This is a genomic window from Pseudomonas sp. GD04158, assembly GCF_029834875.1.
Lineage (GTDB): Bacteria > Pseudomonadota > Gammaproteobacteria > Pseudomonadales > Pseudomonadaceae > Aquipseudomonas > Aquipseudomonas hydrolytica.
Window position 1 is genome coordinate 1 of record NZ_JAODYT010000007.1, and the last position, 53,379, is coordinate 53,379.

General features: G+C 64.4%; 64 protein-coding genes and 2 pseudogenes (1 of these 66 only partly in view). 26 read left to right on the top strand and 40 right to left on the bottom strand.

The window, feature by feature from the left end; translation table 11 throughout:
* Positions 1-157 (top strand): annotated as a pseudogene (locus N7333_RS04520) (RND transporter); the annotation flags it as partial.
* A 22-nt stretch (positions 158-179) separates the two neighbouring features.
* On the opposite strand, the gene N7333_RS04525 reads toward N7333_RS04520, so the two are convergent.
* From N7333_RS04525 to gcl, 7 genes are all read right to left on the bottom strand, one after another.
* Positions 180-1,205 (bottom strand): DNA topoisomerase IB, encoded by a 1,026-nt coding sequence (locus N7333_RS04525; protein ID WP_279858523.1) that lies wholly within the window; start codon positions 1,203-1,205, stop codon positions 180-182.
* A 157-nt stretch (positions 1,206-1,362) separates the two neighbouring features.
* Positions 1,363-2,274: an urea transporter gene (locus N7333_RS04530; RefSeq protein WP_279858524.1), complete on the bottom strand. Its 912-nt coding sequence runs from the start codon at positions 2,272-2,274 to the stop codon at positions 1,363-1,365.
* A 245-nt stretch (positions 2,275-2,519) separates the two neighbouring features.
* Positions 2,520-3,935, bottom strand: coding sequence for a pyruvate kinase (gene pyk, locus N7333_RS04535; protein ID WP_279858525.1), 1,416 nt, complete (start codon positions 3,933-3,935; stop codon positions 2,520-2,522).
* The gene (locus N7333_RS04540) at positions 3,932-5,206 is read right to left on the bottom strand and encodes a glycerate kinase (protein ID WP_279858526.1); all 1,275 of its coding nucleotides are present in this window, start codon (positions 5,204-5,206) and stop codon (positions 3,932-3,934) included. The genes pyk and N7333_RS04540 overlap by 4 nt, the downstream gene beginning before the upstream one ends.
* A gap of 298 nt (positions 5,207-5,504) precedes the next feature.
* Positions 5,505-6,395: a 2-hydroxy-3-oxopropionate reductase gene (locus N7333_RS04545; RefSeq protein WP_003243292.1), complete on the bottom strand. Its 891-nt coding sequence runs from the start codon at positions 6,393-6,395 to the stop codon at positions 5,505-5,507.
* 13 nt (positions 6,396-6,408) lie between these two features.
* Positions 6,409-7,206 carry a hydroxypyruvate isomerase gene (gene hyi, locus N7333_RS04550; protein WP_279858527.1) on the bottom strand — a complete coding sequence of 266 codons (798 nt, stop codon included), beginning with the start codon at positions 7,204-7,206 and terminating at the stop codon, positions 6,409-6,411.
* 102 nt (positions 7,207-7,308) lie between these two features.
* A complete protein-coding gene (gene gcl, locus N7333_RS04555) occupies positions 7,309-9,084 on the bottom strand; it encodes a glyoxylate carboligase (protein WP_003243297.1) in 1,776 nt (591 codons plus the stop codon).
* Positions 9,085-9,416: 332 nt separating this feature from the next.
* Here gcl and N7333_RS04560 point away from each other — a divergent pair, with 332 nt between their 5' ends.
* On the top strand, positions 9,417-9,851 hold the full coding sequence (locus tag N7333_RS04560; RefSeq protein ID WP_279858528.1) for a heme-binding protein: 435 nt from the start codon (positions 9,417-9,419) through the stop codon (positions 9,849-9,851).
* A 548-nt stretch (positions 9,852-10,399) separates the two neighbouring features.
* Here the strand turns inward: N7333_RS04560 and N7333_RS04565 are convergent.
* On the bottom strand, positions 10,400-11,044 hold the full coding sequence (locus N7333_RS04565; protein ID WP_279858529.1) for a TetR/AcrR family transcriptional regulator: 645 nt from the start codon (positions 11,042-11,044) through the stop codon (positions 10,400-10,402).
* A gap of 212 nt (positions 11,045-11,256) precedes the next feature.
* Here N7333_RS04565 and moaA point away from each other — a divergent pair, with 212 nt between their 5' ends.
* Both moaA and N7333_RS04575 read left to right on the top strand, forming a co-directional pair.
* A complete protein-coding gene (moaA, locus tag N7333_RS04570; RefSeq protein ID WP_279858530.1) occupies positions 11,257-12,252 on the top strand; it encodes a GTP 3',8-cyclase MoaA in 996 nt (331 codons plus the stop codon).
* A gap of 44 nt (positions 12,253-12,296) precedes the next feature.
* Positions 12,297-13,136: a transporter substrate-binding domain-containing protein gene (locus tag N7333_RS04575; protein ID WP_279858531.1), complete on the top strand. Its 840-nt coding sequence runs from the start codon at positions 12,297-12,299 to the stop codon at positions 13,134-13,136.
* A gap of 198 nt (positions 13,137-13,334) precedes the next feature.
* On the opposite strand, the gene N7333_RS04580 is transcribed toward N7333_RS04575, so the two are convergent.
* Genes N7333_RS04580 through N7333_RS04610 form a run of 7 tightly spaced genes read right to left on the bottom strand, consistent with a single transcriptional unit; the run spans position 13,335 to position 20,288 of the window.
* On the bottom strand, positions 13,335-15,509 hold the full coding sequence (locus N7333_RS04580) for a phage tail protein (RefSeq protein ID WP_129483258.1): 2,175 nt from the start codon (positions 15,507-15,509) through the stop codon (positions 13,335-13,337).
* Entirely contained in the window at positions 15,493-15,723 is a 231-nt protein-coding gene (locus N7333_RS04585; protein ID WP_129483320.1) for a hypothetical protein, read from the bottom strand. Before N7333_RS04585 ends, N7333_RS04580 begins: the two co-directional genes overlap by 17 nt.
* A gap of 8 nt (positions 15,724-15,731) precedes the next feature.
* Entirely contained in the window at positions 15,732-15,962 is a 231-nt protein-coding gene (locus N7333_RS04590) for a hypothetical protein (protein WP_129483257.1), read from the bottom strand.
* A gap of 1 nt (position 15,963) precedes the next feature.
* On the bottom strand, positions 15,964-16,785 hold the full coding sequence (locus N7333_RS04595) for a phage BR0599 family protein (protein WP_129483256.1): 822 nt from the start codon (positions 16,783-16,785) through the stop codon (positions 15,964-15,966).
* On the bottom strand, positions 16,775-18,472 hold the full coding sequence (locus N7333_RS04600; RefSeq protein WP_129483255.1) for a hypothetical protein: 1,698 nt from the start codon (positions 18,470-18,472) through the stop codon (positions 16,775-16,777). The genes N7333_RS04595 and N7333_RS04600 overlap by 11 nt, the downstream gene beginning before the upstream one ends.
* Positions 18,473-18,474: 2 nt before the next feature.
* The gene (locus N7333_RS04605) at positions 18,475-19,434 is read right to left on the bottom strand and encodes a hypothetical protein (protein WP_129483254.1); all 960 of its coding nucleotides are present in this window, start codon (positions 19,432-19,434) and stop codon (positions 18,475-18,477) included.
* On the bottom strand, positions 19,434-20,288 hold the full coding sequence (locus N7333_RS04610; RefSeq protein WP_279858532.1) for a hypothetical protein: 855 nt from the start codon (positions 20,286-20,288) through the stop codon (positions 19,434-19,436). The genes N7333_RS04605 and N7333_RS04610 overlap by 1 nt, the downstream gene beginning before the upstream one ends.
* 34 nt (positions 20,289-20,322) lie before the next feature.
* Here N7333_RS04610 and N7333_RS04615 point away from each other — a divergent pair, with 34 nt between their 5' ends.
* Entirely contained in the window at positions 20,323-20,619 is a 297-nt protein-coding gene (locus N7333_RS04615) for a hypothetical protein (RefSeq protein ID WP_279858533.1), read from the top strand.
* Here N7333_RS04615 and N7333_RS04620 read toward each other — a convergent pair.
* The 24 genes and pseudogenes from N7333_RS04620 to N7333_RS24240 form a co-directional block, all read right to left on the bottom strand.
* The gene (locus N7333_RS04620) at positions 20,616-24,053 is read right to left on the bottom strand and encodes a phage tail length tape measure family protein (RefSeq protein ID WP_279858534.1); all 3,438 of its coding nucleotides are present in this window, start codon (positions 24,051-24,053) and stop codon (positions 20,616-20,618) included. The two genes, N7333_RS04615 and N7333_RS04620, sit on opposite strands and share 4 nt — an antisense overlap.
* Before the next feature lie 255 nt (positions 24,054-24,308).
* On the bottom strand, positions 24,309-24,824 hold the full coding sequence (locus N7333_RS04625; protein ID WP_279858536.1) for a DUF6631 family protein: 516 nt from the start codon (positions 24,822-24,824) through the stop codon (positions 24,309-24,311).
* A 2-nt stretch (positions 24,825-24,826) separates the two neighbouring features.
* Positions 24,827-25,600 (bottom strand): hypothetical protein, encoded by a 774-nt coding sequence (locus N7333_RS04630; protein WP_279858537.1) that lies wholly within the window; start codon positions 25,598-25,600, stop codon positions 24,827-24,829.
* Between the two features lie 11 nt (positions 25,601-25,611).
* The gene (locus N7333_RS04635; RefSeq protein ID WP_279858538.1) at positions 25,612-25,821 is read right to left on the bottom strand and encodes a hypothetical protein; all 210 of its coding nucleotides are present in this window, start codon (positions 25,819-25,821) and stop codon (positions 25,612-25,614) included.
* Positions 25,818-26,258, bottom strand: a complete 441-nt coding sequence (locus N7333_RS04640; protein ID WP_279858539.1) for a hypothetical protein — start codon at positions 26,256-26,258, stop codon at positions 25,818-25,820. Before N7333_RS04640 ends, N7333_RS04635 begins: the two co-directional genes overlap by 4 nt.
* A complete protein-coding gene (locus N7333_RS04645) occupies positions 26,258-26,773 on the bottom strand; it encodes a DUF1320 domain-containing protein (RefSeq protein WP_279858541.1) in 516 nt (171 codons plus the stop codon). The genes N7333_RS04640 and N7333_RS04645 overlap by 1 nt, the downstream gene beginning before the upstream one ends.
* A 3-nt stretch (positions 26,774-26,776) precedes the next feature.
* Entirely contained in the window at positions 26,777-27,619 is an 843-nt protein-coding gene (locus tag N7333_RS04650) for an HI1506-related protein (protein ID WP_279858542.1), read from the bottom strand.
* A gap of 12 nt (positions 27,620-27,631) precedes the next feature.
* On the bottom strand, positions 27,632-28,525 hold the full coding sequence (locus N7333_RS04655; RefSeq protein WP_279858543.1) for a Mu-like prophage major head subunit gpT family protein: 894 nt from the start codon (positions 28,523-28,525) through the stop codon (positions 27,632-27,634).
* A 14-nt stretch (positions 28,526-28,539) separates the two neighbouring features.
* Entirely contained in the window at positions 28,540-28,947 is a 408-nt protein-coding gene (locus tag N7333_RS04660) for a hypothetical protein (RefSeq protein ID WP_279858544.1), read from the bottom strand.
* Positions 28,948-28,950: 3 nt separating this feature from the next.
* A complete protein-coding gene (locus tag N7333_RS04665) occupies positions 28,951-30,057 on the bottom strand; it encodes a phage protease (RefSeq protein WP_279858545.1) in 1,107 nt (368 codons plus the stop codon).
* Positions 30,058-30,275: 218 nt separating this feature from the next.
* Complete coding sequence (locus N7333_RS04670; RefSeq protein WP_279858546.1) at positions 30,276-30,839, bottom strand: phage virion morphogenesis protein; 564 nt, start codon at positions 30,837-30,839, stop codon at positions 30,276-30,278.
* Between the two features lie 2 nt (positions 30,840-30,841).
* The gene (locus N7333_RS04675) at positions 30,842-32,071 is read right to left on the bottom strand and encodes a PBECR2 nuclease fold domain-containing protein (RefSeq protein ID WP_279858547.1); all 1,230 of its coding nucleotides are present in this window, start codon (positions 32,069-32,071) and stop codon (positions 30,842-30,844) included.
* On the bottom strand, positions 32,061-33,632 hold the full coding sequence (locus tag N7333_RS04680) for a DUF935 domain-containing protein (RefSeq protein ID WP_129483252.1): 1,572 nt from the start codon (positions 33,630-33,632) through the stop codon (positions 32,061-32,063). The genes N7333_RS04675 and N7333_RS04680 overlap by 11 nt, the downstream gene beginning before the upstream one ends.
* Positions 33,626-35,287 carry a hypothetical protein gene (locus N7333_RS04685; RefSeq protein ID WP_129483251.1) on the bottom strand — a complete coding sequence of 554 codons (1,662 nt, stop codon included), beginning with the start codon at positions 35,285-35,287 and terminating at the stop codon, positions 33,626-33,628. Before N7333_RS04685 ends, N7333_RS04680 begins: the two co-directional genes overlap by 7 nt.
* Complete coding sequence (locus N7333_RS04690) at positions 35,287-35,835, bottom strand: phage protein Gp27 family protein (protein ID WP_129483250.1); 549 nt, start codon at positions 35,833-35,835, stop codon at positions 35,287-35,289. The genes N7333_RS04685 and N7333_RS04690 overlap by 1 nt, the downstream gene beginning before the upstream one ends.
* A gap of 2 nt (positions 35,836-35,837) precedes the next feature.
* Positions 35,838-36,134, bottom strand: coding sequence for an ArsR family transcriptional regulator (locus tag N7333_RS04695; protein WP_129483249.1), 297 nt, complete (start codon positions 36,132-36,134; stop codon positions 35,838-35,840).
* Positions 36,135-36,141: 7 nt separating this feature from the next.
* Positions 36,142-36,477: a DUF2730 family protein gene (locus N7333_RS04700; RefSeq protein ID WP_129483248.1), complete on the bottom strand. Its 336-nt coding sequence runs from the start codon at positions 36,475-36,477 to the stop codon at positions 36,142-36,144.
* The gene (locus tag N7333_RS04705) at positions 36,477-37,100 is read right to left on the bottom strand and encodes a lysis protein (protein WP_129483247.1); all 624 of its coding nucleotides are present in this window, start codon (positions 37,098-37,100) and stop codon (positions 36,477-36,479) included. Before N7333_RS04705 ends, N7333_RS04700 begins: the two co-directional genes overlap by 1 nt.
* Before the next feature lie 210 nt (positions 37,101-37,310).
* Positions 37,311-37,937: pseudogene (locus tag N7333_RS04710) on the bottom strand (transglycosylase SLT domain-containing protein); the annotation flags it as partial.
* An 80-nt stretch (positions 37,938-38,017) separates the two neighbouring features.
* Positions 38,018-38,320 (bottom strand): putative holin, encoded by a 303-nt coding sequence (locus N7333_RS04715; RefSeq protein WP_252576716.1) that lies wholly within the window; start codon positions 38,318-38,320, stop codon positions 38,018-38,020.
* Positions 38,321-38,499: 179 nt separating this feature from the next.
* A complete protein-coding gene (locus tag N7333_RS04720) occupies positions 38,500-38,949 on the bottom strand; it encodes a hypothetical protein (RefSeq protein WP_129483246.1) in 450 nt (149 codons plus the stop codon).
* 51 nt (positions 38,950-39,000) lie between these two features.
* Entirely contained in the window at positions 39,001-39,729 is a 729-nt protein-coding gene (locus N7333_RS04725) for a hypothetical protein (RefSeq protein WP_129483245.1), read from the bottom strand.
* A 22-nt stretch (positions 39,730-39,751) separates the two neighbouring features.
* Complete coding sequence (locus tag N7333_RS04730) at positions 39,752-40,138, bottom strand: hypothetical protein (protein WP_074919277.1); 387 nt, start codon at positions 40,136-40,138, stop codon at positions 39,752-39,754.
* Between the two features lie 4 nt (positions 40,139-40,142).
* Complete coding sequence (locus tag N7333_RS24240) at positions 40,143-40,562, bottom strand: helix-turn-helix domain-containing protein (RefSeq protein WP_305955312.1); 420 nt, start codon at positions 40,560-40,562, stop codon at positions 40,143-40,145.
* A 98-nt stretch (positions 40,563-40,660) separates the two neighbouring features.
* On the opposite strand from N7333_RS24240, the gene N7333_RS04740 reads away from it, so the two are divergent.
* The 21 genes from N7333_RS04740 to N7333_RS04840 all read left to right on the top strand — a co-directional run bounded on the left by N7333_RS04740 (position 40,661) and on the right by N7333_RS04840 (position 51,912).
* The gene (locus N7333_RS04740) at positions 40,661-40,873 is read left to right on the top strand and encodes a DNA-binding protein (RefSeq protein WP_074919264.1); all 213 of its coding nucleotides are present in this window, start codon (positions 40,661-40,663) and stop codon (positions 40,871-40,873) included.
* Positions 40,874-40,909: 36 nt separating this feature from the next.
* Complete coding sequence (locus tag N7333_RS04745; RefSeq protein ID WP_129483243.1) at positions 40,910-41,479, top strand: hypothetical protein; 570 nt, start codon at positions 40,910-40,912, stop codon at positions 41,477-41,479.
* A 100-nt stretch (positions 41,480-41,579) separates the two neighbouring features.
* Positions 41,580-42,059 (top strand): hypothetical protein, encoded by a 480-nt coding sequence (locus N7333_RS04750; protein ID WP_129483242.1) that lies wholly within the window; start codon positions 41,580-41,582, stop codon positions 42,057-42,059.
* Positions 42,056-42,280, top strand: a complete 225-nt coding sequence (locus N7333_RS04755) for a hypothetical protein (protein ID WP_129483241.1) — start codon at positions 42,056-42,058, stop codon at positions 42,278-42,280. Before N7333_RS04750 ends, N7333_RS04755 begins: the two co-directional genes overlap by 4 nt.
* The gene (locus N7333_RS04760; RefSeq protein ID WP_024308355.1) at positions 42,277-42,585 is read left to right on the top strand and encodes a helix-turn-helix domain-containing protein; all 309 of its coding nucleotides are present in this window, start codon (positions 42,277-42,279) and stop codon (positions 42,583-42,585) included. The genes N7333_RS04755 and N7333_RS04760 overlap by 4 nt, the downstream gene beginning before the upstream one ends.
* Positions 42,586-42,601: 16 nt before the next feature.
* The gene (locus N7333_RS04765; protein WP_129483240.1) at positions 42,602-42,883 is read left to right on the top strand and encodes a hypothetical protein; all 282 of its coding nucleotides are present in this window, start codon (positions 42,602-42,604) and stop codon (positions 42,881-42,883) included.
* Positions 42,883-43,848: a hypothetical protein gene (locus N7333_RS04770; RefSeq protein ID WP_129483239.1), complete on the top strand. Its 966-nt coding sequence runs from the start codon at positions 42,883-42,885 to the stop codon at positions 43,846-43,848. The genes N7333_RS04765 and N7333_RS04770 overlap by 1 nt, the downstream gene beginning before the upstream one ends.
* Positions 43,849-43,851: 3 nt before the next feature.
* Positions 43,852-45,627: an integrase gene (locus N7333_RS04775; RefSeq protein ID WP_279858549.1), complete on the top strand. Its 1,776-nt coding sequence runs from the start codon at positions 43,852-43,854 to the stop codon at positions 45,625-45,627.
* Positions 45,627-46,826 carry an AAA family ATPase gene (locus tag N7333_RS04780; protein ID WP_024308351.1) on the top strand — a complete coding sequence of 400 codons (1,200 nt, stop codon included), beginning with the start codon at positions 45,627-45,629 and terminating at the stop codon, positions 46,824-46,826. Before N7333_RS04775 ends, N7333_RS04780 begins: the two co-directional genes overlap by 1 nt.
* Before the next feature lie 3 nt (positions 46,827-46,829).
* Entirely contained in the window at positions 46,830-47,255 is a 426-nt protein-coding gene (locus tag N7333_RS04785) for a hypothetical protein (protein ID WP_279858550.1), read from the top strand.
* A complete protein-coding gene (locus N7333_RS04790) occupies positions 47,252-47,611 on the top strand; it encodes a hypothetical protein (RefSeq protein WP_279858551.1) in 360 nt (119 codons plus the stop codon). The genes N7333_RS04785 and N7333_RS04790 overlap by 4 nt, the downstream gene beginning before the upstream one ends.
* Positions 47,608-48,324, top strand: coding sequence for a hypothetical protein (locus N7333_RS04795; protein WP_279858553.1), 717 nt, complete (start codon positions 47,608-47,610; stop codon positions 48,322-48,324). Before N7333_RS04790 ends, N7333_RS04795 begins: the two co-directional genes overlap by 4 nt.
* A complete protein-coding gene (locus tag N7333_RS04800) occupies positions 48,321-48,533 on the top strand; it encodes a hypothetical protein (protein ID WP_279858554.1) in 213 nt (70 codons plus the stop codon). The genes N7333_RS04795 and N7333_RS04800 overlap by 4 nt, the downstream gene beginning before the upstream one ends.
* Positions 48,526-49,146 carry a DUF3164 family protein gene (locus N7333_RS04805; RefSeq protein WP_129483237.1) on the top strand — a complete coding sequence of 207 codons (621 nt, stop codon included), beginning with the start codon at positions 48,526-48,528 and terminating at the stop codon, positions 49,144-49,146. The genes N7333_RS04800 and N7333_RS04805 overlap by 8 nt, the downstream gene beginning before the upstream one ends.
* A 2-nt stretch (positions 49,147-49,148) precedes the next feature.
* Positions 49,149-49,394 carry a hypothetical protein gene (locus N7333_RS04810; protein ID WP_129483236.1) on the top strand — a complete coding sequence of 82 codons (246 nt, stop codon included), beginning with the start codon at positions 49,149-49,151 and terminating at the stop codon, positions 49,392-49,394.
* Positions 49,391-49,831, top strand: coding sequence for a hypothetical protein (locus N7333_RS04815; protein ID WP_129483235.1), 441 nt, complete (start codon positions 49,391-49,393; stop codon positions 49,829-49,831). Before N7333_RS04810 ends, N7333_RS04815 begins: the two co-directional genes overlap by 4 nt.
* Positions 49,832-50,041, top strand: a complete 210-nt coding sequence (locus N7333_RS04820) for a hypothetical protein (protein ID WP_129483234.1) — start codon at positions 49,832-49,834, stop codon at positions 50,039-50,041.
* Positions 50,041-50,436: a hypothetical protein gene (locus tag N7333_RS04825; RefSeq protein ID WP_129483233.1), complete on the top strand. Its 396-nt coding sequence runs from the start codon at positions 50,041-50,043 to the stop codon at positions 50,434-50,436. The genes N7333_RS04820 and N7333_RS04825 overlap by 1 nt, the downstream gene beginning before the upstream one ends.
* Positions 50,433-50,999 (top strand): regulatory protein GemA, encoded by a 567-nt coding sequence (locus N7333_RS04830; RefSeq protein ID WP_129483232.1) that lies wholly within the window; start codon positions 50,433-50,435, stop codon positions 50,997-50,999. Before N7333_RS04825 ends, N7333_RS04830 begins: the two co-directional genes overlap by 4 nt.
* A complete protein-coding gene (locus tag N7333_RS04835) occupies positions 50,999-51,547 on the top strand; it encodes a hypothetical protein (protein WP_129483231.1) in 549 nt (182 codons plus the stop codon). The genes N7333_RS04830 and N7333_RS04835 overlap by 1 nt, the downstream gene beginning before the upstream one ends.
* Entirely contained in the window at positions 51,544-51,912 is a 369-nt protein-coding gene (locus N7333_RS04840) for a Mor transcription activator family protein (protein WP_252576714.1), read from the top strand. The genes N7333_RS04835 and N7333_RS04840 overlap by 4 nt, the downstream gene beginning before the upstream one ends.
* A 167-nt stretch (positions 51,913-52,079) precedes the next feature.
* Here the strand turns inward: N7333_RS04840 and N7333_RS04845 are convergent, their stop codons facing one another.
* Positions 52,080-53,379, bottom strand: the 3' portion of a protein-coding gene (locus N7333_RS04845) for an NCS1 family nucleobase:cation symporter-1 (protein WP_273255408.1). Its footprint extends 167 nt past the window's final position; 1,300 of the gene's 1,467 nt are visible here — the last part of the coding sequence; the start codon falls outside the window, past its right edge — the gene reads right to left on this strand; it ends in the stop codon at positions 52,080-52,082.

Consider the following 53,379-nt stretch of genomic DNA (forward strand, 5'->3'; position numbering starts at 1 on the left):
CGCACTGCAGGCGCGCCAGCGGGCATTGGAAGGTCGCACCGCACTGGCGACCGCGCAGGTGGCGTTGTACGTGGCGCTGGGCGGTGGCTGGCAGGCGGGAGGCGCGCAGGCTGCGGATACGCCGAGCGAGGCTGGAACCGTGGAGCGCGAACGCTGATTGGCTTCCTGGGCCAGGCGGCTCAGGCGGGCGGCAGTTTTTCCAGAAAGCGCATCAGCAGGCTTTCTTCGGCGCGCAGGCCCTTGCGCGATGTCGCCAGGCGGATGCCGGCCAGCTCGCCAGCGAGGAAGGCGTCGATCAGGGCCGGATGGATGTAGCACTTGCGGCAGACCGCCGGCGTATTGCGCAGCTGCTGCGCCACCTCCTTGACCATGGCCACCACGTGCTTCTTGGCTGCGCTTTCCGGCTGCCATTCGAGCTCGCGCAATAGCGTCAGGGCCAGCGCGCTGCCGGCCCAGGTGCGGTAGTGCTTGGCGGTGAAGTCGGCGCCGGTAAGTTCACGCAGGTACTCGTTGATATCGGTGGAGGTCACCGCGCGACGCTCGCCATGCTCGTCCAGATACTGGAACAGGTGTTGCCCGGGCAGTTCCAGACAGCGCTGGATGATGCGCGCCAGGCGTCGATCGTTGACCTGCACCTCATGCTCGATGCCGCTCTTGCCGCGAAAGTGAAAGCGTATGGTGTTGCCTTGCACCTCGACGTGACGGTTGCGCAGGGTGGTCAGCCCATAGGAGCGATTGTCCCGCGCGTAGCGGGCGTTGCCGACCCGGATCAGGGTGTTGTCCAGCAGCATGATCACGGTCGCCAGCACCTTCTCGCGGCGGTGTTCGCGCAGGTTCAGGTGCTGCTGCAGCGCTTCGCGCAGCGCCGGCAGGGCTTTGCCGAATGCCAGCAGGCTGGCGTACTTGTCCGCATCGCGGATTTCGCGCCAGCGGGCGTGGTAACGGTATTGCTTGCGCCCGCGGGCATCGCGGCCGGTTGCCTGCAGATGACCGTTGGCCAGTGGGCAGATCCAGACATCGGTGTAGGCAGGCGGCACTGCCAGGGCATTGATGCGAGCCACCTCCTTGGGATCGCTGATGCGCTGGCCCTGCGTGTCGAAGTAGCAGAACTTGCCGCGCAGCTTGCGGCGGCTGATGCCCGGCATGCTGTCGTCGACATAGCGCAGGTCGGCCGGTAGTTCGATGTCGCCAGGCGCCAGGCTCATCGGCGCCCCCCTCGACAAAACCTCACAACAGGCGAAACGGCGATGGCAGGGCAAAGGACAACGTCGGGCATGGGTATCGCTCGTTGCAGCAGATATGAATTAGCCCGCCAAACGAGGCGGGAGTTCACTCTTTACGAGCGGGAAGAGGGGCCGAGCGTCAGGGCGCTGCGCTGTTTCTGACTGCCTGCTGCCAGCTCTGTGCGCCGGCTCTGATCAGCCAGCAGGCGAGGATGAACGGCATGGTCAGGGCCGGCAGGCCGAGGGCGCTGAAACCGGGCTGCAGCAGCAGGGCGAGCAGGATGCCGAGGGCGGGCACCCAGAGGTTGCGGTGTACCTGGGCCAGGGCAATGGCCGCCAGAGTGGCGTTGTAGCCGTAGAGACCGGCCAGCGCACCCTCGCCGGGCCAGCCGGAGAAGAGCGCCAGGGCGAAGCCGCCGCTGGAACCCAGCAGCGCCCACAGCGCCATGCGGCCATCGGCCAGGCGCAAGCCGAGCAGCAGGCACAGGCCGGCCAGTGGCGAGTCGAGGAAGATCACCTGACCGAGGCCGCGCAGCACGGCGAGTATCAGCTGCAGGAGGCTCAGCGCCGGCGCGTCGGGCGCGCTGGCTGGCGGTGCAGCTGACAGCTCCAGCTGAGCGAGCAGTGCCAGCAGCAGCCAACCCAGCAGCACGAAGGGAAAGGTGAAGGCGGGCAGCCAGCCATGCCGGCGCATGCGCCGCACCCAGGGTGCCAGCAGCAGGCTGGACAGCGTGGCGCTGGCGATGATCAGCACGGGCAGCAGCGGCGTCCACGGTAGTTTCAGGCTCAGCAGCAGACCCAGCAGGACGCCGTTGTAGCCGTACAGGCCGATGGCGATATCCGCCTTGGGGTAGCCGCGGCGTTGTGCCACCCATGTCGAGGTCAGGCCGCCGAGCAGGGCGCCGGGCAGCAGCTCGGGTGCGCCGATCAGAATTGCGAGCAGCACCAGTGCGCCGCATCCGGGGCTCTTTTGCAGGAAGATCTGGGCGAAGCCGCAGAGCAGGGCGCGCAGGCTTTGCAGGGCAGGGTGTGAGGTTGGTAGTCGGGGCATGATGTATATGCCAAGAGAGCCCTCTCCCCCAGCCCCTCTCCCATAAATGGGAGAGGGGAGCTGTCCGTGTCGCTTGGAGGAGACGTGTAGGGTGCGCCGTGCGCACCAAAACCGCCTTGCCATAGCAGGTGCGCAAGGCCTAAGTGGCCCCGCGACATCCTGCGTTGGCTTTATGCGTAGCCCAGATGAAAGCCGGGAAGCAGCAGTCGAGCATTCCCCGGATTTCATCCGGGCTACGGGGCGAGTCACTGCAGCGTTTCGATCCTCAGGCTGTTGGTGCTGCCGGGCTGGCCGAAGGGTTCGCCGGCGGTGATCACCACGGTTTCGCCGCGCTTGGCCATGCCCTGGGCCTGGGCGATCTCCAGCGCGGTGCTGGTGACTTCCTCGACCCGGCGCAGGCGCTCGTTGACCACCGAGTAGATGCCCCAGGCCACGGTCAGGCGGCGGGCAGTGGTTAGGCTCGGCGTCAGGCTCAAGATCGGCGCCTTCGGTCGTTCACGCGAGGCACGCAGGCTGGAGCTGCCGGATTCCGTGTAGTTGACCAAAGCCGCCACCGGCAGGATTGAGCTGATGCGGCGGATGGCGCAGCTGATGGCGTCGCTGGCGGTGGCCTCGGCCTGCGGGCGGCCGACGTCGAGCTGGCTCTGGTAGTCCGGGCCGTTTTCCACCTGGCGGATGATCTTGCTCATCATCTGCACGGTTTCCAGCGGGTAGTCGCCGGAGGCGGTCTCGGCCGACAGCATCACCGCATCGGCGCCTTCGGCCACGGCGTTGGCCACATCGGTGACTTCGGCGCGGGTCGGCGCCGGGGAGAAGCGCATGGATTCGAGCATCTGTGTGGCGACCACTACCGGGCGGCCCAGTTGGCGGCAGGTGCGCACGATGTCCTTCTGGATGCGCGGCACGTTTTCGGCCGGCACTTCCACGCCCAGATCACCGCGCGCCACCATGATCGCGTCGCACAGCTTGGCGATTTCTTCCAGGTGAATCACCGCCGAGGGCTTCTCGATCTTGGCCATCAGGAAGGCCTTGCCGCCAATCAGCTCGCGGGCTTCGACGATGTCCTCGGGGCGTTGCACGAACGACAGCGCCACCCAGTCCACGCCCAGCTCCAGGCCGAAGGCCAGGTCGCGACGATCCTTCTCGGTCAGTGGCGACAGCTGCAGCACGGCCTCGGGCACATTGACGCCCTTGCGGTCGGACAGCTCGCCACCGGCGATCACCTCGGTTATCACGGCGTCATTCTGCTTGGCGGTCACTTTCAGGCGCAGGCGGCCGTCGTCCAGCAGCAGGCTCATGCCAGGCTGCAGGGCTTCGATGATTTCCGGGTGGGGCAGGTTGACCCGGCTGGCGTCGCCGGGCGTGGCGTCCAGATCCAGGCGCAGGCTCTGGCCGTTGACCAGATGCACCTTGCCTTCGGCGAAACGGCCGACGCGCAGCTTGGGCCCCTGCAGGTCCATGAGAATGCCGATGGGCTGATTCAGCTCGCGCTCCACCTCGCGCACCCACTGGTAGCGCTGGGCGTGATCGGCGTGCTCGCCGTGGCTGAAGTTGAGGCGGAACAGGTTGACCCCGGCCTCCACCAGCTGGCGGATATGCGCGGCGTCGCGGATGGCCGGGCCGAGGGTGGCGAGGATCTTTACTTTCTTGTCGGCGTTCATTGAGCAGGGCTCTCGAGAATGAGGATGGCGCGGAAATCGTTGACGTTGGTACGGGTCGGGCCGGTGACGATCAGCTCGTCGAGGGCTGCGAAGTAGCCATAGCCGTTGTTGTTGTCCAGTTCGTCGCGGGCCGATAGGCCCTTGATGCCGGCACGGGCATGGCTGTAGGGCGTCATGATGGCGCCGGCGTTGTCTTCGGAGCCGTCGATGCCGTCGGTGTCACCGGCCAGCGCGTAGACGCCGGGCAGGCCCTTGAGGCTCTCGGTGAGGCTCAGGAGAAATTCGGCGTTGCGTCCGCCACGGCCGTTGCCGCGCACGGTGACGGTGGTTTCGCCGCCGGAGAGGATCACGCACGGAGGCTTGATCGGCTGGCCGTGCAGCTGCACCTGGCGGGCGATGCCGGCATGCACCTTGGCCACGTCGCGCGACTCGCCTTCCAGGTCGCCGAGAATCAGCACCGGCAGGCCGGCCGCTTCGGCCTTGGCTGCGGCGGCGTCGAGCGACTGCTGCGGGGTGGCGATTAGCTGGAAGTGGCTGCGGGCGAGCACCGGGTCGCCCGGCTTGACCGTTTCCGAGCGCGGGTCCTGCAGCCAGGCGTGCACGTTGGCCGGGATGTCGATGCCATAGCGAGCGAGAATCGCCAGGGCTTCTGCCGAGGTGGTCGGGTCGCCCACGGTGGGGCCGGAGGCGATTACCGTGGCCTCGTCACCGGGTACGTCGGAGATGGCGTAGGTGTAGACGGTCGCCGGCCAGCAGGCCTTGGCCAGGCGGCCCCCCTTGATCGCCGAGAGGTGCTTGCGCACGCAGTTCATCTCGCCAATGGTGGCGCCGGACTTGAGCAGCGCCTTGTTGATCGCCTGCTTGTCCTTAAGGCTGATGCCCTCGGCCGGCAGCGCCAGCAGCGAGGAGCCGCCGCCGGAAAGCAGGAAAATCACCCGATCGTCTTCGGACAGGTTCGACACCAGCTCCAGCACGCGGCGGGCGACGCGCTCGCCGGCATCGTCCGGCACCGGGTGCGCGGCTTCCACCACCTCGATCTTCCTGCAATCGGCGCCGTGCTCGTAGCGGGTCACCACCAGGCCGCTGACCTCGCCCTGCCACTCCTGCTCGATCACCTCGGCCATGGCCGCGGCGGCCTTGCCGGCGCCGATGACGATGACGCGACCACTACGGTCGGCGGGCAGATGGTCGGCCAGCACCTGGCGCGGATGGGCGGCGGCAATGGCGGTAGCGAACAGGTCGCGCAGCAGGCGTTGCGGGTCGAAGGTCATGGCGGTGTTCTCTTGTTCTTGGCTTGAGAGTCGCGTAGCGAGGCGGGCAGGCCGCGTAGGCGTCGATGCGTCGGGGTGCCTGCGCGGCATGCCCGTCAGGGTGACGCAGGGTCGATTCCAGTCCGCAGGCGCCGCGTTGGCAGCGCCTGGGGAGTGGAATCGACCAACCTGGCAATCGGGCCGTGACACCTCCTGCCAGGAAGGTCGAAAGGGTGCCGGGGCGATCCGGCTGGTCGGTGCGCACGGCGCACCCTACGGCTCGCGATACACCGTAGGGTGCGCCGCGCGCACCGCCTTGTTACTCGCCGCGGATATTGAAGTTGGCCATATGCTCCAGACCCTTGATCAGGGCGGAGTGGTCCCAGCCGCTGCCGCCGAGGGCCGCGCAGGTGCTGAACACCTGCTGGGCATTGGCGGTGTTGGGCAGGTTCAGGCCCAGCTCGCGGGCGCCGGACAGCGCCAGGTTCAGATCCTTCTGGTGCAGGCTGATGCGGAAGCCCGGATCGAAGGTGCCCTTGATCATGCGCTCGCCGTGCACTTCGAGGATCTTCGAGCCGGCGAAGCCGCCCATCAGCGCCTCACGCACCTTGGCCGGGTCGGCGCCGTTCTTGGCGGCGAACAGCAGGGCTTCGGCCACCGCCTGGATGTTCAGCGCGACGATGATCTGGTTGGCCACCTTGGCGGTCTGGCCGTCACCGTTGCCGCCGACGCGGGTGATGTTCTTGCCCATGGCCTGGAACAGCGGCAGGGCGCGTTCGAAGGCGTTCGGGCAACCACCGACCATGATCGACAGGGTGGCGGCCTTGGCACCGACTTCGCCGCCGGATACCGGGGCGTCCAGGTAGGCGGCGCCGGTGGCCTTGATCTTCTCGGCGAAGGCCTTGGTGGCGGTGGGGGAGATCGAGCTCATGTCGATCACTACCTTGCCGGCACCGACGCCCGCAGCAACGCCGTCGGCGCGGAACAGCACGTCTTCGACCTGCGGGGTGTCCGGGACCATGACGATGATGAATTCGGCTTCCTGGGCCACTTCCTTCGGGTTGGCCAGGGCGATGCCGTTGTCGCCGACCAGGTCGGCCGGGGCCTTGTCGAAGTGCTCGGAGAAGAACAGGGTGTGGCCGGCCTTCTGCAGGTTCTGCGCCATGGGCTTGCCCATGATGCCGGTGCCGATAAATCCGATTTTTGCCATGAGATGAGTCTCCTCAGATTGCGTTGTGCATGCTGTTCTGGTGGGAAGCCATCCAGCCGAGGCCGGCAGCGGTGGTGGTTGCCGGCTTGTATTCACAGCCGATCCAGCCCTGGTAGCCGATGCGATCCAGGTGTTCGAAGAGGAAGCGGTAGTTGATCTCGCCGGTGCCCGGCTCGTTGCGGCCCGGGTTGTCTGCCAGCTGCACGTGGTTGATGGCGGCCAGGTTGCTCTCGACCGTGCGGGCCAGGTCACCTTCCATGATCTGCATGTGGTAGATGTCGTACTGCAGGTACAGGTTGGTGCTGCCGACCTTGTTGCGGATGTCCAGGGCCTGCTTGGTGGTGCTGAGGTAGAAGCCGGGGATGTCGCGGGTGTTGATGGCTTCCATCACCAGGCGGATACCGGCGCCGGCCAGCTTGTCGGCGGCATAGCGCAGGTTGTCGACGAAGGTCTTCTCGACGGTCGCGCAATCCATGCCCTGCGGACGGATGCCGGCCAGGCAGTTGATCTGCTTGTTGCCCAGCACCTTGGCGTAGGCGATGGCCTTGTCGACACCGGCGCGGAATTCCTCGACGCGATCAGGATGGCAGGCGATGCCGCGCTCGCCCTTGCCCCAGTCGCCGGCCGGCAGGTTGAACAGCACCTGTTCCAGCTTGTTGGCGTCCAGACGGGCCTTGATCTCTTCCACCGCGAAGTCATAGGGGAAGAGGTATTCCACGCCGCTGAAACCGGCTTCGGCGGCGGCGGCGAAACGTTCCAGAAAGTCCACTTCGGTGAACAGCATGGACAGGTTGGCAGCAAAACGGGGCATAAGAAATTCCTCGGTTGCGTAGGGTGTGGTGGCCCGTAGGGTGCGCCGTGCGCACCAGGTGGTACGCGTCGGGTATGCGGTGCGCGCGGCGCACCCTACGGATCAGTCGAGCAGCGAGATGGCGGTCGGGGCGTCGACGCCGCGCTCGGCCAGTTCCTCGAACTCGTTGATGGCGTTGATCTCGGTGCCCATGGAGATGTTGGTGACACGCTCCAGAATCACCTCGACCACCACCGGCACGCGGTGCTCGGCCATCAGGCGCTTGGCTTCCGCGAAGGCGTTCTGCAGCTCGTTCGGGTCGAACACGCGGATCGCCTTGCAGCCCAGGCCCTCGACCACGGCGATGTGGTCGACGCCGTAACCGTTGAGCTCCGGCGCATTGATGTTCTCGAACGCCAGCTGCACGCAGTAGTCGATGTCGAAGCCGCGCTGCGCCTGACGGATCAGGCCCAGGTAGGAGTTGTTCACCAGCACGTGGATGTACGGCAGGTTGAACTGCGCGCCGACGGCCAGCTCCTCGATCATGAACTGGAAGTCGTAGTCGCCGGACAGCGCCACCACGTTGCGGGTCGGGTCGGCCTTGACCACGCCCAGGGCCGCCGGAATGGTCCAGCCCAGCGGGCCGGCCTGACCGCAGTTGATCCAGTGGCGCGGCTTGTACACGTGGAGGAACTGCGCGCCGGCGATCTGCGACAGACCGATGGTGCTGACGTAGCAGGTGTCCTTGCCGAAGGCTTCGTTCATTTCCTCGTAGACGCGCTGCGGCTTGGCCGGCACGTTGTCGAAGTGGGTCTTGCGCTGCAGGGTGCGCTTGCGCTCGCGGCAGGCTTCGACCCAGGCGCTGCGGTCCTTCAGCTTGCCGGCGGCTTTCCATTCGCGGGCGACTTCCAGGAAGGCGTCCAGCGCACTGCCGGCGTCGGAGACGATGCCCAGGTCCGGGTTGAACACGCGGCCAATCTGGGTCGGTTCGATGTCGACGTGGATAAACTTGCGGCCCTCGGTGTAGACGTCCACCGAGCCGGTATGGCGGTTGGCCCAGCGGTTGCCGATGCCGAACACCAGGTCGGAGGCGAGCAGGGTGGCGTTGCCGTAACGATGCGAAGTCTGCAGGCCGACCATGCCGACCATCAGCTTGTGATCGTCGGGGATCGCGCCCCAGCCCATCAGGGTCGGCACCACCGGCACGCCAGTCAGCTCGGCGAACTCCACCAGCTTGTCCGCCGCATCGGCGTTGAAGATGCCGCCACCGGCGACCAGCAGCGGGCGCTCGGCCTCGTTGAGCATGGCGATGGCCTTCTCGGCCTGGACGCGGCTGGTGCTCGGCTTGGCTACCGGCAGCGGCTCGTAGGCGTCGATATCGAACTCGATCTCGGCCATCTGCACGTCGAACGGCAGGTCGATCAGCACCGGGCCGGGGCGGCCGCTACGCATTTCATGGAAGGCACGCTGGAAGGCGCGCGGCACCTGGCCGGGCTCCATCACGGTGGTGGCCCACTTGGTCACCGGGCCGACGATGCTGGTGATGTCGACCGCCTGGAAATCTTCCTTGTGCATGCGCGCACGCGGCGCCTGGCCGGTGATGCACAGGATCGGGATGGAGTCGGCGGAGGCCGAGTACAGGCCGGTGACCATGTCGGTGCCGGCCGGGCCCGAGGTACCGATGCACACGCCGATATTGCCGGCATTGGTGCGGGTGTAACCCTCGGCCATGTGCGAAGCGCCTTCGACGTGACGGGCCAGGACGTGATCGATGCCACCGAGTTTCTTCAGGGCGGCATACAGGGGGTTGATGGCAGCGCCGGGGACGCCGAACGCGGTATCGACGCCTTCGCGACGCATCACCAGTACGGCTGCCTCGATTGCTCTCATTCTGGCCATATCTTGTGCCTCTTTTGTTATCAGATTGTATACAAAACGCCTGACTCGGATTCTATGCAGGCCATGACTTCGCGGTCAACATTTTTTCCGAGGCAGTCTGTCACCGCGGCGGATTTCTTTTAAAACGCCTGTTTGAGCGGGTTTGGCCGGGTGGTCGGCCGTAATGTTCGGATAACTGTATACAATGAAAAATAATATTGTATGTAGGTATTGAAGTTTTTGTTTCTGGTGGGATAGTGAGGGCGAGCTTTGGATTGCTCGGGGCATGCCGCCGTACGCCAAGTGCTGGTGCCTCGAGTGTTCGTTCCCTTTGTCACTTAGGAGTCATCACCATGATCCACTTGAACCTGCAAACCGCCAACGCCATCGGCAACCGCGCCCTGGCCGTGGGCCGCGAGATAAAGGCGGCACCGCTGACCGTCGCCGTACTGGATGCCGGCGGGCATCTGATCAGCCTGCAGCGCGAGGACGGCGCCAGCCTGCTGCGCCCGCAGATCGCCATCGGCAAGGCCTGGGGCGCGCTGGCCCTGGGCAAGGGCTCGCGCCTGATCGCCGCCGACGCGCAGCAGCGTCCGGCCTTTATCGGTGCGGTGAACAACCTGGCCCAGGGCAGCCTGGTGCCGGCGCCGGGCGGGGTATTGATCCGCGACGAACGCGGTGAAGTGATCGGCGCCGTCGGCATCACCGGCGACACCTCGGATATCGACGAGCAGTGTGCAGTCAGCGCGCTGGAGTCGCTGGGCCTGAAGGCGGATGCCGGGGCGTAGGGTGTGCCGTGCGCACCGGCTTTACCGCCGGTGCGCCCTATGCCCTGGATTGCATCCGGGCTGCGGCCCGTAGGGTGCGCCGCGCGCACCGACTTATGACGCGGACGTTCGGGAAGCCTTTGGTGCGCACGGCGCACCCTACGGACTGGCGTATGCCGCTGGCTCGACGTAGTGCGTAGGGTGGATGTCGCTTCTACATCCACCAAGGAGGTGGCTCGATAAGGCGCGATCCATCCTGCGGACTTTCGGATATGTCCCTGACTCTTCGTAGGGTGCGCCGCGCGCACCGAATTCAGTACGTCGAGTTCGGGAAGTCTTGGTGCGCACGGCGCACCCTACGGACTGGCGTATGTCGCTGGCTCGACGTAGTGCGTAGGGTGGGTGTCGCTTTTATATCCACCAGGGCGGTGGATCGGTAAGGCGCGATCCATCCTGCGGAATTTCGGAGATGCCCCTGGCTCTTCGTAGGGTGCGCCGCGCGCACCGAATTCATTACGCGGAGTTCGGGAAGTCTTGGTGCGCATGGCGCATCCTACGGCGGTCAGCCGCTAGACGCTGCTGACCAGCTCGGACGCCGTCGACGGCGCCGGGGCGACTTCGCAGCCCTTGAGCACCAGGCGGATGATGGTCTGCGCCGCGGCTTCGTAATCGGCGTCGTCCAGGCTGGCCTTGCCGGTGACGGTGGAAATCTGCCAGTCGAAGTCGGCGTAGGTCTGGGTCGCGGCCCAGATGCTGAACAGCAGGTGGTTTGGGTCGACTTTGGCCATCAGGCCCTGGTCGATCCAGCGCTGGATGCAGGCGATGTTGTGCTTGGCCTGGTCGTTGAGCTGCTCGGTCTGTTCCGGCGACAGGTGCGGGGCACCGTGCATGATCTCGCTGGCGAACACCTTGGAGGCATGCGGCAGCTCGCGGGAAATGCGGATCTTCGAGCGGATGTAGGCGGTCAGTACCTCGCTCGGGTGGCCCGGCTGGTTGAAGGGCGCAGACGCGGCCAGCAGCGGCTCGATGATGCTTTCCAGGACCTCGCGGTAGAGGTTTTCCTTGGACTTGAAGTAGTAGTAGACATTGGGCTTGGGCAGGCCGGCCTTGGCCGCGATGTCGCTGGTCTTGGTGGCGGCGAAGCCCTTGTCGGCGAACTCTTCGCTGGCCGCGCGCAGGATGAGCTCTATGTTACGCTCGCGAATGCTGGTCATAAGGCCCTGTGTTTTCCTCTGCCGCCGGACGGCGGTCGGGCATGGTAGCACCGGCTTTGCGCGAGGCTCAAGGCAGCGGCCACGGGCTGCGCAGCTGCTATCTGACTCTTGAGTCAAATTTCTGTATACAAGAAATGGCTTTTCTGTTTTTATCCTTCGCAGCGACATCCATGACAAAAAGTCTCGGCGCGTGACGCTGCAGGAGACCCGCTGTGCACACGAACCAACTCGTCGATCCCTTCGGGCGGCGTATCACCTACCTGCGTTTGTCAGTGACGGACCGCTGCGATTTTCGCTGCACCTACTGCATGAGCGAAGACATGCAGTTCGCCCCGCGCCAGCAGATCCTCAGCCTGGAAGAACTCTACGCCGTGGCCGACGCCTTTATCGGCCTTGGCGTGCGGCGTATTCGTATCACTGGTGGCGAACCGCTGGTACGCAAGAATCTGCTGAGCCTGCTGCAGCGCCTGGGCGAGCGTGACGAGCTGGATGACCTGGCGATTACCACCAATGGCTCGCAGCTGGCCGAGATGGCGGCGCCCTTGCGCGCAGCCGGTGTGCGCCGGCTGAACATCAGCCTGGATTCCCTGCGGCGCGAGCGCTTCGCCGCCTTCACCCGGCGTGACAAGCTCGACCAGGTGCTGGCCGGCATCGACGCTGCGCGTACCGCCGGCTTCGACAGAATCAAGCTCAACAGCGTGGTGCAGAGCGGGCGCAACGACGACGAGGTGCTCGATCTGGTCGAGTTTGCCATCGAGCGCGGCCTGGATATCAGCTTTATCGAGGAAATGCCGCTGGGCAGCGTGGTCAGCCACAGCCGCGAGCAGACCTTCTGCTCCAGCGACGAGGTGCGCCAGCGTATCGAACAGCGCCATGCGCTGGTGCGCAGCAGCAAGGTGACTGGTGGCCCCTCGCGCTACTGGCAGGTGGTCGGCACGCAGACCCAGGTAGGGTTCATCTCCCCGCATAGCCACAACTTCTGCGGCGACTGCAACCGCGTGCGGGTCACTGCCGAAGGCAAGCTGGTGCTCTGCCTCGGCCACGACAACGCGCTGGACCTCAAGCGCCTGTTGCGCGCCCATCCGGGGGACAGCGAGCGCCTGCGTCAGGCGCTGACCGAGGCGTTGCGCCTGAAGCCCGAGCGGCACCACTTCGCCACCGACGAGCAGGTCCAGGTGGTGCGCTTCATGAGCATGACCGGTGGCTGAGCCCGTCTGATCGGATTCCCATAACAACAATAAGGAGGCTTTCAATGAAGCCCGTTCGTCTGTGCCTGTTTTCCACCCTTTTGCTGACGCCTGCTGCCCTGGCGCAGACCTACGTGGTCGGCGTCGAGGAGTTGCCGTTCGCGCCGCACTACAGCCTCGATGGCGAGGGCCGGTACCGTGGTTTTGCCCGAGAAGTGCTGGATGCCTTCGCCGCCGACAGCGGTGTCGGCCTGAGCTACAAGGCGCTACCCGTGGATCAGTTGCTGCCGGCCCTGCAGCGTGGCGAGATCGATCTCAAGTACCCCGACAGCCCGCATTGGGCCGGCGCGCAGAAGGCCGGCATGACGCTGCACTACAGTCAGGCCGTGGTCGATTACGTCGATGGCGTGCTGGTGGCACCGCAGCGAAAGGGGCAGGCAGTGGAGAGGCTCGGTCGTCTGGCCATGGTCCAGGGCTGGACGCCGCGCGGTTACGAGCAAGCCATCGACAGCGGGCAGATCCAGCTGAGCTACAGCGACGATCTGCGCCAGATGATTCGTCAGGCGTTGAAGCAGGACACCGATGGCGCCTACTTCAACGTGGTGGTGGCCACGCATTATCTGGACAACATCCGCGCACGGCCCGGTGCGCTGGTGTTCGACCCCAAGCTGCCGCACACCCGCGGCAGCTTTCACCTGTCGAGCCTGCGTCATCCGCAGCTGATCGCCCGTTTCGATCGCTTTCTCGTCGAGCGCTCGGCACAGGTGGCGGCGCTCAAGGCGAGTCATCGCGTAGAGGCCAATCTCGATAGCGACTACCTCGGCCTGGAGCAATGGAAAGTGGACTATTTCGAGCGCCAGAAAGCCAAAGCCGGCGCACAGGCGCCGGCTTCGTCCACTCGATGAGGGCTTAGCAGGCCGTTGAAAAGCGTAGGTGAGGCAGCCAGTGCAAGGCAAAAACAGGCGAAAAAGCGGAGTTTACGAGTTGTAAATGAGCATTTTGAGCCTGTTTTTAACGCTGTAGCGCCGCGCGAAAAATCGCTTTGATGTGCGCGATAAATGTGAGGCGCTGATTCTTTCACATAAGGCAAGGGAATTGCCAAATCACGGTGGTGGCGGGTTGGTATGTCCGAACTGCCACCGCTGCCTCTGTAGGCTCTCAATCCCTCCACGCACCGACCACACCTCGGCAATGACTTGGCCCACGTAGGTGGTCGCCAGGGTGGCTGTAGTGCCGGCGAGACCTGTCTGGCTAGCCAGCACCGCGCTGGTGTCAGCGCGCAGCAGCCGGCAGCTGTAAGTAGTGCCGGCCTCGGGGCCGATGCTGCCGAGGCTTGTGTCGATCAGCTGATCAGCCTGGCTCAACCTGTTCCTATGAGCCCAGCCCAGCACCACGTCACCCTCGATGCTGGTCGGCCAGCTGCTGCCACCGATGGTGAACTGCCCAGGCGGGTAAGGTCTCCCTTGGCGCCCAACAAGAGCCAGGCTGTCGGTACCGGCCAGACCTGGGGCGAGCTGTCCGATACTGGTATTGGTCAGCAGCCTGGCCTGCACCGTGACGCCCGAGGAGTACTCAGTCTCGTCCACCCCTTCAAACGTGTCGTAGAACCACACCCGCGCCCCTGCCGCGTGCTCGCGGGGCACAGTGTCTGCGCAGCCGCGCCCCAAGGTCACCGAGCCGGTGCCCAGGTCAATCGCATCAACCCGCACGATCTCATCGTCGATCAGCGCCGCCTGCCCCAGGGAGACGCGATCCAGATCGAGGCCGCTGGTCAGCGTAGCCACAGTGGGCGCAGTCGAGACGGGAATGGCGCCGACGAGCTGGGCGGTCGGGCACCAGTCCGCGACGCCCCGATCGACGAACGAACCGCTAACCCCTGGGCGTGTAGTGAGGTTGTAGTTGAGCGATAGCCCGGACGGCTTAGCCGCCAACGTCGACAGCCAGGCCGCAGTGACGTCGAGCAGCGCCAGGTTGGCCGGATCGATCAGGCCAGCCAGCTCACGGTATGGCACCTCCATCAGGCGCCGCTGGCTGACCGCCTGTGGCGAGCGATCGGGCGGGACGTAGCCGCTGGGAGGGACCGCAACAAAGGATGCCGATGGCAGGCCAAACACGTCCTGGAGGGCAGTGATGGTGATCGCACCGTTGGCCAGCGTGCCGTCCTCGATCCGCCCGGCCCGCACCACCACTTCGGCAATGCCACGCTTGAGCGAGCGGATACGGAACGCATCGGCCGGCCCGATGCTCGATCCGCGACGGTCCAGCTTGACCTTGTACTTACGAAGGTTGCTGCCCATAACACGCATATCACGCTGCACGACCCGCGCCGCCAGGTCTCCCGTCGGGATGCCCGGATAGCTCCTGGTCTCTGACGATGGGCCGCCCTGCAGCTGCGCGATCGCCTGGTTGACGGCCCTTGCCCGGCGGGTCTCGCCAGTGACCGCGTCTGTGTACTCGACGAACAGCTGGCTGGGCGCGATCAGCGCACTACTGCTCTCGTCCTCCTCGATGCTGAGCAATCCGCTGTCCTCGTCGAACAACGGCAAGTCCGCAACGGTGTAGTCGTCGCGGATCAGCTTGAGGGTGATCAGGCCGGAGTTACGGTCAGGGCCACAGTAGGCGCCGATGTGGTCGGTGATCTGATCGCGGAAGTCGGCCAGAGACCCGGAAGAGCGCTTCCAGCCCAGGCAAAGGCCGAAGCCTTCATTGAACAGCTTCAGCGCTGCAGCCCGGAATGCCGTGTCGTCGAGCATGGCCCGATCGACGCCCAGGCCATTCTCTCGATTGGTGTAGACCTCATAGAGGATGTGCGCCGGGTTCATCGCCCGTACCTGGCCACCCGCCAGGTTGATGGCGCAGGTCTCTGGGTACCAAACATCTCCATCCCAGCCATTCATGCGGCGATAGCGCAGCAGCTCCCAAGGCTTTGGATAAGGGTTGATCGAGGTCACCAGGCCGGAATAGAAGAAGCCGGCGAACCCACGGAAGTTCGGCACATGCCCGCCGCCCAGCGCAGCAGCGAGGCTGGCGTTCAACGGTTGAGCCTCATCCCCCATCATCAAGTCGAAGCGCCCCTGGATGCCGCCTTCGCCCTTGTCGCCGCCGAACAGGTCAGGGGCGTTGATGGTGATGGTCTGGCTGGTTGTGGCGTTGCCCGACCAGGCCACCTTCCCGCTTGCGCGGATCTGCAGCAGGCCGTCAATCGCCTTGGCGATCGCACCGTGAATATCGAAGCTGTAGCGGAAACCCACAGTTTGCGCTTTAGGCTTGGCTCCCATCGCGGGCCTCCTCTACTGAACGAGCATGGGCGACCAGGTGCGCGGCCAAAGCGTTGTCAGTGGCCAGCAGCAGCTCGGCATCGATGCCCTCTTGCACGAACTTCAGCCAATCCAGCCCATGCTCGGCGAAGAACGCCCGAGACTGCTTGGCGCAGTAGCCCGTCCGGGTTGTCCAGGTCGGCACCGTATGCAGGTGCTGGATGGTAACGATCAGCCGGTCGCTCACTTCTTGCTCCCTTTCACCTTGATTGCCTGGCTGCGCTGGTTACGCACCGATAGCACCATCCAGTCCCTCGCCCACACCTGGCCGAAGATCCACTCCTTCTCGGTCCCTTCGTCGCACCGCGGGAAGTCGAAGTCCTGGAAGAAGGCTGGCTTGGGCTTCTTCGGCTTGGGCGCGGTTGCCTGGTTGAGGAGAAACGACGCCACCAAAATCGCAATCTGTGGCCACATGTCAGAACACCTGCTCGCCGTCGAAGGGGGATTTGCCATCCATCTGCGGTGTAGCCCGCATGTTGGCAAGGTTGTTGAACTTGCTGTGGCAGGTAGTGGCCAGGAAGTCGCAGCCGGGGAACACGCGAATCGCTCGGCCGAGGCCGAGTGCTACGGTGCCGCCCAGCAGGGTAAGCACGCCGCCTATATGCCGCTCGATTGTGCGCCTGTCGTATTCGCCCTGGCCGATCGGCCACTCGACCCACCCGCCGGTGAACCAGCCGTCCGGGAACGCGGCAAGAGCCCCACTGCTGATGGTGGCGCCAGTCATGGCCTGGATGGTGGTATCGACGCGCAGTGGGTTGAGGTCGACCTTGCACCAGGGCGAACCGAGATACGTTGTGCAGGTGCGGCTGAACGTATCGCTCAGGCCAGGCCGGTCCATTTCCGCATCAATGCTCTGGCATGTGATGGTGCAGCGGTCCAGCTCGGGCCAGCGCACGCTGGCGATGCTGCCGGTATAGCGCCACTTGCGCTCGGCTTCGCCGTAGTGGCCGTCATAGATGATCAGGCCGATCTTCGAGCTGGGGATGCTGTTGCGAAACGGCTCGGCGACCTCAATGTCGGCTGGCGCGGTGATCAGCAGCGAATCCTGCTTGGCCACGCCGCTCTGGCGGATGCCGTTGTCACTGATGCCGCCGCGCACCGTGCGGAACACCTGGGTCCCCACGGTCACGTCACGGTCGCAGCTGATATACAGCCAGCGCATCACACCGCGGCGGAACTCATAGAAGCGGAGTGGCGCGCCAGTCGCGAGCGAGGTCTCACGACTGCTAAAGCTCATCATCCCGCTCCTCTTTAAATACCGTTGCCCAGGCGGCAACGCCTTCGCTGTCGGTCATGTGCTGGATGCGCTGCACATCGCTCTCGAAGCGCATCAGGTTCATCCAGCTGATGCGCGCGACCTGGTGCGGCTGCACCTCGATGCCCAGGCCGCTACTGAGCGCCAGGCGCTCGACCTGGCTGTTGATCTCCGTCGAACCGATGATGCGGCGCATGCGCACGGTGCCGTCCCACAGCTCAATGCGGATATCCCGCCGACCGGCCTTGCCGGCGCTGAAGCGGGTGTAGCCGATATGGGTGATATCCATGGTGGTGGCCACCGCCGAGACAGTTGCCAAGAGGGTCACGTCATCCATGTGGGTTGGCACCCATACGGCCTGCTGCCGGCCGCGCATGCCATAGATGAAGGATCGAACCAACGCCCGCGCTTCGCGCCCCAGGTCGACATGGCGCTGGCCGAGCACCTGCAACGCACGCCTGGCTGCGTCAGTGATCAGGGGCTGGGCGAAGCCGCTGTCTAGCGTTTTGCGCAGCCGCTCGGCCGCATGGGTCAGGTCCTCGGTCTCGTCCGGCCGGCGCGCCCATACCGGGTAGCCTCTATATAAGGTGGCGGGCAGCCATTCGGGCCAATCCGAGGGCTCGACCACCAAAAAGCGAACCTCTGCTTCGACGAGACGATCGGTGAGCTTGCGCTGAGTAGGTTCTTCGAGCAGCTGGGCGGCGCGAGCTGGATACAGGCGCGAGCCAGCCGGCCAGGGCTGCTGTGTGTTGCGCTTGAGCTGCAGCCCGTTGCTGAGGACGTCGAGGATCTCGACCGTCTCACTGGTAAAGGCGTCCTCACCGCGCAGCATCGCCAAGCCGCCGTCACGAAAGTCCAGGTACTGCGTGCTGCAGGGAATGAATGCAGAGTCGGCGGCGATAGCCACCTGCAGCAGCTGGATGTCCGGCCAGATCGGGATCGACCAGATACGATCACTCCAGCCGAACAGCGCGAGATCGAGCAGCTGTCGCTCGCGCCCCTCGGCATACATCGGCCCGGAAAATTCACGACGCAGCGCGATGCGCAGACGGCGGCGCTGACTGACGGCCGACTCGCTCTGCAGCACATCAGTCAGTGCCGAGAGCACCTCATCGATGCCATCACCCCAGTCGGGCGCGAATGTCCAGGCGATAATGCGGTTGGCGGTGATCCGTAGGCCGGGTGCGCTACCGTTGTCAAATAGCCAGGTAACTACGGTATCAAGGACGGGTTGTCCGTCTGGAGTGACGGTCACATCCCAGGACAACTCCTTCAGGCCAGGGAACAGCAACGGCGGTGCTGGTTGGCCGCCAACCTGTATCCCCTCATCCAGGCCCTCAATGCTGGTCAGCGTACGAGCACCGAGGAAGGCATTCCAGAGAAACACAGGGCTCGTCTGCGCGGAGACGACGTTGCCCAGATCCAGCCGGCTCGGGGTGATATGGACCCGGAAATAGTAGTCGTCAAGGAAGCTACCCCCTCGCCGCCCGTTGATCTCACGCCCGTTGGCCTCAACCGGCCAGTGCATCGAGAGCGCAGCACCACCAGGTGTGCGCTGCATATCAGCCGGGGATGCGCCCACTGCACGGGTATAGAGGTCCGCCGCCCATTGCGGTTCGGTGAAACCACCCGTGCTAGCTGCCCGGAGCAGGCCTTGCAGAATAGCCATATTCAGGGCCCGTCATAGCGCACGGCGTAGCCGAAGGTGCCGCTATGGTCGATGTTGTCGAATGCGGTGCCTCCACCGGTTCCATTGCGCACAACACCATCACGCCTATGCCATGGGAACGTCTTCCAGCGGTCGGGACCAATTTCTATGATCTGACCTGGAACATAGTTGTCATTGCGCACGTGCCGAACATTAACCAAGTCGGCCACCAGGCTGAGCTTGTTAGATGCCCGGAAGCGGTAGAGACGCATCGGAATCAACGCAGCCTCACTGTTCCAGGCCGACGGCTGCGCAGCAACGAGTTGCGAAAAGGCATTAACGCCGGGCAGCGCTGCACTGGGGTCGTTAAGCCGCAAGTTCCACCCGTTCCCATCCAGGTCTGAGTGTAGGTAGACGTCTCTCTGCGCCGGGAATGCCCGGCCGGACGTGTTCCAACCGAACGCCCCAGATGTTAGTCCGTGGCTACCACTGCGATCAGCTCCACCCGCGGCGGGACCGATATGGAATGGCGAGACCACCGTTGGCACGTCATGGTTGATAGGCACCGAGCCGCGGATAGCAGCGACAAACATCCCCGTACCCGGCAGCTGGATGACTGAGCGACCAAATGCGCACCATTGATATCGATCGACGTCGTAGCGAACCGTCAACCAGACCTCATCAACCGGGGCAGTAAAAACGAAAATGTCGTACTGCGCCGGGTATGTCACGTCGAGCGTTGGAGTGCCGGCCTTGGCCATCAAACGGCCGATCTGAACCTCGTTGGGCATGTTCCCGGAAGAAGCCGACGTGCGCCCAGTTAGAGACATGTTGATGGCGTCATTGGTCAGCAGCAGATGGAGCGAGCCCTTGCTGAGTACATTGGTAGCGGCGTTCCATGTCCATCCGTTGTCTGTACATGCCGCGACGAGAGCGCTGCGAATACCGCTCATATCAGCCGCCGAGCCGGTGTAATAGGCCATCAGTCGTCGAGCCTCATTGCGTAGTAGTCGGTGTGGCCGGTGCGGGAAACGTCCTGGATCACGACGTAGTCATCGCCATCGATAACAAGGGTGTTCTCGACCGCGTTGTTGAAGCCGGTGATGTAGAAGATGCCGTCGAGCGAGCCCCAGATGTTTGCTGCGTCATGCAGCTCGATCGGTAACAGGTGATAGATGTTGTCGGTCTCACGGAGATTCGGAGACGTTGCTGACGCCCCGGTGCCAGCGATCCAGGTATTACTCCACGGGTAGGCCTGCGGCTGAATCCACGCATCATTGCTGCGCAGACCCAAGCCGAAGCGATTGCCCTTGTACGGCATGGAGTGAGTGGCCTCGCTGAAGCGCGTAGCTGCGGCGCCAGTCAGCATGCCGCCACACACAACGGGGTACGGGTACTGGCTCGGCCGGCCATACGGCAGCATCTTGCCTACGTAGCAGCTTTCGTACACGGGCGTGCCGACCTTCATAGCCAGGGCAATGCGCTGCGGGTTGAGGGTCAGCCAGTAGTCGATGCGGTTGTTGTGCGCCGGCACGCCAGAGAGTCGGGCACCTGGTTGGGTGTCAAAGGTGTTGCCGGCAACGTATCCGGTGAACGCAGCCGCAACCAGGTTGTAGTAGTCGGCCGAGGCGTCCTGGTAGGTCCTGAACCCGACGAAGATCTCCTCTTCCCCGGTGTAGCCCACCCCCTTGAGGATCAACTCGCGGTTGGCCGGGGCGGTGTTGTAGCGCAGGACCGTCCAGCCGTTCGCCGCCGCGAAGTCGCGGATGGTCTCCAGCATCTTGTAGTGGGCGAGCACGCCGCCCGAGTTGTCGACGAAGCCAATCTGGTGAGGCATAAAGGCGTTACCTACTCAACAAGGAAGCACTGAAATGGGTGAAGTGATCAATTTCCCGCCGAAAGTTCGCCACTACGACCAGGTCGAGAAGTACATTCTGGAGACCCTCACCCCAGATACAGGCCTTACCGAGGAACAGGTCCGCGAGGTAGTGGCTGAGTTCAAGCCAATCTATGAGCGTCTGCTGAGCGATGAGGGGGCCCAGGTGGAAATGCCAGCTGACGCCATTCCTTACGTTGAGAAGGCACAGCAAATTCAAATGGAGCGCCTTGGCCACGCTTGTTGCGTGATCATTGGCCTGCTGGCTCGTGCGAAGCTGCATAAGACCTAAACCCCCAATATCTGCCGAACCGAAGCGCCGTCCTGCTGCAGAAGCACCATGAAGTGCTCGCGCCCTTCCTTGCCCCACGCCATCGCGGCGACGTCCTCGGGACGCTGTACGGCGTAGAGGTTCACACCGTTCTTGATGGTGGTGCTGCTCTTGGCCGGCTCGGCCAGGCGGGTGTTGCCCAGGCTCGGGGCTGCCAGCGCGGGCGCCGGTACGCCGGCCAGGCCGCCGGTGTTGTGGTGGTAGGCGGACTGGAAGGCCCAGTCGTGCAGCGCCTGCATGCCGCGAGCGTTGAAGTCCAGGAGGAATTCGGTCGCACCTGGTTGCATGGCCGAGGCGGCGCGGATCACCACCTCCTCGGTCGAGAGCGCCGCCAGGATGGAGTCGCTGGTGGGGGTGCCTGGGCCCTTGACCTTTCCGCCCTCGGCGAAGCCGAAGGCGCCGGTGTAGGTGGCAGCTCCGGCCGCAGCACCGCCGCCGCCCCCGCTGAACACGGACAACAGCCCACCCAAACCACCAGCGCCCCCGCCGACCGAGCCGCTGTTGGCAGCGGCCAGGCTGATGGCTGCGGCCTCGATCGCCGCAGCGCCGGTCAGCAGCGTTGCTCCGGCTGCACTCAGCGCCCCGGCCGAGCCGGTGACCGCGGCGGCACCGGCGGTGAGGCCTGCGCCATCCTGCCCGCCGCCACCAAACAGGCCCATAACCCCGCCCGCGATGGACTGGGCAACATTCTCGGCCGCCATGCGGGTGAGCGCATCGAGCACGCTCTGGCCGAGGGCGCTAACGGCCTCGCGCAGGGTCATGGTCCCGCGCGCCAGCCCGGTCAGGGCTTCGGTGAGACCTGTAGTCAGCCCGTCGCGCAGGGTCTCCTGCAGGAGCGTGGTGGTGGCCATCAGGCGCTGGGCCTGAGCGTCCAGGGCGTACAGGGCCTGCGCGGCCGATTCGCCGATCGCACCAGGCTGCTGGGCCAGCTCGGCCAGCACCGGGCGGATCTGTTCGAGCTGGGCGTAAGTCTGACGGTGAATCTCCAGGATGCGCTCGCGTGCCTGCAGCTCGGTGATCAGGCCGGCATCCTGCTGCACGTTGACCGACTGCTCCTGGCGCTGCTGCTCGGCCAGGATGCGATCCATCTCGCGCTGCACGTCGTCGACGCGCACCTTGGCCTCGGCCACCGGAATCAGCTTGTCCAGCCACGCCAAGCCGGCTTCGTTGCCGGCCTTTTCGAACTCGGTGCGCATGCCGGCGAATTTGGTGCGGATCTCCAGCAGTGCGGCATCGGTTTCACGGCCCGAGGCGCGGAGGAACTCGGCCTCCAAACCGGCATTGACCCGCGCGTTGGCGTCGGCCTGGCGCTGCACCTCGCTGGCATCGATCAGAGCCAGCGCTGCTCGAGCACGCTCGAGCATGGCGCCGGTCAGGCCTTTCTCGGCCAGCTCGTACTGACGCACCTCGGCAGCCGTTAGACCGATCTTGGCGGCCTGATCCTCCAGGCCCTGCACATAGCTCAGCTGCTGACGGATGCTCTGCTCGGTGGCGCGCAGCGCGGCTTGAGCGGCGCGCTCCTGTTCGCGCTGCGCGGCAGTGGCCTTGCGTTGCTCCTCGGTCGCCCTGCGCTTGGCTTCGGCTTCAGCCTCGTTGGCCTCGCGCTGCTTATCGGTGGCAGCGGCGGCTTCCAGCATGCGGCGGCCCAGCTCGCTGGTGGCCTCGATGTTCTGCTCCTGCATCACCCGCTGTGCACGCTCTACGCTGGTCAGGTTCTGCAGACTCTGCAGCTGGGCCTCTGCACCTTTGACGAATGCGTCTGCGGCCTTGGTGCGCTCTTTCGATTGAGCTATGGCTTCACGCTCAGCAGCGGCAGTCTCGGCTTTCTGTTGCGCCAGTTCGGCGTCCAGCACGATCTGCTTACGAATGCCTTCTTCTTCAGCCGCAAGGCGGGCCTCAAGCGCTGGATCAATGGTGCCGCCAATGCGATCACCTCGCACACCGTACTGCGCAACCTGGCGCTGACGCTGAATGGCCGCAAGCCGATCTTCCGGTGTTTCCTGCCGGCCTACGTCGAGCATCGCGTCCCAGGCCTCAGCGGCGACATTCTTGATCGCCTGCCACGCTGACTCGACCAGGCCGAGGTTACCGGCGATATCGGCCGCCCGGCTCTGCATGGCCTCGGCTAGAGCCTCCATCGCCACCTGAGCCGCACCAGCCTGATCGCCCTGGGCCTCCAACGCAGCGATCTGCTCGTACACCGCCAAAGTCAGGTAGTTGTACTGCTCGTTCAGCTTGGCGGAAGCCTCTGCCGGCTCCTCGGCCAGGCGCTTGAACTCGTCGACCGTAGCGCTGACAGCCCGACCGATGCTGTTCTCCATCACCACGGCGGTGGTAGCAATCAACTGAATCTGGTCAGCAGTGAACTTGCCAGCAGCCGTTACCTCGGCCAGGGCCGCCGCAGCCTGCCGCTGCGTACCAGACACGCCATCGATCTGCCTGGCCATTGCCGCCAACTGGTCCGACGTCACGCCCGCCGAATTTCCCGTCAGGGCAATGGCCTTTTCATACTCGTAGGTCTCGGCTGCCCCCTGGACAGCGGCGATCACCGTTGCACCAATCGCAGCAGTGACACTGGCGATGGCCAGAGTCAGCGGATTGATGGTGCTGACCAGGGCACGACCAGCGTTGGCCCAACCGCCGAAGCTGTCGCGGATCTGCCCGCCTTGCTGCACGGCCACCAGCCATACCGGCATGCCGCTGGCCAGGCTGGTGGTGATGTCGGTGATCTGCATCGGCAGCTGACGCATGGCCTGCTGGTACTGCCCAGCGGTGATGCCGGCGACGCGCATAGCGTCCGTGGTGCCGCCGAGGCGCTGGCGTTGCTCCTGGAGCTTGGTGTTGAACTCGTCGAAGGTATCCAGATCGATCTGGCCGGAGGCGCGAGCACGGCGCAGCTGCTGCTCCATGCTGTCCAGCTCGTCGAGCTTGCGAATCACCGGGTCGATCTTGCCCAGCAGCTGCTGCAGCTCCTGGCCTTCCTTCTCGGTCGCTGCTGCGGCCTGGGCCGCGGCTTCGGCAGCGCGAATATCGGCCTGGGCCTTCTCCTGGGCCGCGCGCTCGGCGTTGTGGTAGGCGTTCATCGCCTCGGTCTGGGCCGCCGCATTCTGCTGCCAGGCGCTGTTGGCCTCCTGGGTGGCGCTGGCAGAGCGCTGGATGCTTTCAGCCATGCCATCGGTCGCTGCCTGCTGCTGCAGGCTGGCCTCGACCATGGCGCGGATGCGGGCGGTCTGCTGGTCGGCGGTTTCGCCGATCTGGCCGAGCTGAGTGCTCGATGTCGCGGCGGCAGCGCCGACGTCCTCGACGGACTCGGCGAGCGCCTGCAGCTGCTGCTGACCCTGTTCCAGGTCAGTCTTCAGGCGCAGTGCAAATTCGATATCGCCGCGATTGGTCATCGGTCAGCATCCAGATGGGTGGGATGCCGACATGCTCGCGCGCGCGGGGCGGGATGTAATTTGGACGAGGCAAAAAAAGCCGCCAGGCGGCGGCTATGGCAGGCACCTACTTTTGGAGCGCCCTGAAGTGCTCCTCTGCATCTTTGACGCTGGCCGCCGCCCTGTTCAGGTCAATGAAGTTCTCAGCTCGCTCAAGACGCCGTCGGCGCTTCTCTGCCTCGAACAACAGCAGGATCTGCCGCTCGGTATAACGACCTATTCGCTCGACGTCGCCGTAGCCGGCGCGGATGAGGCAGGCGTAGACGTCTGCCCAGCGCGCTGCTTTTCCGCCTCGGCCGCCCGGTAACGCTCGGCCAGAATCCGGCTTAGGGCGCGCCGATAGAAAAAAGGGCCGTTGGCTGTCCACCACTTCAGCAGCAGGGCATCGCCTTCGTCCTGGTCCTTCAGCGTGCGCAGCTCCTCGACCTCGATGTCGGCCGAGGCGGCCACCGCCTGCAGGACGTCATCCAGGTGCGCAACGACCAGCTCCATGATCTGCTCCAGGGGTGGCACCGAGTCGGCTTTGATCAGCTCGTACAAACCGTCCAGGAACGGCTTGAGCTGCTGGCGAACCTGCAGGCCCTCGACGAAGCCGTACTCTCGCACGACGACGATGCGGCCGTTGAGCTTCGCCTCCAGGTTGGGGTGAAGTTTCTGCAGGTCATCCGCGCCCTCGGCCGCTGGGGCCTCGGGCGCGGTGATGATGCCTTTCTTCTCCTTGCGCTGGGCCATGATCAGGCAGCCATCTCAACGAAGCGGCCAAACTGACCCAGGTCGCCCGATGCAGGCTTGCTGGAATCCAGCAGCGTGGTGAAGGTGACCGGCGAGCCTGCCAGCTGGTTGCCGCTGGTGATGAGCGACAGCTGCTGCAGCAGGCCGGCGCTGGTCTTGTACAGCTCGACCAGGATGGGTGCACCGTTCTCGGCCAGGTTCACGCCCTTGTACTTCAGGGCGTAGTTCTTGTCGGTGCCTGCCAAGAAGGCGGCCTGCTTGGTTGCACCGTGGCTGTAGGCGGCCTTCAACGGCTGGGTCGGCGCCGGCGAGGTTGGCAAGGTCAGGATCTCGACATCGCCGAAGATGTCGTAGTCGTAGTGAGTGCCGCGCACCAGCGTAGCCGGGGTCGGCGGCGCGCTGTCGGTAATGACCAGGTCGGTCACGTTCATGTGATCGAGCGAGATCAGATCACCATTTGTGACCGGGTTCGGCAGCAGCTCACCGGTTACGGTACCGGCGGTTTGCGCACTCATGCGGGAGCGAGTGAAGCGACCCACGTTGTCGGCGTCGAGCTGGTGCATGGTTGCGTTCCAGGTCATGCCGGCCTCTTTGCCGAAGTGGCGCACCATGGCATTGACGCCGCTGAACGACTCCCGGTGTTGAACGCGGGTTTCGTTGCCCTGGCCGGTCAGCTCGGACACATCGCCCACCCACACCCAATCGCCCAGGACGCCACCCGCGAGGATCTCGGCAATCCACAGCTTGCCTTGGCCGAAGTAGTAAGACTCAGACATTGTGCACCTCGTTATTCGGCAGCCGTGGTGGCGCCTTCAGTGGTTTCAGGGGTCTCGACGACACCAGCGCGAATCAGGAAGTCGCGCTCAGGGGCCGTCACTTCGATGGTCGCGCCTTTGGTTTTATCCTCGCCGGCATGCTTGTGCGGCTTGGCCAGCTTGACCTTGTACAGCTCGGGCTTGGCAGCCGGCTTGGCTGCTGTTTCGGGTTGCTTGCTCACGGGTTGCCCCCTAGTACGTGGGTGGTGGTGTAAATGTCGATCCAGAGCACACGGTCGCTGTCGCTATCGAGCACCTGGCCCTTAAGCCAGATGCAATCCTTCCAGCCGGCTGGGGCCCAGCCGATAAGGGCCTCTCGGGCCTTACCGACAAAATTCATCACTTCATCCTTGGCCGCATCCGCATGCAGGTCGCGGTAGTTCCTGGCGCAGATCACCACGCCGAACACGGCAGCGGCTGCCGCCTTGCGCCGAGGCTGGCCTCCATCGGCTGCCGGGTTGCTCTCGGCGGCCAGCACCACCCAGCAATCGCCGGTGCGGAAGTCCTGCAGGCCCTTGAGCGTGTGATACGCGGCGGCTCCGTTGATCTGGCCGAAGTCCTGCACCTGGTCGCGCAGGCGGTTCTCGACGAGCGTGGTATCCAGGGGCGCGAAGTTCATCAGTACGCCCTCCGGCTCTTGCGATCGAACACGCTCGGGGCGGACTCGAAGCGCACGTCGAGCTGATCCGGGTTGCTGGTGATCGGGTCTTCAGCGCCCAGGCTGAACTCGCCCTTGACCACCATGGCCAGGAACTTCAGAGCGTCCCGGTAGTTGCGCACGATCGGGTCGGAATCCTCTTTACCGCCGCGATCCTTGTGCAGCAGGTACCGGGCGATATCGCGCGCCCAGCCGGTGACCAGTTTCGGCACCGGGCTGAGCGGTAGCGGGTAGCTGCGCTTGGCCAGGCTGCCGTCGATGATGCTTTCGGCTTCAACAACGGCGTCCTGGATGCGCTGCAGGGCGTCATCCGCAACGGCGACCAGGTCAGCCGCCCAGGCGCTGCGGTCAGAGCCGCGCAGGGTGGCCTCCATCAGATCGGTGGCCACCGCGCGCATGCCTGCCTTGGTGGCCACCTGGGCCAGTTCGCTTGCGCCTGGGCGTTCGGCCAGGTCGTCGAGGGTGATGTAGTTCATGGGTCAGTACACGCGCTCACCGACGCGGCCGGAGAAGATGCCGCGCTCAACCTTGAGGTTGGGCTCGTTCTCCAGCTGCTCGATCTGCTCGACCGTCAGCGCGGCGATGGCGATGCCGAAGCCCTCGCGAGTGAAGCGAAAGCCGCAGCGGCGGAAGCCCTGCTCGGGAATCGCCTCGATCCACAGCCCCTCGTAGTCGCCATCGTCGCCCAGGCCATCAACAGCATCAGTGGCACTGCCACCTGCAGGCGATGTAGCTGCCTGCGCCTCCGCACCTGGTTGAGTCACAACGGCATCGGGCTTCAACTCGCTCAACGCCACGGCCAATGGATCTACACCGACGTCGACACCTGGTGGATACGGCACCGGCGCAGGCGTTACCGATGCGCCGATACCCACCTTGGCCTCGATCTGCATAGCCAGATGCTCAGGCGGCAAATCGGCAAAGCCCTCGATCTCGACGAACTGGCCGACCTGGCGCAGCAGCGGCTCATCGAGCTGCGACAGCGGGATCAGGTCGCCCAGGTTCTCGCCTGCGGCTTTGAGCTTGTAGAGGTATTCGCGGATATCCTCGCCACCCAGGATCACAACAGGGTGGGCTTCCTGCCCGGTAGTAACGCCGGATCCATTCCCGGCCATGTCACCGGCCTGGGCCGGAACGCTCTCGGTGGGTTGTTCGGTGCTGGCCGGCTCGTTCACCTGAGCCGGCGCAGCGTTATCAGTGGGTGCCGCCGGCTGGGTGGCCAGCTGTTCGGCGGCCGCAGGGGCAGTCGCAGGGGCTGCCTTTTCTGCGCTCTTGGCGGGCGCCTTCGCAGGCGCCTTGGTGGTCGACTTAGTGCCAGCCATGCGACACCTCCGTCACGCCAGCCACGGGGTGGTCAGCACGTCCACCACATCGCGGTTGATGTTGGTGGCGCCGGCGGCGTTGCGCTCGGCCTTGACCACTTCCATGGCGGTGGCGCGCAGGCTGGGCGGCACCACCAGCAGCTTCGGGCGGATACCGAGCGGGCGGCCGTTGTCGCCCTTCATGCTCTGCATAGCCGCATAGGCTGCGTTGAAGTTGGCGGCGTTCAGCGTCTCGCGCGAGGCGTAGGCCAGCTGCCACAGGCCATAGCCGACGTTCAGGCGGGCATCCACACCCCAGATGAACTCCTTGCGGGAGAAGACGTTCTCGTCTTTCTCGTCGGTCTTGGCCACGAACTGATAGTTCTTGCGCTTCTGCAGGATGATCGGGCGCATCACGCGCGTCACGTCCAGCAGGAACCACGGCGTACCGCTGCCGCCCTGGAAGTTGCTCACCGAGGTCTCCTGACCATTGGCGCCGAGCACCGGGTGGTCGGTATCGAAGAAGAACTGGCCGTCGTAGCACTTGCCGGTGAAACCGTTTTTCAGCAGTGCATACACCAGCTCGGCCGGGTGCTCCTTGGCATCCTGACCCAGCTGGGCCATCAGCGGGTTGTAGGTGCCGTATTGATCGTCCTCGATCGCCTCGCGGGGCACGCCCACGGTGTTCTCGAAGCTCTTGTTCTTGATGCTGTAGTCATGCAGCGCCAGGTTCTGGATCACGCGGTCGCCGATCCACTCGCGGAAGCGGGTGGTCGCGCCCAGCCAACCGTACTGCTCGATGGCGGTACCGGAGTTCACCTCCATCACCAGCTGGTTGTAGTCGATCGGCGCACCGTCGAAAGCGTTCTGGAAAGAAGCCTTGAAGCCGGTGTGCAGGATGGCGAGGTTTTGCTTGTTGATGATCATCTGAGTCTTGCTCCTTAGATCTCGACCCAGACGCCATCGCTATCCACATCGCGGATAACGCCGGCAACCGAGCGGGTGTTGGTGGCAGAGGTCTTGGCGACCGTCTGGTCGTCGACGATGTAGGCCGTGGCGCCGATATCGGCGCGGGTGATCTCGTCGCCCGAGGCGCTGTTGACGAACGGGAACACGCCACGGCGGGTTTCCACGCGCACATCACCCGCAGCACCAGCGGAGTTGTCGACGTACTCCTGCGCCACCCCACGGGCTTTCAGAGTGGTGGCAGTGCTGCCCGGCACGGCGAAGCCCGAGGCGTTGATGCACACCAGCGCGCCGGCAAAAATCTTGGTGCTGGCGGCTACCGGGTCAGAGAACAGCACGCCATCGCGGCGCTTGGTGTTGCGGTCTTTGGTCAGCGCAGTCATGGCTTATTGCTCCTCGGCCTTGGCGGCCTTGAACTGTTCGGCGGTCAGGCCCATGCGCGAGCAAACAGCCAGCTCGTCCTGGGTGAGACCAGTCTTCTCGTCCGCCACCGGGGGTTTGCCCCCAGTCTGGCTACCGGTGATGGCCGCGATGGGCTGCGCCTTGTCCAGGTAGGCAGTCAGGGCGGCGCGGTTGCTCTTACCGAGTTCACGCGCCCATTCCTCCATGGTCTTGTGCAGGCGACCGTCTTCCAGGGCGGCGGTGATCTGGCTGTCGAGATCCTTCTCGTCGCGCTCGCCCAGGCGGGCGGTCAGAGCGGCCATCTCGGCCTTCAGCCCGTCGACGACCGAAAGCGGCACGTACTGAGCCGGGTCGACGCTGGCGGCAGCCTTGGCCTTCAGGCCGGTGCAGGCTGCCAGGACGGCCTTGCCATCAGAGGCGTCGCCTTCACCCAGCAGCTTGCGCAGGTCAGTGTTGAATGCAGTGAGCGCGGCGATCGCCTGCTCTTCGGTGGTTTTATCGGCCTGCAGGCCGAGTGCGGCACAGACCGCCAGCAGCAGTGGGTTCACGGGGTTTTCCTCTGGGGAGTCATCGAAACAGCCGAACGACGCGGCGGCGCGCAGGCTGAGTTCCTGCATGCCGTCGATTGCCGGGGCATTGGTGAGCGCGCCCATCTGCACGTCCAGGACGTCGCCGGTGGTCGGGTGGTAAAGGAACACGGGGGAGAAATACTGGTACTCGCCCTCGGCGATGTACTGCGCGGCGCGGGCGGTCAGCTGCACCTGGGCGAACAGGCCTTTGCCTTCACGCCATTCCAGGGCCTGGTACCAACCTGCAGCTGGAGCGGGCTGGCCGTTCTCTTCCTTGAGCAGGGTCTGGTGTTCGTAGTCGACCACGCGCTTGTTCTTGGTGGCGTGGAAGCGCTCGATGACCTTGCTGGCCACCGCCGCGTCGATGTGCCAGGACGGCACCTTGATTTCACGACCATCAGCAGGCAGGAAGTGGCCAGCCGGCGTCACCTGAACCCAGATGGTGTTATCGGCAGCCGGCGCCCCCAGTACGAAACTGCAGGCGGCGAGTGCAACGGCGAGAGGGGTGCGTTTTGTCTTCATGCCGGCAGCTTGGCGCTGCTGGCCGGGCAAGTAATTTTGACGGGGCAAAAATCTTTCGGCGGGGAGTTTTGCAGCGATACGCGCGAAGGTGAGTCAATGCCACCCCACCTACCGTGTTTATAAACGCCCAAACAGCCCCAGAAACGGCCAGAGGCGCCTGCACGCATACAACGGCAGCCCCCAAACGCCTTCAGGGGCCTTCCTGGCGCGTTTTGGCGTTATGCGGAATTTGGCATCAGGTAACGGGTGGCGATGCCGGCGATGGCGTAGTTGTCGTCGTCGCTGATACCCAGCCAGGGCCGCGCCGGAATCTGGATGGTGTAGGCACCGATGGTGACCCACTGGGCGAAGTTGCTCTTGCGCTTGCTGACGAAGGTATTGCCTACGTCGCCGGTTTTGCCGTCCTGGCGGAAGTAGGCCTGCTGGCTGCGCGCGGCGACGTCGATGCTGCCACCGAAGTGCATCATCGCGCCGTAGATGCGGTTCGTGCCAAACAGCAGCTCATTGTTGTTCACCTGGTAGCGCAGGGTGTTCTTCAGAAAGCCATCGAGCACCAGGATCTTGTCGCGGTTCTTCTTCTTGCGCTTCAGGTAGGCCGGTGACAGCGCCTGCCAGGGCGTGCCATCCGGCGAGGCCTGGCTGGCGAAGCGCTGGTCATGGGCGATCAGCAGGTACTCGCCGATATCGCGCAGCATCGGCGCCGGGTCAGCCAGCGCGGCGGCGGCCTCGTTGACAACCGCCAGTGCGGCAACCGCATCGAACTCAAGCGTAACGCCGGCCATGGTCAGTCCTCGCGCCGGTACAGGCGCACGCCCTGGCGCAGCAGCTCGGCCACACCCTCGCGGTCTGCCTCGATATCCCAGCTCCAGGCGTTGCCGGCCAGCTCGATGACCACCAGCTGCGTCAGCTGCTGGCCGAGGTTGAAGCGACCGAGGTAGCGGCGCAGTACCTGGGATTTGCGCAGCGGTTCGGAGTACTCCAGCCGCGTCCAGATTTCGTCTGGCTGTAACAGCGTTTCCGCCAGCAGCGGCAGCAGCTCGCCCTGACCCTGTACGGCAGGCGCGCCGCTGGGCTGCTGGAACATGCTCGGGCCAACAGCGATGCGCTCGCCCAGGACGTCGGTGAGCAGCTCGGCGGCATCGAGCTGGGCGCCGAAAGCATCGAGCGCACGGCGGGCGTACTCGGCATCGCTCATGCCTGCCGGCGGCAGGGTCTCGGGGTCGATCACGCGCGGTACCGGCAGCGCATCCGGCGCCGGGCGATTGGGCAGGCCAGGTGCGGCGGATGGGATCAGCTCCTCACCCAGGCGCGGTACCGGCACCTGGCTCTCCAGCCGCGACTGGCCGGGAATGTGCTCGAATCCGGGGTCGATGCCCACCGGCACCGTCACCGTGCGCGGGCCTTGCGGGCTGCGCTGGCCGATGGTGCGTTGCTCGAAGACGATCGGCGGCGCCGTGTCCGGCCCGGTCTTGCCCATGCGCACCAGGTCGTCATAGCTCAGCGCCCGCACGCTGCACTGGCAGCCCCAGGCGTTGATCGGGAAGTGGTACTGCCACCACGGGTCATCCCAGCGCAGCACCATGCCGTTCCAGGCTTCGTGTTCCTCTCGCGGGTACTCGACCGCATCGCTGTGCAGGTACTGCCAGTAAGGGCGCTCCTCGCGCACGGCCAGCAGCTGCTCATAGCGGCCGGCCATATAGCTGCTGCGCATGTTGGTTTCGTAGATCACCCGCGAGCGCCAGTTGCGGCCGCCGTTGTAGCTCCAGCCGTACTTGGCGACGATGCGGTCGAAGTCCTGGCGGAACGCCTCCAGCGTGGTACCGCCCTCGATCGCCCGCTGCACCGCCTGGTGGAAGTCGGCCACCAGGTCGTTACGGTTGGCGCCGGCTACGACGAACGCATAGTCGTTCTCGCGGCCGTATACGTCCGTCCAGCCGTTAGTAGGCAAGTTGAGTTTGCGGCGCAGGAACTCGTTCTGCTCGCGGAACGGCAGCGACGTGGCGCTAACGGCCATTGGCGGCCTCCTGGACGATGTCCAGGCGCCCCTGCAGGGCTGCAGCGGCCAGCGCCTGCGCCATGGCCTCGGCGTACTGCTCGATGCTCATGTCCGGCAGCAGCTCGGCCAGGCCATCGCGAATCTGCTCCAGGCTCTCGGCCCGCTCCACCAGCTGGCGGATACGCACGATCCACTGGCCGGTGATGGGCTGCAGGTCATCGTCCAGGCGCTGTGCGGCGGTGGTGGCTGGCTTCTGTTGTGCGGTGGCCACCGCAACGCCTGCAGGCGGCTCAGGCTCGGTCGGCGCCGATGGCTCGGCCTGCAGCTGCAACACGTCCTCGTTGTCGGCCGGCTCAGGGATGGCGACTCGCTCCTGGGCCCACTGACGCGGAATCTTGAAGCCGAGCTTGACCAGGCTGGGCAGCGCATCGGCGTAGGCCTTGAGATCCTCTGGTTCCTGGGTGGGGAACACCAGGCGCGGGCAGCGCTTCCAGTTGTCCACCAGGCCGTTGAGCACGGCGATCGGGTACACCAGGTCACGGCTGATGGTGGCGGCCAGCTGCTTGGCGTCGGAGTCGCGCAGATCGAGGCGCACCTCGTTGTGCACGTTGCCCAGGGCGTTGGTGTTGGTGCCTTCGCCGGTACCGCTGGTGAGCGTGCCGCCCAGGATCACCTTGCTCTGGGTGCGCTCGCACCAGTCGATCATCAGCTTGAACGCAGCCGGGTCACCCTGGGCAGCGTTGAGGAACTCCATCTCCATGCCGATCGGGATGATGCCAGCGGCGCTGTGCCCGAGCTGGGCCAGGGCGCGCAGCAGCGTCAGCTTCTCCCTTTCGGTGGCGCCGCCTGGGTATTTGCCCACTCGCATGGGGATGCCGTAGATCTCCAGGAACTCGGCCAGATCACCGACGCTGTAGTTCTTGAACAGGTACGGCCACACCAGCACGCGCATCAGCGCGCTGCGCTCCAGGTAACCGCTCTTGGCCTTGTGAACGTGGGTTATCCAGGTGAACGGCTGCAACGGCTCGCCACCCATGGAGCCGCGCAGGCGGATCTCCTGGCGCCGCTCGCCACGGGTGAGCTGGAACCAGGTCTGCGGCCGATGATCGATCGCACGCGGCAGCCAGTCACCGTCCACCCGGTGCCAGCCGTCGAACTCCAGGCAGGCAAAGCCCTTGCCGATGGCGTCGGTCACGTCGAACAGCATCGCCTCGAAGTCATCCAGCCCGGCCAACAGCTGCTCGAGCGCGGCGGTTGCTTCCTTCTCCTTAGCGGTGGGGTTGTCCGGCGGCACGATCTGCCAATCCAGCTGGGCGACCGCGCGGCGGCGCTTGTCCATCTCGGCGAACACATGGCCGTCCTTCTCCTCGATGTCCTCGAACAGCTCGTACTGCGCGACGATGTCGCCTTGCTCGGCGGCATCGAGCAGTGCGGCCAGGCGGCTGGGCGTCAGGCCGCGCGAGGGGTGGTTGCCCACTTCGTGGTGCAGGCTGGTCAGGTGGGCGGTCTGCGGCTCACGGATTTCGGCCAGGCGGATCGGCTGGCCATCGGGCCCCAGGATGCGGGATGTGGTCACCATGATGTGGTCGGCTCCGGTAATTCGATGTCGTTGTCGTCGTTGGCCACGTTGTCGAAGCCGCGACTATGGCGAGGCAGCATGGTCGCCTCGATGATGCCGCCCTGCATGAAGCTGGCCCGCACGGCCATGGCCAGGGAGATGGCCGAGTCGCCGTGGCGCTTGGCCTTGGAGCTGGTGCTCTCCAGATCCTTCGTGCGGCCCTTGTCGATGACCGGCACGCCTTTCTCGACCTTGATCGACAGCAGGTCATCAAGCGTGGTCTGGTGCCGGGGTAGCTGCAGGTTGAACGCCTCGAACTCGCCCTTGAGCTTGGGCATCCACTCGCCGTACCAGGCCAGCGATAGCGCCACCTGGTCGACCATGGTGCTGCCGTACTTCAGCGCGGCCTGTTCAGCCAGGTACCCACCGTTGCCGGTGGCGTCGAACGCCAGGCCAGTCAGGCGCGGCAGGCGATCGCAGATGTAGAACATGATCTGCTCCTGCGCGCCGTAGGTCAGGTTGCGCAGCTCGACTTGGAACGGCACGCGCTTGCGCAGCAGCGGGTCGATCTGCAGCGGGGTGAACACGGTGAGGTCGCCACGGCGGGCGAAGTCTTCACCGAAGGTGTGGCGGTTGCGGTCGCTGAGGCGGGCCAGCTCGGGCTGCAGGTTTTCCTCACACCAGGCGCGCACCTCGGCCTCGCGGTGTTCGGGCGTCCACTCCTCGAAGCCTTGCGGCGCCTCGTAGCGGTAGATGCGGATCGAGTGGTCGGAGACCATCGCGGCCTCGATCAGCACGCGGCTCAGGTAAGCGCCGCCGCTCTTCTTCGGCACACAGCCGTACTCTTCCTCGGCCGACTCGATGTTGGGGGCGTTGCGGTACAGCTTGTCGCGCCATTCCTTCTCGGCTTCAGGCGACCATTCCTGGTTGGTGACGTAGCAGATCCGCTTGTACAGCCCCTGGGCCAGGGCATCGTCCAGGGTGATGCGGTGGATGCTGTAGTCCTTACGGCCTTCGCGTGCGTCCTGGATGTAGCTGTTGAAGGCATTGTCCACGCCGTTGTGGGTGCTGATCAGCCGGACCTTGTTGCCCCACATAGTCAGCGCCAGGGCCGCCTTGAGCAGCTCTTCAAGGGACTCATGGAAGGCCGCCTCGTCGATCACCACGTCGCCCTGCAGGCCGCGCAGGTTGCTAGGACGCGAGCTGAGCGCCTGGATTTTGAAGCCGCTCTTCGGGAAGCGGATCATGTAGGCGAGGATCTCCTCGCGGCGTCCGTCATCCCAGAAGCTCTGCTCGTAGACGTCGGCCTGGGCCATCTCATTGAACGCACGGGCGAACAGCGCGCAGGCGGCGATGTACTCCAGCGCCATCTCCTGCTTGCTGCCCACGTAGAAGGTATTGCAACCACCGCGGCGCCGAGGCTTGGCGGCGTTGATCACGTTGCGGCCAGCCTCGGCCCAGGTCAGGCCGGTACGGCGGGACTTCTCGGCGATCATGATCTGGCTGGTGTCGTCGAACCAGCGCTGCTGGTACGGCAGGAATACGCCCTCGGCCTCCGGTACCGCATCGGCCATATCCTGGGGCACGACGACGCCATGAAGCTCCAGCTCGGCGGCGAGGTCGATCTTGCGGGGCTTGGTCAGCGCCTTGAGTGCTTTGCCTTCTTGCTCGCTCATCAGGCTTTACCCATCAGGACGCGGCGGATGCGGTCTTCGAACTCTTCGCTCATGCCATCGCTGCCGCGCATCTCTTCCAGGCGCTGCTCCTGCTCGGCCAGCAGCGCCTCGCGGGCTTCACGCTCGATCGCCTTGCGCTCCTCGCGGCTGGCCTTGCTGGCCTGCAGCACGTCCTTCGCGGCGCGGGCGAGCTTGCGCACGTCGTCGATGGTTGTCTCGTCGTCGATCTGCGCGCCCAGGGCCGCGTGCGTGGTCAGGGTCTGGATCGACTGCACCATCAGCGCGCCGGCCTTGTCGTTCGGGTTCTCGCCCAGCTCCTCGACCAGCAGGCTGGCCATGGCCTGCTGCTCGCGCAGCCGCTTGGCCATCTCGTCGAAGCTGACCTTGTAGCGGCCAATCGCCGAACGGCTGGGCTTGTCCGCACTGGGGAAGTGCTCGTGCAGATCCTCGATCAGCTCGTCCAGGGTGAGGCGCCGCTCGCGCAGGCGCTTCTCGATGTGGGTACGGACTGCCGGATCTAGCCGGTCGATGCTCGACTTGCGCCCCATGGTCAGGGCCTCGGCTTGCTGACGCCCGGTACCGAGGCGCGGCCAGCAGCCACGTCGCCACCACGCTCGGTCAGGGTCACGACCAGGACGGAGCCGATATCCTCGATCGCCACCAGGCCCTGTTCGCCGAGCCAAACCAGGTCGCCCTTCACCTGGTCGCGGCTCGGGTGGTGCCCGAACTGGCCCAGCAGGTTGGCGATCACCGAGGAGTTGGAACGGTACTGCGGCAGCTCAGAGAGGATGCGCAGCATCACCAGGCGCTGATCCTGGCGGAGATAGTCAGCGTATTGAGTGCTCATTGCAGCCTCACTTGTTGTTCAACAGGTATTCATTCATGCGCTCAACGGCGCGTGCCAAAGGGTCGAGCGCTTTGGTTACCCCCGCGATCTCGACCTTGATCGCCTTCATGTCTCCAGCCAGCTCGGCCAGCTCGCCGGCCAGTTCGGTGAACTGGTCACTGGTGGGCAGGTGCTTCATCTGCTGCTCCAGCACCGTCAGCCGGTTGTCCTGCCCGGCCAGGCGCTGGGCCAGGGCTTCGGCCTCCACCTTGGAGCTGGCCTTGCGGGCACTGCTCCAGGAGAAGTAGCCCACCACCACGGTGAACAGGAACTGCGCGCCGCGCAGCAGGGAGTCGAAGTCCATCAGGGCTTGTCCTTGTCGTGTAGGTCGATCAGCGCGTTCAGCTGCGCACGGATGGCGAGCGCCCAAGCGCCGTAGTCACGCGCATGGGCCAGGATGTCTGCAGCGGTAACGCCGCTTTCCAGTAGTTCGGCGTCAGAGCCGGGGGCGGGCCAGGCCGCTTCTTGAGAGCCGGCGTAGGCTCGGCAGCCGGCTGGAGCTGGGGCAGTGGCTCCAAGCGCTGCGTTGAAGTCGCGCAGCCAGCCACAAGTGACAACGAAGCGAGGAGCAACCACAGGGGCAGCGCCGCGCGCCGGGGCGTATTGAGTCGAGACACGGTTGATGCGCTCCTGTGTGAGTTGCTGCTTGAGCCGGCCGATCTCGTCCTGGGCATCCAGGAACACCAGCTCGGCCTGGTTGGCGCGCTCCACCTGCTGGCGGTAGAGCACCAGGTTCTGTTCGGCGGCATCGGCGCGCAGCTTCTGGTGCTCCTCGCGCAGATCGGCAACGGCCTTGTCGCCCTTGGCCTGAGCGGCGCTGTGGCCCCGGTCATACTGGCTCTCGCCGTAGGCGTACATCAGGTATGCCATCACCACGAAGATCGGCACGTGCCAGTAGTCAGCGATCCAGCCGATGACGTTCTTCATCACCGCCCCTTACGCTTGAGCCGGCGCCGCAACCAGCGCGGCATGGGTGGTCGTTTGTCCACGCGCTCGGGCGGCCAGAGCTGGGCCGGTCGAACGCGGGGCGGCGGCGATGCGAACAGCTCGGCGGCAGCCAACCAGTTCCGGGAGCAGGCGGCAGGCGAACTGGTGGTCAACGTGGCGAGCAGAAACAGCGTTGGGATCTTCATGGCGGCTATACCTGTCGGCGCAAACGCCAGGCCCCCAGCCGGCAGCCGCATACATGGGCTCCCAGCGCAGCAGGATGGCGCGCGGGTAATGGCGGTTCTCGCGGAAGTTGGCGATCGAGCGGCCAGCGTTGTGCCGCTCGACGGAATCGAACCAGGCCAGCGGATCGGCGCCCTTTGCCGATGCCAGCCTGCGGTCACGATTCACCCAGCCATTGCCGCCGTTGTATCCGGCCAGCACGAAGGCCCAGCGGTCACACTCGCTCACGGCCTGGTTTCGTTCGTAGAGCCAGCGGTCGAACGCCACCATCGCCCGCAACGCCCAGCCAGGGTTATACGGCTGCGCCGGGCCCAGGCTGCGCGGGTAGATCTCGGCCATCCAGTCGGCAGTCGCGGGCATGAACTGCGCCAAGCCCTCGGCGCCGACGCCAGAGCGGGCATTCACCCGCCAGGCGCTCTCCTGATGCACCTGGGCGGCGAAGGTCGCCACGGGCGCCCCCAGGCCCCATTCGGCATGGGCGGCGCGCACCAGGGTGCGGCGGTGCTGCTCGGCAGCGGTCGGGATGCTTGCAGCATCGGCGCTGGGCACGATGAAGAAGCCGACTGCGAACACCAGCAGGATCAGCGGAAACAGGAACAGGCGCGGTTCGACCATCCAGATGATCGCCAGGTCATTGCCGGCCTCAGCCAGCCAACGCTTGAGGCGGTTCACGACTAAAGCCCCAGCGTCATGCCGAGGATGCAGGCCAAGGCGATCACGGCTCGCCTGATCCACGCCCCGACGATATGAATGCCCCCGATGCACTCATGCGGCCTGGCCTCGACCAGGAACAGCACGCGGTCGATGTAGTACGCCAGCACGGCGCCGATGGTGATGAGGCTGACCTTGTACAGCACCACCTGCAGCTGCTCGGGCCGCACGAACCAGATGGCGGTCAGCAGCATCAGGGAGATAACAGCGAAAACGGTCATGCGCGGCAGGAGGCGGCGCTTGGGCTTGTTCTGGCAGGTGGCCATGGGTTGCGCTCCGAGGTTGGCCAATCCCTGGCCGTGGCTGTGCTCATACCGGCAGTCCGACCGGGGGAGAGATCACAGCTTCGCCTCGCGCGCGCGCGGAGTAATTTGGACGCGGCAAAAACAACTAGGGCGCCATTGCGGCGCCCTCTGGACCTGGGTGTTTCAGACGTCTTAAGGCGTTAAGCGCCTCTGATTACTCGCGCTACGAAAGATAGGACCTCTTTGCGCACCCACTCTTGATCCACACTCTGCAGATCCTTCATAGGCAACGCACCATTGCCGACCTTCCCCTTGGGCGTCCATACATCCCAGTTCACTTGCACTTTCGGGTTAGCTACGAACGTCAAGGTTGACTCAGGTAGTCTTCCTCGTGTTCCGGGTGCTTCAAGCTGGAAGCCAAAAACAACTCTTGGGGTTGAGGTTTCCCCAACAGCTACCCTGCAGCTATGCCCTCTTGAGCTAAGTTCCGACTCGAACTCTCTGAGCACCGGCACGAATATAGTGTTAAGTAGTTCCAACGCATGATTACGGAGGTTGTCTGCTTGCTCCTTGGCCTGGCGAGCATCTTCAGCAGCCTTATCAATGCGCTCATTTCGTTCTTGAAACAGCTTGTCCAACTCATCCTTCATCTCTAACTCCCAATTCATCGCGCATAGCCACTCCTAGTTAGCGTTTTCGCCTCACTGCCCCATGATCTCCTTATAGCGCCGCTGATACTCCTCGTAGCTCAGCCCCTGCGTGTTCTGCAGCTCTTGGATCTGCTGTTCCTTGCTCTTCACCGCAACCTCACCAGCCTGGCCGGCAGGGCGTGTCGGCACTGCCTCCCACTTGGGAATCCTTGAGGCCGGAGCGGCAGTTGGGTGCGAAACAGCCCCGCCCAGCGCCGTAGACATGGCTTGCAGATAACCGAGCACATAGGTGGCCGGCAGCTCGACAATGACGCCACCCTGCTGAGAAGAGAAGCGAACTTTCAAGCCCGAACCTGCATTGGCCAGGACCTCCAGCGGCACAACTGCTGACGTGCTTTCGTAGTAGCTGCACCGGCTAGAGCGACAGCTATACACCTCCCTGTTCGTGGATACGGTTTCAAGAGGAATTGGCCCCGGCAGCGTGGCATTGGAGAAGAACATCCAAGCGTGAGAGAGGTAGCTCCACTTCACCCGAAGGGCATGAGTTATCGAGCCGTCCTTCTTCGACTGGATGGCGGCGAGCTGGGCTTCGTAGGTCATGCCCATCACCGGATTACCCGTCACGGGTGGCGCCAGGTAGATCCTGCTCTCGCTGTACTCGCTTTCATGCACGCGAGTTGCCTGTGCGACCTCTGTAGGCGTTTTGTTTCGGAAGTCTGTAGCACAGCCGGATAGAAGAACGGCAGCCAGCACCGTGAAAAACATTGCTCTGATCTTCATTACACAGGCCTCATCCATGTGGTTATTCGCGATAGCGATTACGGCGGCTCTCGAAGTAGGCCGCACCGATCTCAACAACAAGCGGAAGTAAAAACCAGATCACTGAAAGCGCTGCGATGGCAATACCGACCGACAGTGCCAGTGTCTCTGCCAGCCCTTCTATACCTGGCGCCAGGCCTCTTTCTGACCGCCAACCATGTAACCAACCGAAGATGAAGAGCACTCCCAGACCGAACAGCGTCATCTGCCCACGGGCCTTTTCATCTCTCTCTTCCTTGGTGCAGTGGTTGCAGATGCTCTTTTCACGATCAATGACCCTGACCTCGCATCGCGGGCAAGGCTTGATCTGATTCTCGTAATAGTCCCGCCCGGCGACTCGGTTGTTGCTCCCCTCAACCTGGATATCCACGGTGCTACTCCTTCGTTTCGTTGTAATCCCTTCCAGCTACTCGGTTCCCATCGCCTGAAACGCTCATGCCATCAGCCTTACCGTCAGCTTTGCGTGTCTTCTTACCCGTCAGCATTTCGGCCAGAAGGAGCTTACGAGCACGGGCCGGCATAGCGCGATATGCCTCGAGCAAGACTTGTTCGTCTGCTGGAAGTTGAGCGACGGGATGGGCTTTCGAGCGTTCACCAAGCACCACGTACATCAAGTCCACACCTTCGCTAGCCCAGGCAGCAAGCCCCCCAGCGTCGGGCGTTCGCTCGCCGCTCTCATAGCCGAAAAGAGTTTTTCTGCTTACTCCAGCCACAGCCGCGAAGTCGGTTTGATTGAACCCTAGCCGCTTCCTTTCCTCAGCAAGCCGCTCGCCAATGGGCAAATAAGTACCCATAAACCTCCTTGACGATGGGTAGTTTTCTACCCATACTCAGCCTCACAAACACCAAAGATTCTTATGAATCTTCAACTACCAGCCGAGGAGCCACCGCCATGGCAACCCAGCAAAAACCCAAGACCGTCGAACAGGTGAAAGCCCAGTTCCGTGCCAAGGGCCTAACCGTCAATCAATGGGCGAAAGACCACGGCTTTCCGCCCACCGCCGTTTACCAAGTGCTCAACGGCTTCTCCAAAGGCAACTACGGCCAGTCGCATGTCATTGCAGTTGCCCTCGGCCTCAAGGACGGCGAAGCCGTTGCCGCTTAACCACCCCCAACCACAACAGCAGCGAGGGTCACCGCCATGACCGACAAGCCGCAAGTTGCGCTCGAAGAGATCGAGCTGATTCCCCACCCCATGGACGCCTGGCGCGCCGCGCTCAACGCGCTGATCGCCTGCGCACCTGGTGATGGCCCTGCCATTGCCGCACACCTGGCCGAAGCCCGCCAGCAGGCCCTGGTGTTCGTCGATCGCACGCCGGCCAGCGCCGGTACCGCAAAGCTGATCGATCGCCTGATGCTGCTCGGCGCCGGCCAACTTGTTGGGCAGCAGCTGAAGGCTAAGGCCTACCAGGATCTGCGCAACGAGTTCGGCTTCAAGGCCGACGCCGAGGTCATTGGCATTGACTTCGCCGCCCCTCACGGGCGCCGGCCAGCTGCTCAACCAGCCCCTGCATCATCGTCTGAGCATGCGGCTCAGCCTGCGCACCAGGCCACCTCGTCCCCAGCATCGAGCGCTCCAGCGGAGCCGGGTCAACGCCCTGCAGCTCCAGCTGCGCAGCCAGGTAAAGCCAGCACCGCGCAAGCGCCTGAATCTGCCCCTCAACCTGCAGTAACCGAACCTCGTCCATCGGGTGACTCCCCATGCCTGTGAATGTACCCCAACAGGCTGGCCTTTTGGTAACAGCATTGCCAATGGGCAAAAAGCCTATTTGTTTGCACGCCGCCTCCTGCCACGCCGGGAGGGCCATCCAATGACGCGCCGCTCTTGGAAGAACGCCCAGCCCAGCAGCATCCGTCAGGCCATGGAGTGGTCGCTGGACTTCGCCAAGGAGCGGCACAACCTGAGCGTCGAACGCATTGCCGAACGCATGGGCCAGGCCAACCACTGGGCCCTCTACAAGTGGCTCACCGAAGGGCGCATGCCTGCTGTGCTGATCCCGGCCTTCGAGCATGCCTGCGGCATCGCCCTGGTCAGCCGCTGGCTGGCATCCACCAGCGGCAAGCTGCTGATCGACATCCCGTCTGGCCGCACCTGCACCGCGCAGGACGTAAACGAGCTGCAGGCCGTACTCAACGCGACCACGGGTGCCCTGATCGCCTTCTACCAGGGCCAGGTCGATGCCGACGCTGCCCAGGCAGCGCTGCAGTCCGGCCTCACCAGCCTGGCCTGGCACCGCGCCAATGTGCAGCAGCACGCCAACCCACAACTGGATCTCGGAGAGCAGCCATGAGCCCGGAAAGCCTCGCCCTAATCATGGACATGCATGAAGCCCTGGAGCCGTTCGACGGCTACCGCGAGTGGAACGCCGTCAGCCAGCGGGCATTCGCACGCCACTGCCAGAAGCTCGGCAAGCCCCTCGCTCAGCTCACCATCGAGGATCTGCAGAACGCAGCCAAGGCCGCCGACGAAGCCGCCGCCGACTACTTCGCACTACTCAGGACTTCAGCATGACCACCCCACGCACCTCCGACAGCGGCGCGCGAATCCTGCGCGTGCTCAAGGCCCTCAAGGGCTACAGCCTCACCGGCATAAGCAACGGCGAGTTGGCAAAGGGGCTCGGGGAGAGCCCGGCCAACATCAACCGCGCCATCAACACCCTGATCGCCGAAGGCCTGGCCGTGAAGCTCGACAACGGCCGCTTCGCCCCAAGCATCGCGCTGCTGCAGATCGCGCAGGCCCACGCCAACGAGATGGGTGCCGCACAGCACCGCATCAACGAAATCAACCAACGCGTGCTGGCCGGTGCCAGCCGCTGACAACAAGGAGCACAACATGGACTTCAACCGACTGGCCAACGCTCTGCTCAGGGGCGAACAAAAGCACAGCGAGCCCTTCATGCAGGGCATGACGGCAGTGCTGCGCAACCGTATCGACCAGACCCTGGTCACCAGCCCTTACCAGGCCGGCACCGTCGAGGCCGATGCGTTCGAGCATGGTCGCCTGCGCGGCCATAACGAGTTCCGTAACGCGCTGATCGAGGCCGACAACAACCGCTTCCAAGCCATCAGCCGCCTGCAGAAGCTGGCCAACGGCAACGCACAGGAGGCCGCGTAATGTCTCGTAAAGCCGCCCCCACCGCCGAGCTGGTACAGGACGTCCCGGTCAACGAAGAAGCCGTCAACGTCATCCAGAACCTGGGCGCAATCGCCCAAGGCCTGCAGGACGAGCGCGACCTGGCCAACCAGATCCTCGGCCAAGTACAGATGGCCCGCTCCATCGCCCGTTTTGCCGACGTCGTCAGTTTGTCGAAGCTCGCCCATATCAAGGAAACCAAGATGTACCGGGCCTTGCAGGGCAAAAAGGGTATCGACGCCGACGGCAACGAAATTGCCGACGTCGGCACTTGGGACGGTTTCTGCCAAGCCCTTGGCCTGTCCCGTTCGAAAGTCGACGAAGACCTTACCAACCTGAAGGCGTTCGGCGAAGAGGCGCTCAAGCAGCTGGGCGCCATTGGCGCCGGCTACCGCGAGCTACGCCAATGGCGCCGCCTGCCCGAAGACGCCAAGTCCGCGCTGATCGAGGCCTCCAAGCAGGGCAACCTCGACGCAGTGCAGTACCTGGCCGAAGAGCTGATCCACACCCACACCAAGGAAAAGGACGAGCTGCAGAAGAAGCTCACCGACACCCAGGCCGACTACGACGCCCTTGGCGAGGTGCTCAGCAAGAAGAGCGCCGAGCTGGATCGCACCAAGCAGGATCTGGAGAAGGCCAAGCGCCGCATCGAGACCATGTCGGCCGACGACGCCGCCAAGGAGCTGCGCCAGGAGGTTGTCGGCATCGCCTTCGAGGCCGAGGCCGACATCAGCGGCAAGCTGCGCGCCGCCTTCGCCAGCCTGGAGCAGCACGGCAGCGAGACCGGCAGCGACCACCGCAACTTCCAGGCCCAGCTGATCGCCCACCTGCAGCGCCTGCTCGGCGAGCTGAAGGCCGAGTTCCAGCTGCCCGAGGTCGGCGAAGAGGAGGACTTCTCCTGGATGCACCAGGAAGGCGTCAAGCCCATCACGGATGCAGAGGCCTAACCCATGAGCGCCGTCATTACCCAACGCCTGGTCGACCTGGACCGCTCGCTGCAACGCGCAGCGCGCGGCCAGCGTACCGCCCTGTGCCGGGCTGCGGCGCAGGAGCTGGGCCTGAGCCTGGCAACCCTATACCGCAAACTGGAGGAAGTGACCGTGGCCGCTGCTCCCCGTAAACGCCGCGCTGATGCCGGCCAGAGCGCGCTCACCCGCGAGGAGGCGCTGACCATCAGCGCCACCTTGATCGAGTCCGCCCGCCGCAACGAAAAGCGCCTCTATTCCCTGGGTGATGCCGTCGAAGCGCTACGCGCCAGCGGCATGATCCGCGCCGAAGCCGTCGACAAGGTCAGCGGCGAGATCCGCCCGATGTCGCTAAGCGCCATCAGCCGCGCCCTGTATGCCTACAAGCTGCACCCTGACCAGCTGCTAGCCCCGGCGCCGGTGACCGAGCTGCAGAGCCTGCACCCCAACCACATCTGGCAGGTGGACGCCTCGCTGTGCGTTCTCTACTACCTCAAGCCCACCGCCGAGAAGAACGCCAACGGCCTGCGCGTGATGGAGGCCGACCAGTTCTACAAGAACAAGCCCAAGAACCTCGCGCGCATCGCAGCTGACCGGGTCTGGTCGTATGAAATCACCGACCACGCCAGCGGCTGGATCTACCTCCAGTACGTGATGGGCGCCGAGAGCGGCGAGAACCTCAACAGCGTGCTGATCAACGCCATGCAGGAGCGTGGCGGCGCCGACGTCATGCACGGCCGGCCCTTCGGTCTGATGATGGACCCAGGCTCAGCCAACACCGCCGGCATGACCAAGAACCTCTGCCGCAGCCTGGGCATTCAGATGATCGTCCACGCACCTGGTGCTGCTCGCGTCACCGGCCAGGTGGAGAACGCGCGGAACATCATCGAGCGCAAGTTCGAGGCTGGCCTGCGCTTCCAGCCAGTGGCTGACCTGGACGAGCTGAACGCCCTGGCAGCCAAGTGGCGCATGCACTTCAACGCCACGGCCAAGCACAGCCGCCACGGCAAGTCGCGCACCGACGTGTGGCTGACCATCCGCCAGGAACAGCTGATCAAGGTGCCCAGCGTCGAAGTCTGCCGCCAGCTGGCCGTGGCCGAGCCCGAGAGCCGCAAGGTCAACACCAAGATGCGCGTCAGCTTCCAGGGCCGCGAGTTCGATGTATCAGTGGTGCCGGATGTCATGGTCGGCGACAAGATCATGGTCACCCGCAACCCCTGGAACGATCAGGCCGCCCAGGTGGTGACCGTCGATGCCCACGGCCACGAGGTGTACTACCTGGTGCCTGCCATCGAACGCAACGAGCTGGGCTTCGACGTAACCGCCCCGGTGATCGGCGAAGCCTTCAAGCGCATGGCCGACACCCCGGCCCAGGTGGCACGCAAGGAGGCCGCCAAGCTGGCGATGGGTGCCGAGACTGAGGAAGACGTGGCAGCGGCCCGCAAGGCCAAGGCCATCCCCTTCGGTGGCCAGCTGCAGCCCTATAAGCACATCGACGATGCCCAGCTGCCCACCTTCATGCCGCGCCGTGGCACTGAGCACGAACTGGCCGCGCCTACCGTCGTCGCGCCGCCGCTCAGCATCTTCGCCGCTGCCAAGCGCCTGCAGGCGCGCTTCACCGACTGGAGCCCGGAGCACTACGCCTGGCTTAGCCAGCACCACCCGGCCGGCATCCAGGAAGAAGCCCTCGATAGCGTCGAGGCCAGCCTGCGCGCCGCCTTCACCCGCCGACCAACCCTTTCCGTCGTAGGAGGTGCGTGATGCTCAAGCTCAAAGCACTGCTGCGCTACCACAACCTGGGCCAGGCCGACCTGGCCCGCGAGTTGGGCCTGAGCCGCCCGACCATTTCCCAGCTGATCAACCACAGCATGTGGCCCAAGACCATCCCGCAGGAGGACTTGAAGGCGCGCATCGTCGCCTGGCTGGAGAGTTTCAACGTCACCGGCATGCAGCTGGTGGGCATTTTCGAAGAGGAGGAGAACCAGGAGCAGAACACCAAGGTGGCCGCTGGGCGCTGCAACGCCCAACGGCCTGAGCACCGCAATCCCAAGAAGCCAATCGAGGAGCCCGACACAATGCTACTACGCGCAACCAAACTGACACAGCAGGCACGCCAGCACTTCGGCATGTTCGGCGACCCGTTCGCAGACCCGCGCACCAGCGCTGATCTGTTCGTCTCGCCGGATATCCGCTATGTGCGCGAAAGCCTCTACCAGGTCACGCGCTACGGCGTATTCCTGGCGATCCTGGGCGAGTCCGGCTCGGGCAAGTCCACCATCCGCAAGGATCTGCACGAACGCCTGCGCACTGAAGACAAGCCGGTGATCGTCATCGAGCCCTACGTCATCGGCATGGAGGATGACGACTTCAAGGGCAAGACCCTCAAGGCCATGCACATCTGCGAGGCCATCCTGGCCACCGTAAGCCCTGGCAGCAAGATGCCGCGCGGCCTGGATGCCCGGTACCGCGCCGTGCACAACGTGCTGCGCGAGTCGCACCGCATGGGCAACCGCCACGTCCTGGTGATCGAGGAGGCGCACGCCATCCCGGTACCGACCCTCAAGCACCTCAAGCGCTTCTTCGAGCTGGAGGACGGCTTCGAGAAGCTGCTCAGCATCGTGCTGATCGGCCAGAGCGAGCTGGCCAACAAGCTCAGCGAGAAGCGCGCCGACGTGCGCGAGGTGGTGCAGCGCTGCGAGGTGGTGAAGCTCAACCCGCTCGACCAGCACCTGGGCGACTACCTCAAGCACCGCTTCAAGCTGGTCAACAAGCCGCTGGAAGAGGTGATGGACGAGCCGGCCATCGAAGCCCTGCGCAGCAAGCTCACCGGCACCGGCTCCAAGGAGAACGGCTCGGTGCTGTACCCGCTGGCCGTACACAACATGCTGGCCGCTGCCTTCAACCAGGCCGCCCTGGTCGGCGCCACCCGCCTGTCGGCGGACATCATTGCGGAGGTGTGAGCCATGGCCATCACCATCGAACAAATCATGGAGCAGGCCCAGGTGTACACCGACGCCTTGATCCTCGTCAGCCAGCCATTCGCCCCCAGCGATGCAAAAGAGCTTGCCGAATTTCAGAAGCAGGTACTGCTGGAGCTGCTCGTCGCCTTCGAGGACGAAGCCCATACCGCTGGGGCCCAGGAAGCCCAGCTCGACATGGCCAAGCCGCTGATCGAGTGGCACCAGAACCGCCTTGGCAACCTCGGCCAGTTGCAGAAGGCGGTAGAGGGCACTCAGATCTGCCTCGGCGTGGACGATGCCAATCCAATCGTACTTCAGGGCGCAATGCTCAAAGGCTGGCGCTTCGCTCTTGCCCTCGCCGAGCAGCAGTTCGGGAAGTTCCCGCTGTCCATCGAGCGCAAAGCTCCCACCAGCGACGAGGAGGAATGACCATGGTTACCTCGAACGTCCATCCCATCAGCACCCAAGCCGCCATCGACCTCGCCATGCGCGGCCATGCCATGCCGGTCTGCACGGTGCTGACCCCTGAGCTGGCTGACAAGCTTCGCGTCATCAACGAGATGTCTCGCCGCCTGCGCGCGGCGGACGTGCGCGTCGAAGTCACATCGCCGCTCGACTGCAAGATCTTCATCAAAGCCGAGGACTCCGATCAGCTCGCCGCATCGTTCAGCAGCGAATGGCGCAGCCCGAGCTGGAGCACCAAAGGCGTCCACACCATCAACAGCGTCCGCCTCGGCGGCTGCTACGTCTGCTGGCTGACGCCGGCAAAGGGGCTGCAGCAATGAACGCTTTCACCATGAAAAGCATGGACAGCGCACCTAAAGACGGACGTGAAGTAATCCTGAAAGTGGCGCGCCGGGCCGGGATTGCCGGCTGTTTCCTGGTCGGGCATTACATGCCAGGTGGTCACTGCATTGAGGATCATCCAGCGATCGCCGCCGGCTGGTACTTCTGGAACGGCCTCATGTTCGATAAAGCAGCTGAGCCTATCGGCTGGTGCCCGCTGCCTGGAGAAGCTGCCGATTCGATCACCGTCCTCGAAGCCTGGGAGGCTATCGGCCACGACATCGGCATGAATCCATCGAAGGACGAGCTGCTCGACTCACTCCGCTATATGTCGCGACTGGCTACGACGCTCAGCGAGGCCACCAACCCAGCCGTCCACCGTTTGCTAACCGAGCGCATCCGCCAGATCCAGCAGCACGGCTACGACAGCGACCATGACGATGACCATGCCTGCGACGAGATCGCAGCACTGGCCACGTACTACGCGATGCCACCGTCTGCCCGTTACTGGGATGCAACCAGCACCGGCTATGGCCACACCCTGGGCGAAGCGATCCTGCCGGAAGGCTGGACTGCCAAGCCATGGGATGGGGAAGAAGCCGGCCGCATCCGCGAGCTGGAGAAAGCGGGTGCGCTGATCATCGCCGAGCTGGAGCGCCTGCACCGCGCCGAACAACGTGCCGCCGAGCCGGCCGAGGCGGTGCAGTCATGAACACCATGGCCAAGTCCGCCGTACAGCTAACCGTCGAACGCCGCCTACGCGAAGCCCTGGAGCTGCTCAAGCGCGGCGCCGGCTACGCATCGGCCACTTCGACCATCGGTGGCCAATTGCTCAACGACGAGATCTGCCGCTTCCGCGAGGCGGTACAGGCCGAACTCGAAATCAACACCCAACAAGCCGAGGAAGAAACCCATGGCTGAGCAAATCCAAGTCCCTGAAGGCTTCCGCCTCGACGCCCAGGGCCGTCACGTACCTGAATCCATGATCAAACCGCTCGACCTGATGCGCGACGAACTGGTGATGGCCATCGTCGGCAAGACCCAGGAACTCAACCTGGCGCTGGTCGACTTCAAGGCCAAGGTTTTCGGTGAGGTCGACGCCCTGGTGGCAGTCGCGGCCGACGAGTACGGCGCCAAGCTGGGCGGCGCCAAGGGCAACGTCACGCTGTTCAGCTATGACGGCCGCTACAAGGTGGTGCGGGCCAAGGCGGACAACATCCGCTTCGACGAGCGCCTGCAGGGCGCCAAGGCCCTGATCGACGAATGCCTGCAGGAGTGGGTGAAGGGCTCGCGCCCCGAGATCATCACCCTGATCAACGACGCCTTCAAAGTCGACCAGGCCGGCAACATCCGCACCGGCAGCGTCCTCGCACTGCGCCGCCTGGAGATCACAGACGAACGCTGGATTCGCGCCATGCAGGCCATTAGCGACGCGGTCACCGTGGTCACCACCAGCTCCTACGTCCGCGTGTACGAGCGTGTCGGTGATACCGACCGGTACGAGCCCATCAGCCTCGACATTGCGAAGGTGTGACCATGGCACTTTCTACCGAAGACCGCGCGCGCCTGATTGATCGCCTGGATCGTAGCTTCCAGGCCATGCCGCGCTGGGTAAAGACCGCGACCAAGCATGCGATGGGGGCGCCTTCGCACCATCCCGCAACCGGCAAGAAGTTCGAGAGCTTCCGTGAGGTCATCGAGGCGGCTGCCGACGAGACACTGCTGATCCTCAAGGAGGACTTCGAGGACAACGACGATCTGGCGCCGGAGGTTCTGCAATGAAGACCCTCATTCACTTCAAGGACAGCGGCCAAGACTTCCTACGCTGGGCTGTCGACGAGAACGGCACAGTCATCGACTGCTGGCCCTTCCAGGCCGATGTCTGGAAAGGGCTAAAGGTCACCAACCTGGCAAAACTGAAGGTAGGCGGCGTCGTTGAATACAACCATCACGGGCGCAGCGGCTGCATCAGCCACCTGGTGACCGGCGTTGTTCCGCTGGCACCGGTGGAAGTCAGCGTGAGATTGGACGGCGATGGCTATGCCACCAATACCGTCCGAGGCAAGCGCGCCAGCTGCACCTATGACGCCTCGCTGGCCGTAGAGCGGCTGGGCGACAAGCTGTTCCCTGGTTACCACCTCATCATCGAGCGCCTGCCTTGCACGGCAGTAGGCCGTTTGTACGGCAAATGGCGTATCGAACCAGCGGGGGCCATCTAAATGAGCCTGCTCAACGGGAAAGACACCGAAACCACCACGCTCCTGCACGTCATCCAGGCTGCAGAGGCGAGTCAATCCAACCACTTCGAACTGATCAGCCTGGGTCTCGACAGCGGGCGCGATCTGATCCTGGTTGCCGTCCTGGCTGATGACCTGGACGCCACCCGTCGAGTGCTCGAAGGGTTGCAGGATCTGCAGGAGGTGCGCTGATGGGACACCCAATCTTTCACGAGGCCCCCTCCAGGGACATGACCAAGGCTCAGGAGCGCCAAGCCGAGCTGGATGCGCAGGTCGAAGCCTTCCTGGCCAAGGGCGGCGAGATCAAGGCCTTCGACAACTTCCGCCGTCCTATCGAGAGTGGGCCCTGGCGCTCTAAGTCGATCAGCCCGGAGCAGCAGAAGCCAGTCCAGGCTGCGCCCATCAAGGCGAAACCGGCCAAGCCCGCCGCTCCTGTGAAGGCAAAGCCGGTACCGGAGGTGCCAGCCGAACCGGTGGTAGTGGCTACTATCGACCTCAGTGCCGAGCTGCGCGCCTTGCGCAAGCAGACTGCAGCCATCAACCGCCGCCTCAATCGCCTGAGCTGCTCTATGGGTGGTCGCGCATGAGTATCTCGAAAGGCGTACTCGGCAAGATCCACATCGCCAAGGGCCAACTGGGCATGGATGACGACAGCTATCGCGCACTGCTGCGCCGCGTGGCCGGAGTCGAGTCGGCAAAAGACCTCAACACCCGCCAGGCCGGCCGGCTGATGGTCGAGCTGGAGCGCCTGGGCTTCAAACCGAAGCCCAGCGGCAAGGCGAAGGGCAAGCCGCACAACTTCGCCCAGCTGTCCGGCGAGATCGAGGTGATCGAGGCTCAGCTCACCAACATGGGCCTGCCCTGGAGCTATGCCGATGCGATCGCCAAGCGCCAGTTCGGCGTAGAGAAGGTCGCATGGCTGAAAACGCCCAAGCAGCTAACGGCGGTGCTGGCGGCGTTGCACGTCGAGCAGGAGAAGCGCGAGCTGCTCCACCAGGTGGAAACCCTGTGCAAGGAGCTGGGTGTGACTGATCCAGAACGGGTAGACGGTTTGGAAGCCCTGCCGAAGGGGTGGAAGCGCCAGCGTCCAATTCTCAAGGCACTGGTGGGTGCCCTCAATAACCTGGTCATCGCGCGGAGGGGCGACTGATGCAGCTGCAATGCCCATGCTGCGGTGAGCAGTTTCCGATCGAGGCCGGCTTCGCAGACGCGGACGGCAAGAAGCTGGCGGCAATGCTTGCCGGCCTCGATCCGAGGCTCGGCCGGGCGGTGCTCAACTACCTGCGCCTGTTCAGCCCGGCCAAGCGCGGCCTGCGCATGACCCGCGCCATCAAGCTGCTGGAGGAGCTGCTCGACCTGGTCAACGCCGGCACGGTGCAAAAGGACGCCCGCACCAACGATTCCAAGCCGGCGCCGCCCAGGATCTGGACGGCCGGCATCGAGCAGATGCTGATCGCCCGCGATCGCCTGTCGCTGCCACTCGATAACCACAACTACCTGCGCACGGTGGTCTATGGCATCGCCAGCGACCCCGCCCAGGCCCAAGCCGCCGCTCCGGCCAAGCCGGCCCGCGCGGCTGCCACCACTCAACAGATCCTGCAGGACGCCCTCGGCCGCATCGAAGCCGATCGCCGCCTGGGCCTTATTAATGAAGAGGAAGCCGAACGCCGCATCGCAGCGGCAAGGGGGAACGCATGAGCGCAAGGCCAACAGCGATGGCGGAGAAGCGCCACGAACTACTCAGCGATATCGCCGACCACGTTGCGGCAGTTGTTGCAGAGCACGGGGTCGATGCGGCGATCGCCGAGCAGGCCGGCGCGGCGGTGGTCGAGCATTTGTCCAATACCTGGGCGGGAAGCTGCGTCACGTTCCCAAAGGACTTCCGCTGGCGTATCACTCAGCGGGATCTGGAGATCCTGGGCAAATTCAACGGCCGCAACCACCACGCGCTGGCCGTTGAGTACGACATGACAGAGAATGCGATCTACAAGCTACTCAAGAGAACGCAGGACAGGAAGTTCGACCGCGATCAGCACAAACTCGACCTCGGCGACGGCCTGTAACCCCGGCCGCCGCCGTTTCACCTACGGCAACACTGTTACAAACCCCATCCCGCTATTTTCCCCTTCGTTCCTTTATATCCCGCCTTTATCGCGCTTTCCCTGTCATATCTTTCTCAAGCCTGCACATAACGCAGCAATGGCAACGCAGGTAGTTTTTCAACAGCCTGTTAGACGGTGGCGTCGGCGCGCTTCATCGCCTGCGCCTGGCCGCGCATCAGGCCATAGTGCAGTAGCGCGCCGAGCAGGGCGCCAAGCAGCCAGGAATAGCCCGACAGCTGGGTCAGAACGGGCGCCCAGACCGAGGCGACGGAGAACACCGAGGCGATGGCAAAGGCGATCAGCGCCTTGCGGTTCCAGCCGCCGTCGAAGTAGTAGGCCGAGCCGACTTCGGCGCTGAACAGCTGCTGCAGGTCGAGCTTGCGCCGGCGCACCAGGTAATAGTCGACGACGATGATGCCGTACAGCGGCGCCAGCACGGCGCCGAGGGTATCGACGAAGGCGGCGATGCCGACGTTGCTGATGAAGGCGACCCACAGCGCGCCGATGAAGAAGGCGATGCCGGCGGTGATGAAGCCGCCGGTGCGCGCGCTGATATGTGCCGGGGCCAGGTTGGCCAGGTCGTAGGCCGGCGGGATGAAGTTGGCCACCAGGTTGATGCCCACGGTCGCGGCGAAGAAGGTCAGCGCGGCGATGATGGTCAGGGTCAGGTTATCGACGCGCGCGACGATGTCGGTGGGGTTGGTCAGCGTCTCGCCGAACACCACCACGGTACCCGCGGTGATCACCAGGGCGATCAGCGAGAAGAACGCCAGGCTCACCGGCAGGCCGAGGAAGTTGCCGATGGTCATCTGCTTCTCGCTTTTGACGAAGCGGGCGAAGTCGCCATAGTTGATCACCACCGCGGCGAAGTAGGCGACCATGGTGCCGACCACCGCGAAGAAGGCAGCCACCGGGCCGGCCTTGTATTCACCGGTGCCACTGAAGATGTTGCCCAGCTCGCTGAGCAGGCTGGGGCCGGCCTTGTACCAGATCAGGCCCATCAGCGCGATCATCACCACGTAGACCAGCGGCCCGGCCCAGTTGAGGAAGCGGGTGATCCAGCTCATGCCGCAGACGAACAACGCCACCTGGAACAGGCAGACGATCACGTAGGACAGCCAGCCGATGGCGGTCAGGCCCATGTATACGGCCGGGTCCTGCGGTTGCAGCAGCGAGTTGAGCAGCAGCGCCACCGCGGTGGAGGCGAAGTAGGTCTGCACGCCGTACCAGAAGATGGCGACGATACCGCGTACCAGGGCGGGGAAGTTGGCGCCGCGCACACCCATGCTGGCGCGGGCGAACACCGGGAAGGGAATGCCGTACTTGACGCTGGGTTTGCCGGTCAGCTGTACCAGGCCCATGACGATGAAGCCGGCGAGGACGATGCCGGCCAGTACCGCCCAGCCATTGAGCCCGTAGGAGATGAAC

Excerpts from the sequence above, each read along its gene's own strand:
- N7333_RS04695 (WP_129483249.1), bottom strand. The coding sequence starts at position 36,134 with ATGAGCACTCAATACGCTGACTATCTCCGCCAGGATCAGCGCCTGGTG.
- N7333_RS04630 (WP_279858537.1), bottom strand. The coding sequence starts at position 25,600 with ATGTCTGAGTCTTACTACTTCGGCCAAGGCAAGCTGTGGATTGCCGAG.
- N7333_RS04675 (WP_279858547.1), bottom strand. The coding sequence starts at position 32,071 with ATGGCCGTTAGCGCCACGTCGCTGCCGTTCCGCGAGCAGAACGAGTTC.
- N7333_RS04780 (WP_024308351.1), top strand. The coding sequence starts at position 45,627 with ATGCTCAAGCTCAAAGCACTGCTGCGCTACCACAACCTGGGCCAGGCC.
- pyk (WP_279858525.1), bottom strand. The coding sequence starts at position 3,935 with ATGAACGCCGACAAGAAAGTAAAGATCCTCGCCACCCTCGGCCCGGCC.
- N7333_RS04615 (WP_279858533.1), top strand. The coding sequence starts at position 20,323 with ATGGGTGAAGTGATCAATTTCCCGCCGAAAGTTCGCCACTACGACCAG.
- N7333_RS04775 (WP_279858549.1), top strand. The coding sequence starts at position 43,852 with ATGAGCGCCGTCATTACCCAACGCCTGGTCGACCTGGACCGCTCGCTG.
- N7333_RS04540 (WP_279858526.1), bottom strand. The coding sequence starts at position 5,206 with ATGACCTTCGACCCGCAACGCCTGCTGCGCGACCTGTTCGCTACCGCC.
- N7333_RS04755 (WP_129483241.1), top strand. The coding sequence starts at position 42,056 with ATGAGCCCGGAAAGCCTCGCCCTAATCATGGACATGCATGAAGCCCTG.
- N7333_RS04545 (WP_003243292.1), bottom strand. The coding sequence starts at position 6,395 with ATGGCAAAAATCGGATTTATCGGCACCGGCATCATGGGCAAGCCCATG.
- N7333_RS04660 (WP_279858544.1), bottom strand. The coding sequence starts at position 28,947 with ATGACTGCGCTGACCAAAGACCGCAACACCAAGCGCCGCGATGGCGTG.
- N7333_RS04670 (WP_279858546.1), bottom strand. The coding sequence starts at position 30,839 with ATGGCCGGCGTTACGCTTGAGTTCGATGCGGTTGCCGCACTGGCGGTT.
- hyi (WP_279858527.1), bottom strand. The coding sequence starts at position 7,206 with ATGCCCCGTTTTGCTGCCAACCTGTCCATGCTGTTCACCGAAGTGGAC.
- N7333_RS04790 (WP_279858551.1), top strand. The coding sequence starts at position 47,252 with ATGACCATGGTTACCTCGAACGTCCATCCCATCAGCACCCAAGCCGCC.
- N7333_RS04690 (WP_129483250.1), bottom strand. The coding sequence starts at position 35,835 with ATGGGGCGCAAGTCGAGCATCGACCGGCTAGATCCGGCAGTCCGTACC.
- N7333_RS04560 (WP_279858528.1), top strand. The coding sequence starts at position 9,417 with ATGATCCACTTGAACCTGCAAACCGCCAACGCCATCGGCAACCGCGCC.
- N7333_RS04720 (WP_129483246.1), bottom strand. The coding sequence starts at position 38,949 with ATGAAGGATGAGTTGGACAAGCTGTTTCAAGAACGAAATGAGCGCATT.
- N7333_RS04575 (WP_279858531.1), top strand. The coding sequence starts at position 12,297 with ATGAAGCCCGTTCGTCTGTGCCTGTTTTCCACCCTTTTGCTGACGCCT.
- N7333_RS04760 (WP_024308355.1), top strand. The coding sequence starts at position 42,277 with ATGACCACCCCACGCACCTCCGACAGCGGCGCGCGAATCCTGCGCGTG.
- N7333_RS04595 (WP_129483256.1), bottom strand. The coding sequence starts at position 16,785 with ATGAGCTTTAGCAGTCGTGAGACCTCGCTCGCGACTGGCGCGCCACTC.
- N7333_RS04610 (WP_279858532.1), bottom strand. The coding sequence starts at position 20,288 with ATGCCTCACCAGATTGGCTTCGTCGACAACTCGGGCGGCGTGCTCGCC.
- gcl (WP_003243297.1), bottom strand. The coding sequence starts at position 9,084 with ATGGCCAGAATGAGAGCAATCGAGGCAGCCGTACTGGTGATGCGTCGC.
- N7333_RS04680 (WP_129483252.1), bottom strand. The coding sequence starts at position 33,632 with ATGGTGACCACATCCCGCATCCTGGGGCCCGATGGCCAGCCGATCCGC.
- N7333_RS04525 (WP_279858523.1), bottom strand. The coding sequence starts at position 1,205 with ATGAGCCTGGCGCCTGGCGACATCGAACTACCGGCCGACCTGCGCTAT.
- N7333_RS04700 (WP_129483248.1), bottom strand. The coding sequence starts at position 36,477 with ATGGACTTCGACTCCCTGCTGCGCGGCGCGCAGTTCCTGTTCACCGTG.
- N7333_RS04705 (WP_129483247.1), bottom strand. The coding sequence starts at position 37,100 with ATGAAGAACGTCATCGGCTGGATCGCTGACTACTGGCACGTGCCGATC.
- N7333_RS04590 (WP_129483257.1), bottom strand. The coding sequence starts at position 15,962 with ATGTGGCCACAGATTGCGATTTTGGTGGCGTCGTTTCTCCTCAACCAG.
- N7333_RS04825 (WP_129483233.1), top strand. The coding sequence starts at position 50,041 with ATGGGACACCCAATCTTTCACGAGGCCCCCTCCAGGGACATGACCAAG.
- N7333_RS04745 (WP_129483243.1), top strand. The coding sequence starts at position 40,910 with ATGACCGACAAGCCGCAAGTTGCGCTCGAAGAGATCGAGCTGATTCCC.
- N7333_RS04715 (WP_252576716.1), bottom strand. The coding sequence starts at position 38,320 with ATGGCCACCTGCCAGAACAAGCCCAAGCGCCGCCTCCTGCCGCGCATG.
- N7333_RS04580 (WP_129483258.1), bottom strand. The coding sequence starts at position 15,509 with ATGGGAGCCAAGCCTAAAGCGCAAACTGTGGGTTTCCGCTACAGCTTC.
- N7333_RS04665 (WP_279858545.1), bottom strand. The coding sequence starts at position 30,057 with ATGAAGACAAAACGCACCCCTCTCGCCGTTGCACTCGCCGCCTGCAGT.
- N7333_RS04740 (WP_074919264.1), top strand. The coding sequence starts at position 40,661 with ATGGCAACCCAGCAAAAACCCAAGACCGTCGAACAGGTGAAAGCCCAG.
- N7333_RS04605 (WP_129483254.1), bottom strand. The coding sequence starts at position 19,434 with ATGGCCTATTACACCGGCTCGGCGGCTGATATGAGCGGTATTCGCAGC.
- N7333_RS04645 (WP_279858541.1), bottom strand. The coding sequence starts at position 26,773 with ATGAACTACATCACCCTCGACGACCTGGCCGAACGCCCAGGCGCAAGC.
- N7333_RS04835 (WP_129483231.1), top strand. The coding sequence starts at position 50,999 with ATGCAGCTGCAATGCCCATGCTGCGGTGAGCAGTTTCCGATCGAGGCC.
- N7333_RS04815 (WP_129483235.1), top strand. The coding sequence starts at position 49,391 with ATGAAGACCCTCATTCACTTCAAGGACAGCGGCCAAGACTTCCTACGC.
- N7333_RS04810 (WP_129483236.1), top strand. The coding sequence starts at position 49,149 with ATGGCACTTTCTACCGAAGACCGCGCGCGCCTGATTGATCGCCTGGAT.
- N7333_RS04625 (WP_279858536.1), bottom strand. The coding sequence starts at position 24,824 with ATGGCCCAGCGCAAGGAGAAGAAAGGCATCATCACCGCGCCCGAGGCC.
- N7333_RS04685 (WP_129483251.1), bottom strand. The coding sequence starts at position 35,287 with ATGAGCGAGCAAGAAGGCAAAGCACTCAAGGCGCTGACCAAGCCCCGC.
- N7333_RS04640 (WP_279858539.1), bottom strand. The coding sequence starts at position 26,258 with ATGAACTTCGCGCCCCTGGATACCACGCTCGTCGAGAACCGCCTGCGC.
- N7333_RS04600 (WP_129483255.1), bottom strand. The coding sequence starts at position 18,472 with ATGGCTATTCTGCAAGGCCTGCTCCGGGCAGCTAGCACGGGTGGTTTC.
- N7333_RS04620 (WP_279858534.1), bottom strand. The coding sequence starts at position 24,053 with ATGACCAATCGCGGCGATATCGAATTTGCACTGCGCCTGAAGACTGAC.
- N7333_RS04785 (WP_279858550.1), top strand. The coding sequence starts at position 46,830 with ATGGCCATCACCATCGAACAAATCATGGAGCAGGCCCAGGTGTACACC.
- N7333_RS04530 (WP_279858524.1), bottom strand. The coding sequence starts at position 2,274 with ATGCCCCGACTACCAACCTCACACCCTGCCCTGCAAAGCCTGCGCGCC.
- N7333_RS24240 (WP_305955312.1), bottom strand. The coding sequence starts at position 40,562 with ATGGGTACTTATTTGCCCATTGGCGAGCGGCTTGCTGAGGAAAGGAAG.
- N7333_RS04820 (WP_129483234.1), top strand. The coding sequence starts at position 49,832 with ATGAGCCTGCTCAACGGGAAAGACACCGAAACCACCACGCTCCTGCAC.
- N7333_RS04750 (WP_129483242.1), top strand. The coding sequence starts at position 41,580 with ATGACGCGCCGCTCTTGGAAGAACGCCCAGCCCAGCAGCATCCGTCAG.
- N7333_RS04830 (WP_129483232.1), top strand. The coding sequence starts at position 50,433 with ATGAGTATCTCGAAAGGCGTACTCGGCAAGATCCACATCGCCAAGGGC.
- N7333_RS04795 (WP_279858553.1), top strand. The coding sequence starts at position 47,608 with ATGAACGCTTTCACCATGAAAAGCATGGACAGCGCACCTAAAGACGGA.
- N7333_RS04650 (WP_279858542.1), bottom strand. The coding sequence starts at position 27,619 with ATGGCTGGCACTAAGTCGACCACCAAGGCGCCTGCGAAGGCGCCCGCC.
- N7333_RS04765 (WP_129483240.1), top strand. The coding sequence starts at position 42,602 with ATGGACTTCAACCGACTGGCCAACGCTCTGCTCAGGGGCGAACAAAAG.
- N7333_RS04800 (WP_279858554.1), top strand. The coding sequence starts at position 48,321 with ATGAACACCATGGCCAAGTCCGCCGTACAGCTAACCGTCGAACGCCGC.
- N7333_RS04840 (WP_252576714.1), top strand. The coding sequence starts at position 51,544 with ATGAGCGCAAGGCCAACAGCGATGGCGGAGAAGCGCCACGAACTACTC.
- N7333_RS04565 (WP_279858529.1), bottom strand. The coding sequence starts at position 11,044 with ATGACCAGCATTCGCGAGCGTAACATAGAGCTCATCCTGCGCGCGGCC.
- N7333_RS04725 (WP_129483245.1), bottom strand. The coding sequence starts at position 39,729 with ATGAAGATCAGAGCAATGTTTTTCACGGTGCTGGCTGCCGTTCTTCTA.
- N7333_RS04770 (WP_129483239.1), top strand. The coding sequence starts at position 42,883 with ATGTCTCGTAAAGCCGCCCCCACCGCCGAGCTGGTACAGGACGTCCCG.
- N7333_RS04655 (WP_279858543.1), bottom strand. The coding sequence starts at position 28,525 with ATGATCATCAACAAGCAAAACCTCGCCATCCTGCACACCGGCTTCAAG.
- N7333_RS04805 (WP_129483237.1), top strand. The coding sequence starts at position 48,526 with ATGGCTGAGCAAATCCAAGTCCCTGAAGGCTTCCGCCTCGACGCCCAG.